Genomic DNA, 57,671 nt, shown 5'->3' on the forward strand with positions numbered 1-57,671 from the left:
CTGCCGGCCGCGTACCCTGCGGCGTTCCTCGGCGGACAGCGTGAGCAGGTCGCGGCCGTCGAAGAGGATCTCGCCGCCGGTGATCCTGGCCGGGGGCGTGTCGAGGATGCCCATGACGGCCTGGGCGGTGACGGACTTCCCGGAACCGGATTCACCGAGGACGGCGAGGGTCTCACCGGCGTCGACGGCGTAGTTGACTCCGTTGACGGCGTGGGCGATGCCGTCGCGGGTGTGGAACTGCACGTGGAGGTCTCTGACTTCGAGGAGCATTGCGGACGTCACCTCAGTTTGGGGTCGAGGGCGTCGCGGACGGCGTCGCCGAGCATGATGAACGCCAGCACCGTCACCGCCAGGGCGCCCGAGGGCCACAGCAGGGCGTGGGGGGCGTTGCGGATGTAGGGGGAGGCGGCGGAGATGTCGATGCCCCAGGAGACACTGGGGGGTTTGAGGCCGACGCCGAGGTAGGACAGGGTCGCCTCCAGGGCGATGTAGGTGCCCAGGGCGATGGTGGCCACCACGATCACCGGGGCGACGGCGTTGGGTGCGATGTGGCGCAGCAGGATGCGGGAGTCGGAGGCGCCCAGGGCGCGGGCGGCCTGGACGTAGTCGTTCTGCTTGGCGGTGATGACCGAGCCACGCGCGATGCGGGAGATCTGCGGCCAGCCGAGCAGCACCATGAACCCGATGACCGGCCAGACCGTATTGGAGGTCACGACGGAGAGGAGGACGAGTCCGCCCAGGACGACCGGGATGGCGAAGAAGATGTCCGTGATCCGGGACAGCACCGCGTCCCACAGGCCCCCGAAGTAGCCCGCCAGGGCGCCCAGCACCGACCCGAACACCGACACCCCGAGCGTGGCCAGCACCCCGACCGTCACCGACGTACGGGCCCCGTACACGGTGCGGGTGTAGACATCGCAGCCCTGACCGTCGTAACCGAAGGGATGCCCGGGAGCCGAACCGTCCTGCGCCTTGGCCAGGTCGCACGAGAGCGGGTTCCCGGAGGCGATCGCCGACGGCCAGACCGAGACGAACACCAGGAAGAGGATGACCAGCGCGGAGACGACGAAGACCGGGTTGCGACGCAGGTCCCGCCACGCGTCCGACCACAGGGAACGGGGTGCGCCGCCTCCGGGCCCTCCGACGGCCCTGTCCAGGCCGGCGGCCTCGTCGGCCGCGAGGTCCATCGAGCCGCCCATACCGGTTCCGGCAATCGCGCCCGTGGGCTCATGCGGCTGCTGCTCAGACATAGCGGATCCTCGGGTCGAGTACGGCGTACAGGAGGTCGACAAGGAGGTTGGCCAGGAGGAACACGAGGACCAGGACCGTCACGAAGCCGACGACCGTCTGGGTGTTCTGGCGCAGGATGCCCTGGTAGAGCTGGTAGCCCACGCCGTGGATGTTGAAGATCCGCTCGGTGACGATCGCCCCGCCCATCAGCGCCCCGATGTCCGTCCCGATGAACGTGACCACGGGGATGAGCGAGTTGCGCAGCAGATGCCGGACGATCACCCGGCGCCGGGGCAGGCCCTTGGCGATCGCCGTACGGACGTAGTCCGCGCGTCTGTTCTCCGCGATCGAGGTCCGCGTCAGCCGCGTGACATAGGCCAACGACACGGAGGCCAGGACCAGACCCGGCACGATCAGCTCACCGAAGGGCGCGGTCGGTGACACGGACGGCTCGATCCAGCCCCACTTCACCCCGAGGAGCAGTTGGAGCAGCAGGCCCGTGACGAACGTGGGAACCGAGATGACGACGAGCGTGACCAACAGGACGGCGGTGTCGACGGGCCGGCCGCGCCTGAGACCGGTCAGCACGCCCAGCGTGATGCCGATGACGATCTCGAACAGGATCGCCACGATCGTCAGCCGGATGGTGACGGGGAACGCCGTGCCCATCAGCTCGGTGACCTTCTGCCCGTTGAACGCCGTACCGAAGTCGCCGCTGAACAGGTGCCCCATGTAGGTGAGGTACTGCTGCCAGACCGGCTTGTCCAAGCCGAACTCCCGCTTCAGCTGCGCCGCCGTCGCCGGATCGCACGCCCGCTCCCCGCACAGACCCGCGACGGGATCACCCATCACGTTGACCATGAGGAAGATCAGCAGCGTCGACCCGACGAAGACCGGGACCATCTGGAGCAGCCGCCGGACGACATAGCGCCCCATGACGGCTCAGCCGACCTTGATCTCGTTGTAGACGGGCACGCTGAACGGGTTGAGCGCCACGTGCGACAGGCGGCTCGACCAGCCGGCGCTGCCGTTCTGGTACCACAGGGGTATCGCCGCCATGTTGTCCCGCACGACCCCCTCGGCCTGCTGGAACAGCTTCACGGCCTTGGCCTGGTCCGTCTCGGCGTTCGCCTCGTTCACGAGTTTGTCGAAGTCCTTGTCCGACCACTTGCCGTCGTTGGAGGAGGCGTTCGTGTAGTACAGCGGCTGCAGGAAGTCCTGGATGAGCGGATAGTCCATCTGCCAGCCTGCCCGGAACGGCCCGGTCATCTTGTGCTGCCCGATCTGGTTGCGGAAGTCCGCGAACGTACCCACCGGGTTGCCGACGCACGCCTTGTCGTTGCCGAGGACGTTGTTGATGGAGTTGCACACGGCGTCCACCCACTCCTTGTGCGAGCCCGTGTCCGCGTTGTACGTGATCTTCACCTGTCCGCCGGGGATCCCGCCGCCCTCCTTGATCAGCTTCTTCGCCTCGGCAGGGTGGTACTCGCAGGCAGCACCGCACAGCCCCGCCTTGTAGCCGCCGGAAGCACCGAGCACCGGGGAGGTCCAGTCGGTGGCCGGGGTGCGGGTGTTGTTGAAGATCGTCTCGGTGATCTGCTTGCGGTTGATCGCCATGGACAGGCCGGTGCGCACCTTCTCCGCGCCCGGCGTGTTCCACTTCTTGTCGTAGAAGGGAAAGGCCAGCGTCTGGATGATGCCCGCCGGGGTGTTCAGGTAACGGTCGTCCAGATCCTTCTTGACGTTCTTCAGCTGGGCGGCCGGCACGTCGTCCACCAGGTCCAGGTTGCCGGCCAGCAGGTCCGTGTAGGCGGTGTTGTTGTCCGTGTAGACCTTGAGATCCACACCGCCGTTCTGTGCCTTGTCCGGTCCGGGGTAGTCCTTCCACTTCCGCAGGCTCATCTGCGAGCCCTTCGAGTAGGACTGGATGGTGTACGGGCCGTTGCCGACCGGCTTCTGCAGCCAGGCCGCGTGGTCCGTGAAGAAGGCGCGCGGCAGCGGGGCGAAGGCCGCGTAGCCGAGCGTGTCCGGGAACCCGGAGAACTTCTGGCTCAGCTTGACCGTGAAGGTGTGGTCGTCCACCACCTTCAGCCCGGACAGCGTGTCGGCGGTCTGCCTGCCGCTGTCGGGGTGCACCTTGTCGTAGCCGTCGATGTAACCGAAGAAGTAGGCGTTCTTCTGGTTGTTCTTCAGGCTGGCGCCGTAGTTCCACGCGTCCACGAAGGAGCGGGCGGTGACCTTCTCGCCGTTGGAGAAGGTCCAGCCCGGCTTCACCTTGATGGTGAAGTTCCGCGCGTCATCGGTCTCGATCGACTGGGCGAGCCAGTTCTCCGCCCTGCCGGTCCTCGGGTCGTACCGCTTCAGGCCCCGGAAGATCATGTCGAGGACCTTGCCGCCCTGCACCTCGTTGGTGTTGGCCGGCTCCAGCGGGTTCTGCGGGTCGCCCCAGGAGGAACTCAGCACCGCGCCGCCGGTGCCGCCACCGCTGTCGCCTCCCCCGCCCCCCGAACACGCGCTGAGCGCGAGGGCCACGGTGGCCGCGCAGGCGGGCCAGATGGCGTAGGTGACTGCACGCATGAGATGCCTCCTTGAAGTGTGCTGCGCCGTAGCCGGGGGTACGGGCCTTCGAAAGGTAGACATCGAGACATCCGCGACACATCACATGTTTAGGTGAGAAAGACATAAGGACTCTGGCCTAACATCAGTCCGTGCGCCCTTGTGGGAAAGACGAGAAGCCCTTCGCTGCGCGCGTACGCGCGCGACTGGAAGCCGCCGCCGCGGGCGCTGCGCTACTGCTGGCCGGTGTCTACGGGGCGTTCGTGCGGACGGCCACCGGGCAGCGGTGGGAGAACGCGGTGCTGGCGGGGCGGCGCGAGGACGAGACCCTGGCCGCCGCCCGGGCGGCGAACGGCATGCTGGACCACATCACCCTGTCCTCGCTCGGCGCGGCGGTGGCGGCCCTCGCGCTGATCGGGCTGGTGCGGCGCCGCTTCGCCCTGACGGTGGTCGCCGTCGGCACCGTGGGCGTCTCCCTGTTGCTCGCGGAGGTGCTGAAGCGGTACGTGCTGCGCCGTCCGGATCTCGTGGACGCCCCGGAGCGGCTGCTGGGCAACAGCTTCCCGAGCGGGCACACCACCATCGCGATGAGCGTGCTGTTCGGGCTCACCCTGGTGGTTCCCTACCGGTTGCGGGGCGTCGCCGTGGGCGTCTGCGCGCTGTGGACGACCTTCGTCGGCGCCTATACGGTGGCGGCGGGCTGGCACCGGCCCAGTGACACCATCGGCGCCGACCTGCTCGTACTGACGGTCGCCTGCGCGCTCACCGGGCTGCTGGCGCGAAGCGGGCGGGTGCGCCCCGTCGCGGACCACGCTCGTCCGTTGCGCGCGCTGTTCCTGATCGCCCCGCTGTGCGGTGTGGCGCTGGCCGGGCTCGGCCTCGGGGCGCTGCTGCTGGTGGACTCGATGTTCCGGCTGCCGCCCGGGGACCCGGCGGTGCCGCGCCTGGCGTACGCGGGCGGCCACGTGCTGGCCGCGGGGGCCAGTGCGGCGGCCACCCTGGTACTGCTCGCCCTGTTGCACCGGGTCGATCTGGACCGGCCCCGGGGCCCGGGTGCCACATGAGCTCATGCCAACTGCTCATAAGCTGGGCTTATGAGGTCATACAGCGGGGCCTTCTGTCGCCGCCGGGCGGCCGGTGCGAAGGTGACCTCATGACGGCTTCATCGCAGTCGATCGCCGAGAACGTGACGCGCGGCCAGGACACCAGGCGGGAGGGCGCGGACGTCACGGCCCTGCCCGCCGCCGACATCATGGCGCCGCCCGCCGCACAGACCACCGCGCTGTCCGCCGCCGACGCCGCGGCGGACCGGCGGCGGCAGGCCGCACACCTGTTGCGCGACGGGGCCCAGGAACGGCTCGTGTCACTCCTGCTCGGTCTGCGGATGGCTCGCGAGCAGCTCGGCGAGGCTTCCGCGCCGGCCGCCGCCGGACTCCTCGACGACGCGATCAAGGATGCCGAGGCGGCCCTCGCACAGGTCCGGGAGGTGGCGGCGGGGTTGTGTCCGCAGGTGCTCCAACTGCGCGGACTGGGCCCGGCCGTCGCCGCGCTCGCGGCGGCAAGCCCGGTGCCCGTCACCGTCACCGTCCGCCCCGGCCGGACCGGCCGGCTGCCGCGCGCGGTGGAGACCCATGTGTACTTCCTGGTCGCGGAGGCGCTGGCCCACGCGGCGCAGGACTCCGGCGCGAGCCACGCCGAGGTGGAGCTGACGCGTATCGGCTCCGGCCTCGTGGTGCGCGTGGTCAGCGACGCGTGTCCGCCGCGCGGACCGCGTGCCGACAGCCGGGTGGCGGCGATGACGGAGTGCGTCACCCTGCTGGAAGGGACGCTGACGGTGACGTGTTCCTCGGCAGCGGGCACGACGGTCCGTGCTGTGCTGCCGGTGCCGACCGGAGCGGTGTGACCCGACGACGGTGCCTGGAGGTCACACCGAGAAGGGACCCTCGGAGGTCACGCCGCTCCGGAGACGCGGTAGCCCTCAGGCGGACGGGGCGATGACCGCGGCCGTGCCGTAGGCGCAGATCTCGGTGCCCGAGTCCTGGGCCGTCGTCACGTCGTACCGTACGGCGAGTACCGCGTTGGCGCCGCGGGCGCGGGCCGCCTCCACCAGGCGGTCCATGGCCTCGGTGCGGGCCTGCACCAGCGTCTTGGTCAGGCCTCGCAGTTCGCCGCCGATCACGGACTTCAGCCCCGCGCCGATCTGGGCGCCCAGGTGACGGGTGCGCACGGTCAGCCCGAACACCTCGCCGATCACCTGCTTCACGTCATGGCCCGGGACGTCGTTGGTCGTCACGACCAGAACGCCCGCATCCTGAGACGCCCCGCCGGTGTAGTCCTCTATGGACATGTATCTGCCTTCCAATGAAGAGTCATGTTTGCGCGGCCATGCCACGCCAACCGTGCGACACATTACAGGCGTTGGGAGTCAGTAATGACATCAGTTCAGTGTCCGTACAGGTCGGCCACCGCGCCTCTGTCCAACGCCCCCTTGGCGGTGTGCGGGAGGGACGGCGCGATGACCAGGCGCTCCGGGACCTCGTAGGGGGCGAGCTGGTCGCGGCAGTGGGCGAGGAGATCCCGCTCGGTGACGGTGCCGCCCCCGGCGAGCACGACCGCCGCGCCGACGCGCTGGCCGTACGTGGGGTCGGGAACGGCGAACACGGCGGCCTCGGTGACGCCGGGGGCGGCGGCGAGGATCTCCTCGACGTGTTCCGGGGAGATCTTCTCCCCGCCCCGGTTGATCAGGTTCTTGATCCGGCCGGTCAGGTACAGCCGGCCCGCGGTGTCCTGGAAGCCCAGGTCACCGGTGCGGAACCAGCCGTCGTGGAAGGCGGCTGCCGTCTCCGCGGGCTCGGCCAGGTAGCCCCGTGCGACCGCGGGGCCGTGCACCCAGACCTCTCCCTCGGTGCCCACCGCGCACGGCCGCCGGCCGGCGTCGAGGACGTGGATCTGCCCGGCGGTCGGCAGGCCCACGGAACCGGGTGCGCGGTCGCGGGGCACGCGGAGCGGTTCGCTCGCGGCCTGGTGGGTCGTCTCGGTCATGCCGTAGGCGGACAGAACCGGTGCGTCGAGAAGGCGTTCCAGGGCGTGTGCGGTGGCCGTGGGGAGCGGCGCGCTGCAACTGCGGGCGAACCGCAGGGGAAGGGCGAGGGGACCGGGGTACTCCTCGGGCGCGCGCCGGAGGAGGATCTGGTGGATGGTGGGCACGGCCGTGTACCAGGTGCCGGACACCGCGCGCATGTCGTCCCAGAAGGTGTGGGCGGTGAACCGGCCGCGTTCCGGCAGCAGCAGACAGCCGCCGGTGGCGAGCGTGGCCAGCAGTCCGGCGAGCAGCCCGTGTCCGTGGAAGAACGGCATCGCCGCCACCGTGGCGTCCCCGGGGGTGAGTTCGTAGGTCGTGGTGATGCCGTGCAGGGACGCGACCACGTTGGCGTGGGTCAGCGGGACGATCTTGGCCCGGCCCGTGGTACCGGCCGTGAACAGGGCGAGGGCGTCGTCGCCGGTGAGCCGGTCGGCGGCGCCGTGCGGGGTGCCGTCCGCAGGGGCACCGTCAGCCGGGGCCCCGTCCGTCACGGTCCCGGCGTGCAGTGCGATGCCGTACCGCCCGCCGCCGGGCCGGCGCACCGTCAGCGGCCAGTGCGGCGGCCCGCCGTCCTGCCGGGCGGGCGGGGCCACCGGTGGGCCGGTGAGCACCGCCTGGACCCCGAGGGCCGTGTAGCGGCGCCGCCGCTCCTGTTCCGGGAGGGCGGGGTCGACGGGGGCGAGGACCAGGCCGGCCCGGGCCGTCCCCAGCAGGGCGACGGCGAACTCCAGGTTGTCGGCGCTGACCAGGCCGACCGGCCGGTGCGGGCGCAGTCCCGCGTCCAGCAGGCGCTGGGCCAGTTCGTCGGCCAGGGTGGTGAGGGCCCGGTACGACACCGCCTCGCGGGCCTCGCCGACGACGAGCGCCGGGGCGTCCGGCCGGTCCCTGACCTGGGCGTCGATCACGTCGTGCAGGCCGGAGATCCCTGGCGGGCGGTAACCGCCGGCGGCGCCGTGGTGCGGGGTGATGGCTAGAGGCATGTCTCCCCCTCATCGTATGTCCGAAAAGAGTTGCTAGGCGACACTCACATAGAGTGCGCGCTTTCATGACTGATGTCAGCATGAGTGAGCCATGTGTTGAACACAAGGAAGCGGGACTGACATCATGAGTAGCGCAGAGTTGACCGATGGTGCGCACCTGGTGGTGGACGCGCTCAAACTCAACGGCGTCGACACCGTGTACGGCCTGGTCGGCATCCCCGTCACCGACCTGGCTCGGCTCGCCCAGGCGTCCGGCATCCGGTTCATCGGCTTCCGGCACGAGAGCAGCGCGGGCCGGGCGGCGGCAGCGGCGGGCTTCCTCACCGGCCGGCCCGGCGTGTCCCTGACGGTGTCCGCGCCCGGGTTCCTCAACGGGCTTGTGGCCCTGGCGGAGGCGACGACCAACTGCTTCCCGATGGTGCAGATCTCCGGCTCCAGCGAGCGGCACATCGTGGACCTCAAGCGGGGCGACTACGAGGAGCTGGACCAACTCGCCATCGCCAAGCCCCTGGTGAAGGCCGCCTACCGGGTGGACCGGGCCGAGGACATCGGCCGGGGCGTGGCGCGGGCGCTGCGTACGGCGGTGTCGGGCCGGCCGGGCGGGGTCTACCTCGACATCCCGGCCGCCGTTCTCGGCGAGACCCTGGACGCTGACCGGGGCGCGGCCTCGCTGTGGCGGCTGGTGGACCCGGCGCCCCGGCAACTGCCCGCTCCCGAGGCGGTGGACCGGGCGATCGAACTGCTCGCGGGCGCCGAGCGACCGCTGGTGGTCCTCGGCAAGGGTGCCGCCTACGCACGCGCGGACGAGGTGATCCGGGAGTTCGTCGACACGACCGGCCTGCCCTTCCTGCCGATGTCCATGGCCAAGGGGCTGATCCCGGACGACCATCCCCAGTCCGTGGCCGCTGCCCGCTCGCTGGCGCTGAAGCGGGCCGACGTGGTGCTGCTCGTCGGGGCGCGGCTGAACTGGCTGCTGGGCCACGGCGAGCCGCCGCAGTGGAACCCGGACGCGAAGTTCCTCCAGATCGACATCGAGCCCACCGAGCTGGACAGCAACCAGCCCATCGCCGCACCGCTGGTCGGGGACATCGGCTCGGTGGTCGGCGCGCTGGTGGAGCGGATCGAGCCGGGGCGGATCGCCGTACCGGCGGCCTGGCGGCAGGAACTCGCCGAGCGCACCCGGCAGAACGCGGCGAAGATGGCGGAACGGCTGGCCGCCGACCCGCACCCCATGCAGTTCTACGGCGCCCTGCGGGCGGTCCGGGACGTCCTGCGCGCCCACCCGCACGCCTACCTGGTCAACGAGGGCGCCAACGCGCTGGACTTCGCGCGCAACGTCATCGACATGCAGGTACCCCGGCACCGCCTGGACACCGGCACCTGGGGCGTGATGGGCGTCGGCATGGGGTACGCCATCGCCGCCGCGGTCGAGACGGGGCAGCCGGTCGTCGCGGTGGAGGGCGACAGTGCCTTCGGCTTCAGCGGCATGGAGCTGGAGACCATCTGCCGGTACGGCCTGCCGGTGGTCGTCGTGATCCTCAACAACGGCGGCGTCTACCGCGGCGACGGGGTCAACCCCGCGTCCGCCGACCCCTCCCCCACCACCCTCGCGCCCACGGCCCGGCACGACAAGCTCGTCGAGGCCTTCGGTGGGCGCGGTTACCACGTGGAGTCGCCCGTGGAGCTGGCCTCGGCGCTCACCGAGGCCCTGGCGTCCGGGCGGCCCGCGCTCATCGACTGCCTCATCGACCCCACCGCGGGCACGGAGAGCGGTCACCTCACGAACCTCAACCCCACCGTGGCGGTGCGGCCCTCCGGCCCCGACAGGTGAGGGCCTCCCGCCCTCGCACCCCCCACTCCTCCAGAAAGGGATGCACGACCATGTCACAGCTGCCCCTCACCGGCATCAAGGTGATCGACTTCACCGGCGTCCAGGCGGGCCCGGCCTGCACCCAGATGATGGCGTGGTTCGGCGCCGACGTGCTGAAGGTCGAGCGGATCAACGGCGGTGACGTCACCCGCCACCAACTGCGCGACATACCGGACGTCGACGCCCTGTACTTCACGATGCTGAACAGCAACAAGCGCTCCCTGGCGATCGACACCAAGACGCCCGAGGGCGAGGCGGTCATGGAGAAGCTGATCCGGGACGCCGACGTGCTGGTCGAGAACATGGCCCCGGGCGCACTGGACCGGATGGGCCTGAGCTGGGAGCACTGCCGGGAACTGAACCCGCGGCTGATCTTCGGCTCGGTCAAGGGGTTCAACGACGACTCGCCCTGGTCCGACCTGAAGGTGTACGAGAACGTCGCCCAGTGCGCGGGCGGCGCCGCCTCCACGACCGGTTTCTGGGACGGCCCGCCGACCGTCAGCGCCGCCGCGCTGGGCGACAGCAACAGCGGCATGCACCTGCTGATCGGCATCCTCACCGCGCTGCTGGACCGTGAACGCACCGGCCGGGGACAGCGCGTGGCGGTGTCCATGCAGGACGCGGTGCTCAACCTGTGCCGGGTCAAGCTGCGCGACCAGCAGCGGCTGGAGCGGGTGGGCTACCTGGAGGAGTACCCGCAGTACCCGAACGGGACGTTCACCGACGTCGTCCCGCGCGGCGGCAACGCCGGCGGCGGCGGCCAGCCCGGCTGGGTGCTCAAGTGCAAGGGCTGGGAGGAGGACCCCAACGCCTACATCTACTTCACCGTCCAGGAGCAGGACTGGGGGCCGACCTGCCAGGCGCTGGGCAAGCCGGAGTGGATCGACGACCCGGCGTACAGCACGGCGAAGGCCCGTCAGCCGCACATCTTCGACATCTTCACCGAGATCGAGCGGTGGCTCGCCGACAAGACGAAGTACGAGGCCGTGGACATCCTGCGCGAGTACGGCGTCCCGTGCGCGCCGGTGCTGAGCATGAAGGAGATCGCCTACGACCCCGCGCTGCGCAGCAGCGGCAGCGTGGTGGAGGTCGAGCACAAGGAGCGCGGCACGTACCTGACGGTCGGCAGCCCGATCAAGTTCACCGGGTTCACGCCGACCATCACCGGTTCTCCGCTGCTCGGCGAGCACACCGACGAGGTGCTGGCCTCGCTCGGGTACAGCGAGGAGGAGATCGCCGCGCTGCACGAGAAGAAGGTCGTCGTCTCTCACGACTGACCGGCCGGCATGCCACGGCGCTCCCGGGAGGATCCCGGGAGCGCCGTGGCGTCTCAGAGTGCCGTGCGTGTCACTTGGTGCCGTGCAGACCCTGGTAGAGGTAGCCGTTGGCCTGGGTGATCGCCGCCTTGGCGGCGTTGGTGTCAGCCAGTGCGTTGAGCATGAGGAAGTCGTGGATCATGCCCTGGTAGCGCACGGACGTCACATCGTTGCCCGCGGCCCGGAGCTTGTTGGCGTACGCCTCGCCCTCGTCGCGCAGCACGTCGGCCTGCTCGGTGATGACCAGCGTCTTCGGCAGCCCCTTGAGCTGGTTCAGACTGGCGCGCAGCGGGGAGGCGTAGACGCTCTTGCGGTCCTTGGCGTGGGGGGCGTAGGCGTCCCAGAACCACTCCATCCCCTTGCGGGTCAGCCAGTAGCCGTCGGCGAACTCGCGATAGCTGGGGGTGTTGAAGTTCGCGTCCGTCACCGGGTAGAAGAGCACCTGCTCCCGCAGGGCCGGTCCGCGCCGCTCCTTCGCCATGAGCGCCACGACGGTGGCCATGTTGCCCCCCACCGAGTCGCCGGCCACGGCGATGCGGGAGCTGTCGACGTCGATATCACGGCCGTGCTCGGCGACCCACTTGGTGGCGGCGTAGGCCTGCTCGATGGCGATGGGGAAGCGTGCCTCCGGCGACGGCGTGTAGTCCACGAAGATGACGGCCGCGTGCGCGCCGTTGGCGATCTGGCGGGTCAGCCGGTCATGGGTCTCCTCGTCTCCCAGCACCCAGCCGCCGCCGTGGAAGTACATGATGGCGGGCAGTTTGCCGGTGGCGCCCTTGGGCCGCACGATCCGCACTCTCACCTTGCCGGTCGGGCCGACGGGCAGGTCGCGGTGGGAGATGTCGGCCGGCAGCAGCCCCTTGGGGTCGGCCTGGAGCTCGTCGAGCGCCTTGCGGGCACCGGCGTAACCGAGCGTGTACACGGGCGGCTGCTTGGCCGCCTGGTCGGCGAAGACCTGGGCGTCGTGCTCCAGGACCACGTCGGTCGGCTTGCGGACGGTGCTGCTGACGCTCGCGCTGGCACCGGCGTTGGCCTCGAAGAGAAGGCCGAAGGCGAGCGGCAGGGCGGCGGCCACCGCGACGGTCCGGGCCAGACGGCTGCGTGCGGACATGAGAATGCGTCTCCTCTTGTGGGACGTCTTGTGGGACGAAGAAAGGGGGGCTTGCGGGATGTCACGGCGCGGGCGTCGAGCGCCGTCCCGTGACCGGACAAGTGTGCTGGCGCGAAACCGACGCTTACTGTCAGGCCACCCGGAGACCGTACGTGGCACCCGCCCCACAGCAGCCATAGGGGGAACCCCACTTGATGGACTCACTTGTCCCGCAAGGCCGTTGACGGTAATGCGCAAATCACTTGATCGAGTGATGTCATGAGGGTTCGGCGTTGTCAGCATGGTCGTCACATGACCGTCAACGCGCCGCATGTCCCGCGGCCCCAGGCAGAGGAGTGACCAGAGGAGATGACCAGGATGACCAGGCCGCACCGGGGCCGCCTCGGCTACGTCGCCGCCCTCGCCGTCGGTGCCTCGCTGTTCGCGGCGGCCTGTGCCGGTGCGGGGCAGGAACGTCAGAGCGCCGGGAGCGGCCCGGAGGGACGGCCGGCGGGCTCCGGCGTCCCGGCGGTCGGTCTCACCTCGCGGCAGGCGCGGCACGCGCTCCTCACGGAGGCGTACCTGGGGTCCCAGTGGACCGAGGTGAAGGACTCCGGCGACCGGCGTGAGGGCCTCCTGCGCGGCACGGTGAACGCTCAGGACTGGCTCACGCACAAGGAGGACGCCACCGTCTGCCGGCGGCTGCTGGACCGGCTGAGCGATGACCGGATCCTGGACGCCCCGCTCGCCGGTACCCAGGCCGTGGCCGTGTTCGACGCCGACGACGGCAACCGGATGCGCTACGAGGTGGGCACCTACCCCGCCGCCGAACTGCGGGCCGCGCGAGAGTGGTTCGGCGCCCTGCCGCAGAAGTGCGGTGTCTTCATCGCCACCCGGCCCGACGGCAGCACAGAGGACGTGCGGGTCACGTCCCTGCCGGTGCCGGAGGGCGACGGCACACGGCAGGCGCTGTCGGTCGTCGCGAAGGGAACGACGGAGGGGGTGCCGTTCACCATGTCGCTCGACGTGGCGCTCATGGCGTCCGGCGACAGCGCGGTCACCGTGGTCAACGGGGGCCTGGCCGACGCCTCCCACCTCACCACCAAGCTCGCCGTACGGCTCGGGGCGCCGCGGCTGACCACGGTGCTGGCCGGCGGCACTCCCCCGGCGCAGCCGACGGGACTGCTCGACTGACCCCCTGACGCGCGGGGGCCCGGGTGGACGGCCGTCCACCCGGGCCCCCGCGCGTCAGGCTCCGGTCTGGTCCGGATGTCAGACCTCGGTCGGGGCCGGTGACAGGGCCACCACGGCCTCGCTGGTGTATGCCAGGAAGGTCAGGGTCTCCTGGAAGTACAGCGTGACGCTGGCCGCGTCGTGCGACAGATAGCCGATCGACACGTCCTGCCCGAGCCGGAGTTCGAAGTCACCGCCGCGGGTGGAGAGCAGGAAGGCTCCGTCGATCGCGGGCGCCCAGACGATGTCGCCGTCGAGCAGCCGGGCGAGGTGCTTGATGACCGGGTAGCCGTGGTCGGAGGTCTCGCTGACGGCCGTGTACGCCTCGGCGCTCAGCGCCAGGGTGTAGGCGCCGTCCACGCCGGCCAGGCGCAGGGCCGTCACGGCCTGGCTGATGGCGTCCGGGTAGTCACGCACGTCGGCGGGGAGTGTCAGCGCCGGATTGGACGAGCTCGCCCGCAGCCCGGTGATCCCGGCGGCCGGGTAGCCCTCGAACACGGCCCGGTCCTCGGCGAACGCCAGCCGCCGGGCCGCGTCCTTGACCGGCTGCCAGTCGGCGTCCTTGGCGCCCCGGGCGACGTCGTCCACCTGTCGGCGGTCGACGGTGAACGGCACGCGCAGTTCGACCAGCGGCTGGAAGCGGCGGGTGTGCGCGACGACCCCGTCCGCGGGGGTGTCGACGGCGTCCAGATGACCGGTGCCCACGCCGGCGAGCGCGACGCCGCCCGGTTCGGGGACGTCGACGATACGGCGGGCCGCCACATGGCGCTTGAAGGTGCGCCGGGCCTCCTCTTCCAGATCGGCCCACGCGGCATCGGAGATGGGCGCGAGTTCACGGTGCAGGTTGTTCATCGGGAAAGGCTCCGCTTCATGCTGCCGATCCCGAGGGAGGACCCGGAGGATCGGACCTGGCTGTCGGTCGGTGTGACGTCGGCGACGGCCCCGGCGGCCGGCGGCTCGGGGAGGTCTTCGAGGAAGTCCGCGGTGGGCGTGAAGAACAGGGTGCCGGTGACGGCGGTGGAGAAGTCCAGGATGCGGTCGTGCGGCGCCGACTCCGTGCCCAGGAACATCCGCTCCAGCATCGTCTCCGTCACCTCGGGCGTGCGGGCGTAGCCGATGAAGTAGGTGCCGAACTCGCCCCGGCCCGCCGCGCCGAAGGGCATGTTGTCGCGCAGGATCTCGCGTTCGGTGCCGTCCGGGTCGACGACGGTGGTGAGGGCGACGTGCGAGTCGGCCGGTTTGACGTCGTCGGCGAGTTCCACGTCGGACAGCTTGCGCCGGCCGATCACGTGCTCCTGCGCCTCGACCGGCAGGGCCTCCCATGCCTCCAGGTCGTGCAGGTACTTCTGTACGACGACGTAGCTGCCGCCCGCGAACGACGGGTCCTCGTCGCCGACGAGGACGGCCGCGCGCGCCGCGGCACCCGTCGGGTTCTCCGTGCCGTCCACGAAGCCAAGCAGGTCGCGTTCGTCGAAGTACTTGAAGCCCTGCACCTCGTCCTGGACCGTGACCGCGCCGCGCAGCCGGCTCATGATCTCCGTGGCGAGCGCGAAGCACAGGTCGAGCCGCGCGGCCCGGATGTGGAAGAGCAGGTCGCCGGGGGTGGCCACGGCCCGGTGCACCGGCCCCCGCAGCTCCCGGAAGGGGTGCAGCCGGGCCGGGCGCGGGCCGGCGAACAGGCGGTCCCAGGCGTGCGAGCCGATACTGGTGACACAGCTGAGCCGGCCCTCGGGCTGGGCCCGGAAGCCCACGGCCCGCTCCAGGGAGCCGACATCGGACAGCAGGTCGCGGACCGTGGCCTCACCGCCGCTGTCGATGGTGACGACGAGGAAGATCGCCGCGCTGGTCAACGGGGACAGAACCATCTGGGGTACCGGTTCGGGAACGTCTTGGGCCATCAGTCATATCCCTTCCCAGCCAAGCCGGCGACAGACGAGTGCGTCGAGCAGCCTCACTCTAGATCGGACCCGCCGCCGTCGCGACAGATCCGACTGTCGAGGACATATACCTGTCCAGCTAGTGACATCACGTATTGTCGGGGATGACTCATCAAGTGTTCTCCTCTTGTAGGCTGGATCCAGCCGTCAGCTCACTCCGCGAAGGCAGTCATGCGTATCGGATTCGCACTCCCCCAGTTCCACCGTCAGGCGTTCGAGGTCGCTCGGGTCGCGGAGTTCGCGCGGGAGGTGGAACAGGCCGGCGCCGCCAGTCTCTGGGTCGGTGACCGCAATCTGGCCGCGGTGCAGCCCACCATCGGTTACGGCGGGCAGGGCACCACCATTCCACCGGAGCTGAACCCCGCCGCCGACCCCTTCGTGCTCCTCGGAGTGGCCGCCGCGGCGACCGAGCGGGTGCTCCTCGGTTCCCACGTCCTCATCGCGCCCCTGTATCCGCCGGTGCAGCTGGCCCGGGCGCTGACCACCATCGACCTGATCAGCGGCGGCCGGCTGCTGGCCGGCTTCGGCATCGGCTGGTCGCCGGAGGAGTACGAGGCCGCGGGCCGGGACTTCAGCCGGCGCGGGGCGCTGCTGGACGAACTGCTCGACGCGCTCCAGGCCATATGGACCGAGGATCCCGCACAGTACTCCGGGTCCCTTCTTTCTGTGCCACGGCACCACGCCCCGCTCAAGCCGGCCCGGCTGCCGCGCCCCCCGGTGTTCCTGGGTGCGCTCTCCGAGCGGGCGCTGCGCCGGGTGGCGCGGCGCGCGGACGGATGGCTGCCGCTGTGCGTGGTCCCGGACTACCTGGACATCGACGGCCTGGCCGCCCAGCGTGCGCTGCTCGACAAGTGGGCCCGTGACGCCGGGCGGGAACCGGGCGACATCGGCACCGTGCTGCGCGTCAACGTCTCCACGGGCACGGACGTGCGTACGGTGGCGGAGGCGATCCGTTCGGTGCACGACGCGACGGGCATCGACCACTTCATGGTGGACACGATGTACGAGGCGGACACGGTTGAGCAGTCCTCCTCGTACGCGCGTGAGCTGCTCGCGCTGCTGCCCCGTGTGTAAAAAGCACGCAATTTCCACACGGCGCGCACGACGAATTCCACTCGTTATTTCCTGTGCGCTTCATGCACGGAACAGGGATTTGCGCGGCCTGGGTATACGCGGCACGTACACCTACACCAGGTGGTGTGACGTTTATTGTGTCAACCCAGCAAGTAACCTTAGTCAAATGCAAAGCGTCAACCCGCTAGGTGAGTTCATACGAGCTCGCCGAGCTGCCACTTCTCCCAAGCAAGTGGGTCTGCCGGAGGAGGGTCCCCGCCGCACCACAGGGCTGCGGCGCCATGAGGTGGCCATGCTGGCCGGCGTGAGCGAGGGTTACTACGCGCGCCTGGAGCAGGGCAGGGAGAAACACCCTTCCGATCAGGTCCTCAACGCGCTGATCCGTGTGTTCGGGCTCGACGCGGAGGCGGCCGAGCACCTGCACAAACTGGCGCGGCAGGGGCTGCGCAAGCGCGGCGGTGCCTGTGCTCCGGCCGACGACCGCGCGGCGGTCCACCTGGTACGGCTGATCGACTCCTGGAGCACCCCGGCTGTGATCCTCGGACCGCGGTTCGACATCCTGGCCGCCAACGATGCGGCGAAGGCGCTGCTCTGTGTCATGGGCACGGAAACCAACCTGCTCCGGTTCGTCTTCCTGGACCCGGCGGCCCGGCGGTTCTACCGGGACTGGGACGAGATCGCCAGGACCTGTGTCGCGGGCCTGCGGGCGGTGGCCTCGCTGCACGCGGAGGACAGGGCCCTGCACGGGCTCGTCGGCCAACTGTCGACCCGCAGTGAGGAGTTCACCCGGCTGTGGGCCGAGTACGACGTCCGTGCCAAGACCCACCAGACCCAGCGTCTGCTGCACCCGAGAGCCGGTGAGCTGACGCTGACCTACCAGACGTTCACCGTCAACGGCTCCTCCGGTCACCAGCTCGGCACCTACCAGGCCGAACCGGGCTCCCCGAGCGAGGCCGCGCTGAGCCGGCTGATCCCCGCCACCGGTCACCCGGACCGGGTGGACGAGGGGGCCGGGGACCCGGCGGGTGAGGAAACCCCGCAGCCGGACGGCGGGCGGGGCGCCGCCGAGCGCTGAGTCACCACCCTGCGCTGCGCCCGCCTCACCGTCCCCGGGTCGGCCCGCGGCCGGACGCCCTGGCTCTGACTCGCCTCACCCGCTCGGCCCGGGTCCCGCCGCTCACGATGTCTCGTGCGAGGCCGGGTCCGCGACGTCGGCCCGTCCCATGACCCGGAACAGCAGGACCAGGGACGGCAGGATGAGGAGGCCCGCGGCACAGGCGACGCCGACGAGGACGGCGAGGGTGGCGTGCGGGGCCGCCGCGTCCTGGACCGGCAGGTGGGTGCCGAGGAGGTAGGGGTACTGGGAGACGCCCCAGCCGCTGACGATGAGGGCGACGGCCGCCGCCGCGGTCTCGCGCAGGCCGCGGGTCCGCTCGGCGCGCAGCAGGGCCAGGCCCAGCAGGCCGCAGAGAGCCGCGAGCAGGGCGAGCGGCAGCGCGCGGTGGCTGAGCTGGTGGAACAGCCGGGGGGCGTCCGCCCGCAGGACGAAGATCCCCGCGATGCTGACGGCACCGGTGACGGCACCGGCCGCGATGGCCCGGTCACGGAAGTACCGGAACAGGTGCGGGTCCCCGTGCCGTCTGGCGGCCACCGTCAGGTAGGTGGCCGCCAGGTAGGCGCAGGCCAGCACCGCGAGCACGCCGCCGAGGGCGCTGGTCGGGTTCAGCCAGCTCGTGACGGGGTCGCCGTCGCCCCGGGTGGGCACGCGCCCGGAGGCCAGGGCGCCCGCGACCGAGCCGAAGCAGTAGGGCGTCAGCACCGAGGACAGGGCGAAGGCGGCACCGTACACACGCTGTTCCGGAGTACGGATCGAGGCCTTGCGGAAGGCGAAGCCGGCGCCGCGCAGCACGATGCCGAGCGCGGCGATCCCCAGCGGGAGGTACAGGGTGGAGGTCATCGCGGCGAGCGCGGCCGGGAAGCCGCTCCACAGCATGACCAGGCAGTAGATCAGCCAGGTGTGGTTCGCCTCCCAGACGGGTGCGAGGGAGTCGTCGATCAGGTGGCGGGGTTCCCGGCCGCGCCCGGCCCCGCCCGCGACCAGGTCCCAGAACCCCGCACCGAAGTCGGCGCCGCCCAGGACGCAGTAGGCGATCACCCCGATGAAGAGGAACACCGCGACCAGGTCCGCCATGTCAGGACGCCTTTCCCGTGGTGGTCCCGGCGGGGTGCTCGGGGCCGTAGGGCACGGACACGGCCTCGTCGCCCTGCTGCCGCCAGCGCCGGGTCATGGAGCGCAGCACCCACAGGGCGGCGGCCCCTACGGCCAGGTAGATCAGGAGGACGGCACCGAAGAAGGGCCACAGGTCGCCCCGGGTCGCCACCGCGTCCCGGGTCAGCAGGTGGCCGACGACGATCCAGGGCTGGCGGCCGACCTCGGTGACCACCCAGCCGCTCTCCAGGCAGAGGATCGCCACGATCCCGCACAGGGAAGCCGCCCGCAGGAACCAGCGGTTGGTCGCGAGCGTGTTCCGGCGGCGCCACCACAGCCAGGCGAACCAGAGGGCGACGGCGAGCATGAGGAAGGACGTGCCGACCATGATGTCGAACGCCCAGTGGACGATGTTCGCCTGCGCGTCGGTCGGCCGGACGTCGGCCGGGACGGCCTCCAGTCCCTTGATGGTGGTCGAGGGCTTGAAGCCGGCCAGCAGGGAGGCCATGTCGGGGATCTTGATGCCGTAGCGCACCTTGCCGTCGATCAGGACACCGCCCAGGGTCTCGGGGACGTGGGAGCCGGTGTCGGGAAGCAGTTCGATGGCCGCGAACTTCGCCGGTTCGTCGTCGAAGACCTGCCGGGCGATGGTGTCGCCGACGATGATTTGCACCGGCAGCGCGCAGGCCGCGACGACGAACCCGGTGAGGAAGCCGACCCGGTGGTAGCGGTCGCGCCGGCCACGCAGCATGCCGACCGCGTAGACGCCGCCCACGACGAAGCCGGCGACGATGTACGCCGCGATCAGCATGTGCCAGAACTCCAGCCAGAAGGCGTCGTTGAAGAACACCTCGACGGGCCGGACGGCGACCACCTTGCCGTGCTCGACGGTGATGCCGCCGGGCTGGTTCATCCAGGCGTTGGCGGCGACGACCGAGGCGGTCCCGCCGACGCCGGCCAGCGAGACGGGCACCCCGCACCAGAAGTGCGCCCAGGACGGCATCCGGTCCCAGCCGTAGATGTAGAGCGCCACGAAGATCGCTTCGAGGAAGAAGAACAGACCCTCGATGGCGAAGGGGAAGCCGAAGGCGGAGCCGTAGTCGCCCATCAGCCGGGGCCACAGGATGCCCAGTTCGAAGGAGAGGACGGTCCCGGTGATGGCGCCGACCGCGAACAGCACGGCGGCCACCTTCGACCAGCGGCGGGCGAGCAGCAGCGCCTCGGCGTCACCCTTGCGCAGCCCTCGCCAGTGCGCGATCAGCATGAGGGTGGTCAGGGCGACGCCGAACGGCACGAGGATGATGTGGAACCCGAGGGTGAAGGCCATCTGCTCCCGGGCGGGGAGCAGTTGCGCGGGCTCCGCGGCGGCGGCCAGGGCGGGCAGGTGGGTGAACGCGCCGGCTGTCGTCATGACCGGTCAGTCCTCCGCGCTGGGCGCGACCCGCACCTTGATGTTCTTCATCAGGGGCTGATTGCTCTGCTTGCTGTAGTCGCTCGCCGCGACCAGGACGTTCATCTCCGGCATGTACCCGGCGGCGCAGCCCCTGGGCATGCTGTACTCGATCGCCGTGTACCGCTTGAGGTGCCGCGTACTGCCGTCCCGGGCGGTGGCGGTGATGTCGACGAGGCTGTCGGGCCTGATGCCGCGGGCGCGCATGTCGTCGCCGTTCATGAGGATGAGGGTGCGCAGGTTGCTGATGCCTCGGTAGCGGTCGTTGTCGGAGTAGATCGTGGTGTTCCACTGGTCGTGGCTGCGCATGGTCTGGAGGATGAGCACGTCGTCCCGCGGCGGGGCTTCGGGCAGCGGCGCGGCGGAGAACTCGGCGCGGCCGGACGGGGTGAGGAAGACCAGTTCCCGGGCGGGCTGTTTGATGCGGAAGCCGAGCGGGAGCCGCACCCTGCGGTTGAAGTCCTCGAAGCCGTCCAGGACCTTCGCCATGGTGTCGCGGATGCGGTCGTAGTCCTCGACGTACGACTCCCAGGGCGTGCTGCTCTCCGGCAGGGTGGCGCGCGCCATGCCGGCGATGATGGCCGGCTCGGACAGCAGGTGCGGGGAGGCGGGCTTCTTCATGCCCACCGACAGGTGCACCATGCTCATCGAGTCCTCCACGGAGACGGACTGCAGACCCCGCCGCTGGTGGTCCTTCTCGGTGCGGCCGAGGCAGGGCAGGATGAGCGCCTTCCTGCCGTGCACCAGGTGGCTGCGGTTGAGCTTGGTGCTGACGTGCACGGTCAGTTCGCAGTTCCGCAGGCCCTGGGAGGTGTACGCGGTGTCCGGCGCGGCGAGCACGAAGTTGCCGCCCATGCCGACGAAGACCTTCACCCGGCCCTGGTTCATGGCCTCGATGGTGTCGACCGTGTCCATGCCGTGCTCGCGCGGCGGCTCGATGTCGCACACGTCGGCGAGCCGGTCCAGGAACTCGGGGCGGGGCCGGTGGTCGATGCCGCAGGTGCGGTTGCCCTGGACGTTGCTGTGCCCGCGCACCGGCGAGGGGCCGGCGCCCTCCCGGCCGAGGTTGCCGCGCAGCAGCAGGACGTTGACGATCTCGCGGACGGTGTCGACGCCGTGCTCGTGCTGGGTGAGGCCGAGGCACCAGCTGATCAGGGTGCGGTCGGAGCGGGAGTAGATCTCGGCGGCCTTGAGGATGTCGGCCCGGGTGAGACCGGACTGCTCCTCCAGTTCCTCCCAGGAGGTGGCCTCGCACAGCTCCCGGTAGGCCTCGAAACCGTGGGTGTGGCGCTCGATGAACTCCTTGTCGAGCGCCTTGGGGTCGGTCCGGCTCTCCTCCAGGACCGCCTTGGCGATGCCCCGCAGCAGGGCCATGTCGCCGCCCGCGCGGACCTGGAGGTTGAGGGTGCTGGTGCGGGTGGCCTTGAACAGGGCCATGTCCGTGAACTCGTGCGGCACGATCGTGCTGGTCGCCGCCGCCTCGACCAGCGGGTTCACATGGACGATCTGGGCGCCCCGGCGGTAGGCCTCGGCGAGCGCGGTGAGCATGCGGGGGGCGTTGGAGGCCGCGTTGACGCCCATGACGAACAGGGCGTCGGCGGTCTCCCAGTCCTTGAGGTCGGCGGTTCCCTTACCGGTGCCGAGGGCCGCGGTCAGGGCCCGGCCGGAGGCCTCGTGGCACATGTTGGAGCAGTCGGGCAGGTTGTTGGTGCCGAACTCGCGGGCCATGAGCTGGTAGAGGAAGGTCGCCTCGTTGCTCAGCCGGCCCGAGGTGTAGAAGGCGGCCTCGTCGGCGCTGTCCAGGGCGCGCAGTTCACGGCCGACGAGGGCGAAGGCGTCCTGCCAGGTGATCGGGACGTACCGGTCGCTCGCCGCGTCGTAGACGAGGGGCTCGGTCAGCCGGCCCTGGTCCTCCAGCGCGAAGTCGGACCACTCGGACAGCTCGGAGACGGTGTGCCGGGCGAAGAAGTCGGCGCCGACCCGCTTGGACGTCATCTCCCAGGTGACGTGCTTGATGCCGTTCTCGCAGATGTCGAGCTTGAGGCCCTTGGTGTCGTCGGGCCAGGCGCAGCCCGGGCAGTCGAAGCCGCCGTTCTCGTGGTTCATCTTGAGGATGGCCCGCGGCCCGTCGAACAGCGCCCGTTCCTTGATCAGCACCCGGCTCACGCTCTTGGCGGCGCCCCAGCCGGCCGCCGGGTGGTGGTAGGAGCGGTGGGACGGCCGCTTGTCGCTGGCCGGTCCGTCGCCGCCGGTGGCCGAGCGGCCGACCGCGCCGTCCTGCGGTTTCGGCGTCGGGTCAACATCGGATGCGGTCATGTCGTGCGCTCTCTTCGTCGAATCGGGCCGTGCGTCGGGGGGTCGGAGGCGGGGCGGGGCTCGGGGGGTTCAGAGCCGCAGCGGGACGGCGGCCGGGCGGGCCGGCGCGCGCAGCCAGGTCGCCGCCAGCGCCGCGGTGACGAGCAGGGCCGGCACGAACGGGGCTCCCGGGCTCAGCCAGCGGTAGACGGCGCCGTCGACGGCCGCCCCGGCGATCAGTGAGGCCACGATGGCGACGCTGCGGGTCTGGAGGCGTCCCCGGGTGGCGAACGCCGTGACGGTCGAGGTGAGCAGGCCCGTCAGATAGGCGGTGGTGATCTCGCTGCCGGCGGTGACCCGGACGGTGCCGTTCTGGCAGCCCATCGCGACGGCCGTGAGGAACAGCAGCAGGGCGCGGGCCGCGCCGTGCGGTGCCGTGTGCCAGCCCAGCCAGCCGCAGACCACCAGCCACAGCAGCAGGGCCTCCAGGAGCAGGCCGCCCCGGATGCCCGCGCCGCGGAGCCGGCCCCGGCCGGCCGCCACCAGGCCGCCTGCCGCCGCCCCGACGACATAGCCGAGCAGGGCTATGGCGACGAGGCGGGCGGCGACCAGGTGGGCGTTGCCCAGGTGCAGGCCGAGGAGCGCGGAGTTCGCCGTGACGACGCTGGTGAAGACGCCGCCGAGGGCGAGGAACCCGAAGGCGTTCGCCGCTCCGGCCGCGAGGGTGAGCAGGTGCCGGGTGGCTCCGCTCCTCCCGGGCCACGGGAACCGGTCGGGGCTGGGTGTGGTCACTTGGCGAGGAACTCCAGCAGGGCGGCGTTGACTTCCTCCGGGTGGGTCCAGGCGATGTTGTGCGGGCCGCCCTCGACCGTGACGAACGTCAGGTCCTTGATCAGCCCGGGCAGCCGCGCGGCGGTGTTCTCGTACGGCAGGATCCGGTCCGCGTCGCCGTGCACCAGCAGCGTCGGCACGTCGATCTTCGGCAGGTCGTCACGGAAGTCCGTCAGCCAGGTGTCGACGCACGCGTGAGCCGCCCAGGCCGACGCCGACACCGCGACGTTGAAGCTGTTCTGCCACGCCTGGTCGCTGATCCGCGTCCCGGCGTACATGTCGACGTTGTAGAAGTTGTCGAGGAAGTCCTTGAAGTAGGCGGGCCGGTCCTTCAGCACCGCCGCCTTGATCCCCTCGAACACCGACGCGTCCACGCCCTCGGGATTGTCGTCGGTCTTCAGCAGGAACGGCGGGATCGCGCCCAGAAGCGCCGCCTTCGCCACCCGCTCCGAGCCGTAACGGCCCAGGTACCGGGTGACCTCACCCGTGCCCATCGAGAACCCGACGAGGATGACGTCCCGCAGGTCCAGGTGCTCCAGCAGCACCTTCAGGTCCGCCGCGAACGTGTCGTAGTCGTAGCCCACCGTCGGCTGGCTGGACCGGCCGAACCCCCGCCGGTCGTACGTGATCACGCGGTACCCGGCCTCCAGCAGCACCCGCTCCTGCTTCTCCCACGAGTGCCCGTTGAGGGGGTATCCGTGGATCAGCACCACCGGGCGGCCGCTGCCGTGATCCTCGTAATACAGCTCGATCGACTCGGAGTTCTCCCGGCCCACCGTCACGAATCCCATGGCACATACCTTTCGTCGGCTTTTTGCTGCTGTTGAGCCTTCCAGCGGTCCGGCCGCCTCGCATCACATGAACGTGCGAGCCTCGGGACGCGGACGGCGGCTTCAGCCTTCCTGGACGCACTCCTTGAGGAACGCGTCGATGTCGATCTCTTCCTGTCCCCGGGGAACGAGCCGTTCCGTGGCCCGCAGGAAGTCGCGCACCGGCGCCCGGCGCACTTCGATGAGCGCGGCCCCGGACGGCGGCCTCAGGATGATGCGCGTGTTCTTCCCGGCCGGACCACCCTCCGGCGCGATGTGTATGTCGCCCGCTCCCACGGGGAAGTACAGGCCGTCGGCGAGCAGGTCACGGGCGAAGATCCAGGTCACCTGGCGCTGGTGCGGGAGGCAGAAGGAGACGCGTACCGCGCACGGGTCGGCCCGGTCGTAGTCGAAGCGCGCCCGGACCGCGATCCGGAGGGTGCCGGCGGGGGCGAGCCACACCCATACGTCATGGCGTACCGTCTCGGAGGGGCCGGCGACGGGGCTCCGGTCGGCCGAACGTGCCGCGTGCTCACGATGCTGGTCCATGGTCTGCTCCGTTCGCTGTGCTGACGACCACGGGACCAGCCTGTCGCCCGGTACCTGCGTGAGGCATCCGTCATTTGACGTCATGGTGAGAAATGCCTGCCCCGGGCGATTCGCGCACGACGCATACCGGGTTTCTCCCGGAGAGCTGGTACCGAAGGGGCGGGCACGGCGGGAAGCCGGCTCAGTAACCGGTGTGCGACTGGACCGGGATGACGGCACACACGGTGGTGCCCTCCCCGGACGCGTGCCGCACGCTGAGGGACCCGTCCAGTACGGCCACCCGGTCGGCCATGGCCGCCAGGGGCGCCGAGTCGAGCCCCTCGCCGGGCGCGGCGCCGTCGTCCGCCACCGTGACCACCAGGTCCAGGTCGAGCTCCGCCACCACCTGGACCCTGCGGGCGCCGGCGCCGTGCACCGCCCTGCCGAGTGCCTCCCTGACCAGGAAGTACGTGTGCATCTCCACCGCGTGCGGCAGCCGTTCCCGCAGGTTCCCCGAGACTCCGACGGGTACGGGCCACTGCCCCGCCAGCACGGTGAGCGCGGCCGGCAGCCCGCGGAGCCTGAGGACGCCCGGATACAGCTCGGCCGTGACGTCCCTGACCTGGCTCAGTGCCCGCTCGGCGTCCTGGATGGCGCCGTCGAGCAGCTCGGCCGCCGAAGACGGAACGCGCTCGCCGTCCAGGTGCTCCCTGGCCAGGTTCAGACCCAGCAGCGCCGAGGCCAGACGTTCCTGGGCGCCGTGCTGGAGTGAACGGGCGACACGGCGGTGCCGGTCGGCGTCGAGCCGCGCGACGAGTGTCCGCGGTGGTCCCTCCTCCTTGGGCTCCCGCCTGTCGGCGGGTGTGCCGGTCCCCGTGCGGAAGACGTACACGGTGGTCGGGCCGCCCGGCCGGGTCAAGGGGATGAGTGACCACTCGACCGGGAGGAGTGAACCGTCCGCGTGGGTGAGCGTGCCGCGGTGGGAGGGGGTCGGCTCGGGAACGGCGCGGCCGCGCGACCGCCCGTGAGCGTGCTCGGCCGGTCTGCCGTCGGTGCCCAGCAGGTCGGAGGGACGCTCGTAGCCCATGAACTCGGCAGCCGGTGGATTGGCGTAGGTCACCCGGTGATCGGTGTCCACCGCCCAGGCCGGCTGCTGAATGACGTCAAGGATGCTTCCCAGATCATCGGCGACTGACGTCATGTCGCTGCCCCTTCCCATAGGGATTCGAGAACGTGCCTCGATCACGGCGCCGACGGATCAGGCCCTGCCCACGTTCGCGGTCCGCCATCCGTCCCCGCTGTCGGTCACGCCCGCCGCCCGGCTGATTCGTCTCGCGCCCGGCTTCTTCGCCGCTGATGACAAGACTGTCGCAACCGGCGGGGCCACACGGCATCCGTCATTTGACGTCAGAAGGGAGTCGACCTGGTCAGGGCATGTTTTTTCGGTCCCCTCCGGGGCGCCTGGAAGGCTCGACGCCCCGAAGACAAAAGGGTGTATACGGCATATATCGCCCCGCTCAGCGGGACAGGGCGTCACGCAGCGCCGCCCTGGACGTGATGCCGAGCTTGGGGAAGATGCGGTACAGATGGGAACCGACGGTGCGCGGTGAGAGCAACAGCCGCTCGCCGATCTGCTTGTTGGTCAGGCCCTCCGCCGCCAGCAGGGCGATCTCCGTCTCCTGCGCGGTCAGCCCGGCCGCCGCGGCGGCCGGGACGGCGGGGTTCGGCTGTGCCTGGCCGGCGGCCCGCAGTTCGGTGACGGTCCGTGCGGTCCAGGGGGCCGCCCCCAGCCCCTCGAAGATCTCCAGGGCCGCGTTCAGGTGCAGACGTGCCTCGATGGGCGCCCGGGCCCGCCGCAGGCGTTCGCCGTACAGCAGACGCACGCGCGCGTAGTCGAACGGCCAGTCCCGGGCGCCGGGGCCGCCGATGGCCTCCTCGAACAACCCCGGTGCCTCGGCGTCGGACGCCACGAGGGCGCGGGCCGCCAGCGTGAGCATGCCCAGGCGAGGCGAGACGTCCCAGAGGGCGGCCTCGCACATGGCACGTACGTGGGCCTCGGCCTGCTCGCGCCGGTTGGTGCGCAGGGCGGCCTCCACCAGGTCCAGTGCGACCCACAGGGCGTGCGGGGTGTACGGGGCCAGTGTGCCGGCCGGACTGAGGTCGCAGGCGTGGTGGAACGCGGCCTCGAAGTCCCCGCGGCCGATCGCGCCCAGGGTTCTGGCGTGGTGGGCGAAGCGGGCCGCGCCGTAGGCCCGGCGCTGCGTGGTCACTCGGGTCAGTTCGTCGGCCCACTGGTGCATCACGGTGTCCTCGCCACGGACCGCGGCGAGCAGTGCCTCGTGGAAGAGGAAGTAGTAGCTGATGAAGTCGTAGCCGTGCGTCTTGGCCAGGGCGAGACCCTCGTCGGCGAGTCGCTGGCCCTCCTCCCAGCGGCCGGTGGCGAAGTCGTCGAGGCACAGATGCATCAGGCAGGCCAGGCTGGAGCGCACGGTGCCGCCGGCCCGGCCGCTCATGATCAGCCGCCAGGCGCCGGCCCGGCAGCCGCCCAGCAGGTCCATGTAGACGGCGGAGGTGTTGACCCGCACCAGGCTCGCGGGGTCGGTCTCGGTGCTCTGGCGGTCGATGAGCGCGGCCAGCCGCCGCCGGGTTCCAGCCGTGGCGCGGGCCGTGTCCGGGAACGCCTTGCTCATCAGCAGGATGATCTCCGGTGGTTCCGGGACCAGCCGGTCGATCGCGTCGAAGAGCGGTGCCCAGAACTCCTCGCGGCCGGCCCACCAGCAGATGAGCAGGAGGGTGTACAGGGCGTCGGTCAGGTCGGTGTTGGCGGCGTCGTATCCGTGGTCGCCGTTCTCGATGGCGGAGACGACCAGGCGGTGCGCGGTGTCCACGATGCCGTCCCCGTTGACCAGGATGAAGGCGGCGGCCGCGGCGGCGTGCAAGGAGCCGCCGAGGCTGGGGTCGAAGGAACGGGCCTGGTCGAGCAGGCGCGAGGCGGTGCCCAGCTCGCCGGTGACGTCGGCACCGAGGTAGGCGGCCTCGGCGAGGCGCCGGCCGCGGTCGGCGGCCCGCGGACTGAGGTGAGCGGCGCGGGTGAGGGAGGCGATCGCCCCGCCGGCGTCCCCACGGTGCAGTTTGCGGCGGGCCGCTTCCTCCAGGAGGGCCGCGACCGCCTCGTCGGGCTCCACGGCCGACTCGGCCAGGTGCCACGCGCGGCGCTCGGTGTCACGCGTGAAGAAGTCGGCGAGCCTGCGGTGCACCCGTCGCCGCTCCACGTTCGTCGAGGACTCGACCACCGCGGAGCGCACCAGCGGGTGCCGGAACACGACGCGGCCCGCCGCCTCGTCGATCTCGATCAGCTTCGCGGTCTCCGCCGGGACGAGCGCGGTGGTCCCGCCGTCCGCGGTCGCCGTGCGCCGCAGCAGCCCCAGGTCCCCGCTGCCCTCCAGCGCCGCCAGCAGCAGGGCGTCCCGGGTGGGCTCCGGCAGCTGCTTGATGCGCGAGGCGAACAGGGCCTCGATGGCCTCCGTGAGCGGCAGCACCTCGGGAAGGGCTTCGCGGGCCGACAACTGGGTCGGGTCCAGCGCCTCGGCGAGTTCCAGCAGCGCGAGCGGGTTGCCCCGGGCCTCGGTGAGGATCCGTCGCCGCACTCGCAGGGCCATCTCGGGGAAGGCGGTGCGCAGCAGCTCGTCGGCGGCCCCGTCGTCGACGGGTTCCACGTGCAGGGCGGGCAGGCCGCCGGCGTCGAAGTAGCTGTCCTCGCCGGTGCGGGAGGCGGTGAGCAGTCCGATCCGGCTGCCCGAGAGGTGGTGCGCGAGGTGTTCGAGGACGATGGTGGTCGGCCGGTCGATCCAGGGCAGGTCGTCGACGACGAGCAGCAGTGGCCGCTGCTCGGCCTCGTGCCGTAGCACGTCCAGACAGGCCGTGGCGATCACCGTGCGGTCCGGCACCCGGCCCGACAGCAGGCCCAGCGCCACCATGAGGGCGTTGCGCTCCTCCTCCCCGAGGTGGGCGAAGCCCGCGGCGAGGGGCAGCAGGAGCTGGTTGAGCACGGCGTAGCTGACGTCGGCTTCGAACTGCACGCCCGTGGCGCGGATGACCCGGGTGCCTGCGGCCTGCGCGCCGGCCACCACCGCGTCCAGCAGGACGCTCTTGCCGACGCCCGCTTCCCCGCTCAGCAGCAGGACGGCGCCCTCGCGACCGGCACGGGCGGAGAAGGCTTCGAGCGCTCGCAGCTCCGCGTCACGGCCGAAGAGCCGGGCAGTCGGCGCTTCCTGATCCGTCATGTAGTACCTCTGGTAGCAGCAGGCAGTACATGCCTGATCCACAGTTAGTTGACTATGTTCGCCAGGCCAGAGGTTATGTCTTAGGTGATGTTAAGTCCAGTTAACGTCAGTTACTTACTCACTTTCGTGGACTTGACTGGTCACGCAAAAGGGCGAGGGGGCCGACCCGTGGGTCGGCCCCCTCGCCCTTTGGTGCGCCAGGTCACGCGCCGGCCGGGTGCACGGTCAGCAGGTCGGCCAGGTCGATGCGGGTGAGGAACTCCCGGCGGATCCGGTCGGCGACCTGCGAGACCTCCTCGGAGCCGTCGTTCGCCGGGTCGATGTGGACCCGGTAGGGGCGCTCGCCCTCGGGCAGGGCCACGATGCGGGCGATCTCGTCGGAGACCAGCGACGCCTCGGCACCCTCGGGGGCGAGCGCCGCGAGCTTCTGGGAGACCTGCTGGAGCAGGCCCGGGTACTTGGTCTCGTACTCCGCCTCGACGGCACCGTCGGCCGGGTGGCCGGAGTGGGCGAAGTGGTTGGTGCCGCTTGTGAAGGAGCCGGGCACCACGATCGAGGTCTCGACGCCCCAGCGGGCCAGCTCGCCGGCGTAGCTGACCGCGAGGGAGTCCATCGCGGCCTTCGCGGCGAAGTAGGGGGCGAGGTAGGGCGGGGTGCCGCCCTTGACGCTGGAGCTGGAGACCCAGACGACCAGACCCCGGCCGGCCTTGCGCAGGTGGGGCAGCACGGCACGGTTGACCCGCTGCGTGGACAGCACGTTGATGTCGTAGAGCTGCGCGAACTGCTCCGGCGTGAAGGCCTCGGCGGGGCCGGTGACCATGTGGCCGGCGTTGTGGATCAGGACGTCGATACGGCCGTGCTCCTCCATCACCTGCTTGACCGCCGAGTCGACCGAGTCGTCCGAGTTGACGTCCAGTTCGATGGAGCGCAGGTCGACACCGTGCTCCTTGGCGTAGTCGGCGGCGGCCTGCACCTGCGGCGCGTTGCGGCCGGCGGTCTCGCGCATACCGGCGTAGACGGTGTTGCCCGCGTCGGCGAGGGCGCGGGCCGTGAGCGCGCCGAAGCCGCTGGAGGCACCGGTGATGACGACGATGTTGCTCATGGGAATCTCCTTGACCGCGAAAGCGGGTCGGTGGCTGAGGGGAGTGAGGGTGGGACGAGCGTGAGGTGCGGGGCCGGTCGGCGAGCTCGCCCGACGCCGTCCGGCGGGCGCGGCCGCCGGTCGCGTCGGTCGGCGGGAGCGCAGTCGGTCAGATGATGCCGCCGTTGGCGTAGATGGTCTGGCCGTTGATCCAGCGCGCCGGGCCGGCCAGGAAGACGATGGCCTCGGCGATGTCGTCGGGGGTGCCGAGCCGCTCCAGAGGGGCCGCCTTGGCGAGATTGTCGAGCGCCGCCTGGTCCTTGCCCTCCAGGAACAGCGGAGTGGCGGTGGGGCCCGGGGAGACCGCGTTGACGGTGATGTCCTTGCCGCGCATCTCACGGGCGAGCACCAGGGTCATCGCCTCGACCGCGCCCTTGCTCGCGGCATAGGCGCCGTAGGTGGGGAACTGAAGCCGGGTGAGGGACGAGGAGACGTTGATCAGGGCACCGCCCGCGCGCAGCCGGCGGGCCGCCTGCTGGGAGACGACGAAGGTCCCGCGGATGTTGGTGCGGTGCATGCGGTCCAGGTCGTCCAGGTTGAGCGTGGCGATGGGCGACAGCAGCATGATGCCGGCCGTGTTGACGACTACGTCGAGGCCGCCGAACTCCGCCTCGGTGGCGTCGAAGGCCGCGGCCATGGCCTCCTCGTCGGCGACGTCGCCGCTGACGGCGATGGCCTTGCCGCCCTGGGCCTTGATGGCCGCCACCGCCTCGTCCGCCTTGGCCTTGTTGCCCACGTAGTGGACGGCGACGGCGTAGCCGTCCTGGGCGAGGCGGTTGGTCACGGCCAGGCCGATGCCGCCGGTGCCGCCGGTGACCAGCGCGACGCGGGTGTTGGTGTCCGTCATGATGACCAGTCCTTCGAGTGATGTGACAGTGCCCGGCACGTGGGAGTCGCGCACACCGTCATCGTCGTTGACGTTTTGACGTGATCGACGATAACACGATCTGAGATCATCGACAACACATTCTTGTGAGCATCGATGACAACGCCGAGCGGATGGGATGGGATAGGAGGCGATCCGGATCGAACCGGAGCCCCTCTGGAACACCGACAAGTCTTCCGTCGGCGCTTTCGGGCCACCATCGGGCAGGCCGGGCAACGTGAATATGGCTCACCCGTGCCCCGCCGTGGGGTTGGCCCGACAGCCGCACGCCGGAAGCGGCGGGGCCTCAACACACCTCGTAGCGCGTGACTCTCAGAGAATCACAGGGAGTTGCCACTGTCGCGCGATGCGGACCGCGGGCGGTGGGGTTCCGGCCCCGCGCCGGTGCGCTCCGCGTCGGCCGACTCCCGGAGACGCAGCAGCGCCCGCTCACTCGGCGAGCCCGGTTCGGCCTGATAGATGAACAGGTGCTGCCCGGAGGCGCCGTCGACGTCGAAGATCTGGTAGTTCAGCGTGAGATCACCGACGAGCGGGTGGCACAGGCGCTTGACGTCGCTCGCCTTGTCCCGCACGTCGAAACGGCTCCACAGCCGGCGGAACTCCGCGTCCGTGGACAACTCCTCCACCAGCTCGGCCAGGCGGGGGCGGGCCGCCGGGGGACCCGCCGTGGCCCGCAGCCAGGCGACGCCGGCCTCGGCGATCAGCCGCCAGTCCCGGTAGAAGACGCGCGCGGCGGCCTGGTCGAGGAAGGTGAACCGCACGAGGTTGCCGTAGGGAAGGACCGGCGCGTACAGGGCACGCCCCAGGGCGTTGCCGGCCAGGACGTCGAGGCAGGACCCGAGGACCAGGGCGGGGGTGGCGTCCCACGCGTCGATCAGGCGCCTGACGTGCGTTGCGACCTCGGCGTCCGGTGGCGTCGGCCGGTCCTGGTCCCGTACCAGACCGCGCATGTACCGGGCGGCGTCGGGGTTCAGCCGGAGAGCGCGGGCGAGGGCCTGGAGCACCTGGTCGGAGGGGTACTTCTCCCGGTCCTGTTCCAGGCGGGCGTAGTAACCCTCGCTGAGGCCGGCGAGCCGGGCGACCTCTTCCTGCTTGAGGCCGGGAGTACGGCGTGGGGCGTCATCCGGCAGCCCCGCCTCCCGCGGGGAGACTGCTGCTCTGCGAGCGCGCAGGAAGCGGCCGAGCTGGTTGACGCTGTCCATGCGCACCAGGCTACTCGGACGGCCCGTGACCCGTCGGGAGGAGCGCACGCCGACGCCGCCACCGCGACATCGCAACCGCGCCGTCTCACTCCTCGGGCAATCGGTTGCCCAACGGCCCGGCCATGGCCACCGTAGAAACACATCAAACCGGATATACCGGGCCACGGGAAGAGCGCCACACCACCGGACGACCAGCCGAGGAGGTCATCCGACATGACACGCGAGCAGTCCTTCGCCTTCGACGCGGAGGGCAGATCGGTCCGGCCGGGAAGCAGTGGACGGCCAGACGGACTCGGGCAGGAGCCCGCCCACCTCTTTCTCGTCGAACTGCTCGACCGGGCGGGCTGCGACGCGTCCGCCGTACTGCAACTCGACGTGTGGCGCGACACGTTGCACACCAACGTCGCCGTCGCGGGAACCGCACCGACCGCCGCGCTCGCGCGCGTCCAGGCCGCGTACACCCGCTCGGCCTTCGAGCACGCCGCGGCCGGGATGGAGCTGTACGACGCGGAGTTGAGGGTGCTGCGCAGCAACGCGGCGGCCCTGCGCATCCGTGGGCGCACCGCCGCCCAGGTGCTCCAGCGCGACGCGGCCGACCTGGACGGCAGCCTGCCGACGAGCCGTCTGCTGCGCGAGGTCGTCCAGGGACCGGACCCGGTGGCCGAACGCTTCGTCAGCGTGCCGAGCAAGGGCGCCGGGCACCGGGTCTACCGGGTCACCGCCATGTGCCTACGGGACGGCGGCACGGTCGTCGGGGCCGCCACGTTCATCCACGACGTGACCGGCGAGGCCCGCTCGCGTGCCGCGGAACGACTGCTGTCGGCGGCCCACCGCCGGATCGGGACGACGCTCAGCGCGGCCCGCACCAGCCAGGAGCTGGCCTCCACCCTCACCCGCGACTTCGCCGACGCCGTCTCCGTCGACCTGGTCGACGGCGTGCTGCACGGGGCGGAGCCGCCCTGCGCCCCGCTGGATGCGTCGGCCCCCCTGCGCCGTACGGCCTTCGAGGCCCCCGGCGGCCTGGAAGGCGTGTACGCCGTGGGCGAGCCCAGCCACTTCTTCTTCCCCACCCCCTACACCCAGGTGCTCGGCGACCTGACCCCCCGGCTGGTCGATCCCTCCGGAGCGCTCGCCGACTGGCTCATGTACGACGCCGCCCGCGCGGGAGCGCTGCGCGCCGCCCGCGTCCACTCCATGATCGTGGCCCCGCTGGTGCACCAGGACCGCGTGCTGGGCCTGGCCTGCTTCTACCGCGGCCCACGGCACCCCGTCCCCTTCGACGCGCAGGACCTAGCGCTGGTCGAGCAGGTCACGGCGAAGGCGTCGGCGCACATCGAGAACGCGCGCAGATTCATGCGCGAGCACACGACGGCGGTGACCCTGCAACGGCGGCTCCTGCCACGGTCCCTGCCGGAGGTGACGGCGATGACCACGGCACACTTCTGGCTGCCGGAGCCCCGGCGGACCTCGTGGTTCGACGTCCTGCCGTTGTCCAGCGCCCGCGTCGCCCTGGTCATCGGGGAGGTGCCGGAACAGGGGCTGGACGCCTCGGTGGACATGGGCCTGCTGCGGACGGCGGTGACCACGCTCGCGGGCCTGGAACTGCCGCCGGAGGAGATTCTCGCCCACCTGGACGACGTCGTCCCGCGCCTGGGCCTCGCGGACGCGGCCGGCATCCCCCCGGACGCCCGCACCGCTGACGAGCGGCCCCGGTGCCAGTACTGCGTCTACGACCCTGTCACCGGCGACCTCGCCGTGGCCTCCGCGGGCTGGCCCCACCCGCTGGTGACCGCGCCCGACGGCACGGTGCGCGAGCTGCCCGTGCCCCGGGGCCCGGCGCTGGGCAGCGGGGTGGGTTACGAGGCCGTCCGGACCCGGCTCGCCCCGGGCAGCGTGCTGACCCTCTACTCGGCCTCGCTGCTGCGGGAGCCGCCCTGCGACGCACCCGCCGTGCGGCTCCGGCAGGCGGTGGCCGCCGCGCCGGGCGACGCACAGGGCACCTGCGACACCGTCGTGTACCGGATGATGGGCGGACCGCGCGAGCGGGGCGCGGCGGTGCTCACCGCGGCGGCGCACCGGCTCGCCGAGGACTGCGTCGCCACCTGGACGGGGGCGGCGGACCCAGCGGAGGTGGCCGCCTGCCGGCGGTGGGTCCGTGAGCGGCTGGCCGGATGGCGGCTGGCCGATCAGGTATTCGCGACCGAGACCATCGTGAGCGAACTCGTCACCAATGTGCTCCGGCACGCCTCCGGGGAGCCGCGCGTACGGCTGATCAGGGACGGCGGCCTCACCGTGGAGGTGTCCGACCACTCCACGACGGCGCCGCACCTCCGGCACGCCCGGGCCCAGGACGAGAACGGCCGGGGCCTGCTGATCGCCGCCGCACTGGCCCGGCGCTGGGGCACCCGGTACTCGGGCGACGGCAAGACCATCTGGGTGGAGCAGGACATGACTGCCACCGATGTCATATGACTGCCATGCCTCACATCATCGGAGCCCTCAGCACACCATGGACCCACTTCATGAGCCACGGTCTAGGATGCCACCATGAGTGAACCACTGCGAGCGGTACTCGGAGAAGACCAGGCGATCGTCCGCGAGGGTATCGCGACCATCCTGCGCAGCGCCGGCATCACCGTGGTCGCCGCGGTGGACAACGCGGTGGACCTCGTCCGCGTCACCAAGGAGCAGCGGCCCGACGTCGTGATCACCGACATCCAGATGCCGCCCAACCTGAACGCCGACGGTCTGCAGGCTGCGCAGGAGATCCGGGCCGCGCAGCCGGAGACCGCCGTCATCGTGCTCTCCCAGTTCCTCGACGCCTCCTACGCCCTGGACCTGGTCGGCGACGATCCGAGCGGCGTGGGCTACCTCCTCAAGGAGAAGGTCGCCAGCCCGCAGATCCTCACCGATGCCGTGGAGCGGGTGGTCGCCGGCGGGTCCGCTCTGGACCCCGATGTCATATCCACCCTTGTCGGACGCAAACGCAAGCAGGATCCGCTGGCGGCGCTGACGCCGAAGGAGAAGGAGGTCCTGGCCCTGATGGCCGAGGGTCACTCCAATTCCGGCATCGCCCGCAAGCTCGTGGTCACGGTGCCGGCGGTGGAGCGCCATGTGACGGGCATCTTCATGAAGCTCGGCCTCAGCCAGGCCGGTTCGGACCAGCACCGCCGGGTGCTGGCCGTACTGCGGTACCTCAAGCAGTAAGGGGAACCGGGCTCAGGCGGTCGCGCCGAAGATCCCCTTAAGATCTGCGTCGAACAGCCGGTCCTTCGCGATGAAGGACTCGATCCCCGCCTGTCGCAGTTCGTCCGCGGACCAGAACGACTGCTCAGTGGAGGTCAGCACGATCCGCGGCGGCTGATCCACCGCGCGCAGCATACGGGCGACGGCCACCCCGTCGTGATCCGGCAGGTGCAGATCCAGGAGGAGACCATCGGGCCGGTGTTCACGTACCGCCGCCAGGGCCGAAGCACCATCCTCCGACTCGGCGACGACGTGCATACCGCGCGCCGTCAGCAGCGTCTTCGCGATGCGACGGAACCCAGGGTCGTCGTCGACGACCACGATGTTGACGGACATGCTTATCAGGATGCCCGGGATCGCGACGGACAGACCATAGGGGCAGCCCCACGATTTGCTGCTCATTCCGGTACGGGAATCTCCGCGCGCACAGAGGTGCCCCGGCCCGGCGGCGAGTCGATGACGAGAACGCCGTCGAAGGTGTCGACTCGGTCCCCGAGGCCGGTCAGACCGCTGCTGACGGCGTGCCGCGGGACCCCGCCGACACCGTCGTCGACCACTTCGATGCGCAGCACGTCCTTCAGTTCGATGGATATGCGGATGTGTGTCGCCTCCGCGTGTTTCACGGCATTGGTCAGGGCCTCGGCGATGACGAAGTACGCGTTCGACTCGACCTCGGCGGGCAAGCGCCGCGGGTACTCCCCCTCCACGGTGGTCGGCACAGCGCAGCGCTCGGCCAGTGACTCGACGGCCGCCATCAGGCCCTTGGCCTGGAGCACCGAGGGGTAGACGCCGTAGGCCAGCTCGCGCAACTCGTCGATCGCGGTCTGCGCGTCGACGATGGCCTGGTCGAGGAGGCCGACGGCCGCGGTGGCGGAGTCCGGCACCAGATCACGGGTGAGGCGCAGCCCGATCAGCAGGCTGACCAGCCGTTGCTGCGCGCCGTCGTGCAGGTCGCGGGCCGTCTGGCGGCGTACCGCCTCGATGCTCTGCATGATCCGCCGCTGTGCGGCACGTGCCTCGTCCGCCCGGATGCGGGCCGCGTCCCGCTCCCGGCGGGCGCGCTCCAGTTCACGGTTCTCGGTGGCGTCGAAGAAGGAGTAGACCACCCCGCGCCCGTCCGGCAGATCGATGGGCGCGGCCCACCAGGAGGCTGGGAAGAAGGAACCGTCCCGCCGCTTGAACCACTCGTCGTTGCCGTGCGCCGGCATCCCCGTGGTCGCCGGCCGGAGCATCTGGCACTGGGAGGCGGGGAAGGGAGTGCCGTCCGGACGGTAAGGATGCAGGGTCTCGTGGCTGGACCGGCCCACCAACTCGTCGGCATCGTCGTAGCCGAGCGCGGCCACACCGGCCGGGTTGGTGTAGACGATGTTCCCCCGGTGGTCCACGACCCAGACGACCTGCGAAACGCTGTCCAGGATGGCGGGCAGGACCATGCGGATCGATTGCACTGTGGAGCTCCTCTTGCTCGACCGCCGCGGAAGACATGAACACGCACAGCGATGACCGGTACGACACTCGGCCGTGTCATCCTGTGCCCGGCCGGCATCGGCTTCTCTGCGGCCCGGCCGCTCAGGGCAGGATGGCGTCGACATAGCCGCCGTCGACGCGCAGCGCCCCGCCCGTGGTCGCGGACGCCTGCTCGCTGCTGAGGTAGACGACCATGTGGGCGATCTCCTCGGGCTCGATCAGCCGTTGCAGCAGGGACTGCGGCCGGTACTCGCGCATGAACACGCGCTGGGCCTCCTCCCAGGGCAGGGAACGGTCGACCAGTTCGTACACGAAGTCCTCCACTCCCCCGGTGTGCGTGGGACCGGCGATCACGGAGTTCACCGTGACGCCCGTCCCGGCCGCCTTCTTGGCGAAGCCGCGGCCCACCGCGAGCAGGGAGGTCTTGGTCATGCCGTAGTGGATCATCTCCGCCGGGATGACGACCGCCGAATCACTGGCGATGTACTGGATGCGGCCCCAGCCGCGCTCGGTCATCCCGGGCAGGTACATGCGGGTCAGCCGCACCGCTGCCAGCACGTTGACCTCGAAGTAGCGCAGCCACTCCGAGTCGTCGATCTCCAGTGGGTCCGCGGATCCGAAGATGCCCAGGTTGTTCACCAGGACGTCGACGTCCGGCAGGACCTCGGCCAGCCGCTGCGCGCCGTCCGCCGTGCTCACGTCGGCGACCGCCGGCACCAGGTCCGCCTCCGGCACCTGTTCGCCCAGACGGGCCAGGGCTGCCCGCACCCGTGCCCCGTCGCGACCGTTGACGGCCACCCGTGCCCCCGCGCGCGCCAGCTCGCGCGCGATGGCGGCGCCGATGCCCTGCGTGGAACCGGTGACCAAAGCGGTACGTCCGGTCAGATCGATCTGCATGCCTTGCGTCCTCCACCCGCTCGTGCCCGTGCCCTCGGGCCACTTGTTCCCGCGGGAGTGCCTTGCCCTGCCTGCGTTACGGCGAACGGGTTGACGGACATGACGAGCCGGCGGACGACACGAGGGTGCGCACCACACGACATGCCGTCCGCCGACCCGCCGTTCGCCGAGGTGCGGGCAACCCCCATGTGGCACCGCAGCAACTCAGCGAACGGCGGAACGGCCCAGACGGGGGGACCGGGTCGTTCCGCCGTCGTCAGAAGCATACGGGCGCTAGTCACTCAGTGAGTGTACGTGACGGGTACACCCACGGCCCCGAATAGTTAAGTCATGTGTTTTCAAAATGCTGGATCATGTGTGCTGAGTGGCCGCCTCCAGGGAGGCTATGGGGATCTCCCCAGGCACAACGGCTGACGCCCATGGGGTCTGCTCCATCGCGGCAGCGGGGGCCAGGAGGGAATCTGGAGTCCGTCGCGTCAGCCGCGCGAAGGCGTCCGGCCACCGGAGCGTTCCCAGGCCCGGCGGCCGGACGTCACCAGAGCACTGCAAGGGATCGAAGGTGGTTGGAACCATGGCGACTGAGCGCGCGCTCCTGGCGGGCGGATGCTTCTGGGGCGCCCAGCAACTGCTGCGGGACCTTCCCGGCGTCCTCAGCACCCGGGTCGGATACACCGGTGGCGACACCCCGCACGCGACCTACCGCGACCACGGTGACCACGCGGAGGCGGTGGAGATCGTTTTCGATCCGCAGCGCCTGCCCTACCGTGAGCTTCTGGAATTCTTCTTCCAGTTCCACGACCCGACCACGCGGAACCGGCAGGGCAACGACATCGGGCGCAGTTACCGCTCGGCGATCTTCTACACGAGCGACGAGCAGCGGCGGACCGCGCTGCGGACCATCGCCGACATCGACGCCTCCGGACGCTGGCCGGGCAAGGTGGTGACCGAGGTGGAGCCGGCGGGCCCCTTCTGGTCCGCCGAGGAGGAGCACCAGGACTACCTGCGCAAGCATCCCGGCGGCTACACCTGCCACTGGGTGCGCCCGGAATGGCGGCTTCCCGCTGCGCAGCCGCACGAACAGCGGCCAGGAGCGGCCTGACCCCCCTGTCGGCCGCGGCCCCCGGTATCACGTGGGTGGGGCTTCGCGGCTGGTCACCGGGCACTCGTGAGGGATGGGAAGAGTGCCCGGTGACACCCCCTCGCATTCCTCGCGTCTTCCCGTCCCCTCGAAGGAGAGATCAGACATGACGGAGTCGCGCCCCCCGCTCCCGCCGTTCGACCGGGAAAGCGCCTGGGCCAAGGTGCGGGCCGCCGAGGACGCGTGGAACACCCGGGATCCGCACAGGGTCGCTCTCGCCTACACGCCGGACTCGGTCTGGCGCAACCGTGACGAGTTCATCCGGGGCCGGACGGCGATCATCGAGTTCCTCACCGCCAAGTGGGAGCGGGAACTCGACTACGTGCTGCGCAAGAGCCTGTGGGCGTACGACAGCCATCGCATCGCCGTCCGCTTCCAGTACGAGTGGCACGACCGAGAAGGCCAGTGGTTCCGCAGCTACGGCAACGAGTTGTGGGAGTTCGACGGCCAAGGACTGATGAGCAGGCGCGAGGCCAGCATCAACGACGTCGGGATCACCGAGTCCGGTCGGCGCTTCTTCGGTCCCAGGTCGGCCTCGGAGCGCGGACCCGAGCACGACTTCCCCCTTCGCTAGAGGTTCGGACAGGGCCAAGCGTCCGCCCCTCACCCCTCATGCCTCGCCCCCCACTGGAGAAGACCCCATGTCCAGCCGCACACCGACGATTCCGTGGACCTGGGTGGTGCTCGGCGTCTTCGCCGCATGGCTCGCGGTGGTCTGCTACTTCATCGAGCGGCAGACCACGCACACACCGCAACAGCGCGGGGCCGTGACCTCGGCCCGGCTGCTGACCGAGGCGACGGACGCCGTCCGGGCACACGACCCGGCCGAGTTCGAGCGGTTGTTCGGCAGTGGCACCGTGGGTCCCGACTACGCACGCCGGTACTTCGACGAGTTGTTCGCGTATCCGCTCAGCGGGCTGAACCTCACCACCCTGGACAGGCAGGACACGCGTTTCCTCGTGTTACGGGCGGTGTCGTCGTACCGCTCCGTGTGTTCCGCCTGGGTGGTCCAGCAGGACGGCGGCCGGAGCGTCCTGACCGCCGTACCGTCGCTGGCCGACCCGTGTGAGCTGCCCGCGCAGCCCTCACAGCTGAATCCGCCCTTCGCCACTGTAAATGTTCATGGAGTCACCGCGCAGGAAGCCGACGAGCGTCATACCGCTCTCGTCGGCGAGGTCGCACGCCAGTGACGACGGGGCGGAGACCGCCGCGAGAACCGGAACACCGGCCATGACGGCCTTCTGCACCAGTTCGAACGAGGCCCGCCCGGACACCATCAGCACGGCACGGGACAGCGGCAACAGGCCCTTCTGGAAGGCCCGTCCGACCAGTTTGTCGACCGCGTTGTGACGGCCGACGTCCTCCTGGAGATCCAGCAGGGTGCCGTGTTCGTCGAAGAGCCCGGCCGCGTGCAGTCCGCCGGTCCGGGAGAACACCTTCTGCCCTTCCCGCAAGCTCTCCGGCAGGGAGGCCAGCAGTTGGGGGGTCAGGGTGAGGGAGGGGGCATCGGCCAACGGCCAGCGGGCTGTGGTCCGTACGGCGTCGAGGCTCGCCTTGCCGCACAGACCGCACGAAGAGGTGGTGTAGAAGTTGCGTTGCAAGGTGAACCGGTCCGGCGCGACGCCCTCCGCCGTCCGCACGTCGACCACGTTGTACGTGTTGCGTCCGTCCTCGGTCGCACCGGCACAGTAGGCAATGGTCCGAAGGTCCTCGACCGAGCCGAGCACACCCTCACTGACGAGGAACCCGGCCGCCAGCGCGAAGTCGTCCCCGGGTGTGCGCATCGTGATGGCCAGTGCCTCTCCGTTCAGCCGGATCTCCAGAGGCTCTTCGGCGGCCACCGTGTCCGCCCGCGCCGAAACGCTCCCCTGGCGAACCCTGACGACCCTGCGATTGACCGCTGCTCTTCCCATCGATGACGTCCTCACCATGTCCTGGATCGTTTCTCGCACGCACTGGGCCGTGCCCCTGTGAGGTCCGCGCGGAGTGAGACAGCCGGCGTCCGGCGCTCACGCGCGTACCTGCCGGACTGGTTACCGCCGGTCTTTTCGGCCGGAGAGGTCGTGGCGTGAGAAGCCTGCCGCACGGCCGCCTGCCTCACCCCGAGCGGGGCCCCCTCTCCCCGGCCTCCCCCACGGAGCACGGCGAACACGGCGTCGTACCCCTTCAACGTAGACAGGTCCCGCCGCCGGAGCATCCGTCATTTGACGGCGTGCGCGGCCCTGCCGGGCGCCGGGGCCGCGCACGCCGAAGCACATGTTCGTGCGATGCCCCACGGCGCGGGGCCGGGGCACACTGCGGGACCATGGTGAAAGGAGTCGCCGTGAGTCCCCTGTCCCACACCAGTGCCCAGCCGGACGCCCGGCAGGCCCCCGGACCGGACCCCAACCGGTGGCACGCCCTCTGGGTCACCCTGGTCGCTGGTTTCATGATCCTTCTGGACGTGACGATCGTGTCCGTGGCCCTGCCGTCCATGCAGCGGGACCTGAGCGCGAAGCCGTCGTCGGTGCAGTGGGTGGTGTCGGGCTACGCGCTCACCTTCGCGCTCGCCCTGGTGGTGGCGGGGCGGCTGGGCGACGCTGTCGGCCGCCGGCGGATCTTCCTTGTCGCGCTGTCCGCCTTCGTCGTGTGCAGCGCCGCAGTCGGCGCGGCCCCCACCATCGGCCTGGTCGTCGTCGCACGCCTCGCCCAGGGCGTGTCGGCCGGCTTCCTGGCACCGCAGAACTCCGCGCTGATCCAGCAGCTCTTCACGGGCTCCGAACGCGCCCGTGCCTTCGGCCTGTTCAGCGCCACGGTGGGCATCTCCAGCGCGGTGGGCCCCATCACCGGCGGACTCATCCTCGCCCTGGCCACGGGGACGGACGGCTGGCGGTGGATCTTCTACGTCAACGTCCCCATCGGTGCGGCCGCGCTCCTCCTCGGCCGCCGCCTGCTGCCGAAGTCCGCCCCCGGCGAACGCGGGCACCTCGACCTGGTCGGGGTGGGCCTGCTGGGGGCCGGGGTCCTGGCGCTGATGCTGCCGCTCGTCGAGGCCGACTCCGGCGGGTTGCTCCGCATGTGGTGGCTGTTCCCCGTCGGCGCGCTGCTCCTGTACGGCTTCGCCCGCTGGGAGCGCCGGGTCTCCGCCCGCGGCCTGGAGCCCCTGCTGGAACCGCAGTTGGTGCGCGGGGTCCGCGGGTACGCGGCGGGGGCCGCGCTCGCCACCGTCTACTTCGTCGGTTTCAGCGGCATCTGGCTGGTGTTCGCCCTCTACTTCCAGGACGCGCTGGGGTATTCACCGCTGGAGTCCGGACTGGCCGTGACGCCCTTCGCGTTCGGTTCCGCTGCGGCCGCCGTGGTGGCCAGCCGGCTCGTGGAGCGCCTGGGGCGGCTGCTGACGGTCCTGGGCCTCGTCGCGGTGGCGGCGGGCCTGACGGCCACCGCGCTGCTGCTGTGGCTGGTCCCGGCGGGCACCGCGATCTGGGCGGTCGTACCGGCGCTGCTGGTGAGCGGGATCGGCAGTGGCTTCGTCATCTCCCCGAACGTGACGATGACCCTGCGGGAGGTCCCCGTGCGCATGGCGGGGGTTGCGGGCGGCGCGCTCCAGACGGGCCAGCGGCTGGGCGGCGCCATCGGTACGGCCGTCCTGCCGGGGCTGTACTACCTGGCGAAGGGCGAGCACGACGGTCCGTCCGCCGCGGTCGCCCTGTCCGTGGGCGCGGGCATCCTCGCGGTGCTGGTGGCGTTGGTGCTCGCGGTCACGGACTGGCATGCCGACCGGCGGGACGGCCCGCGGGGGACGCCACAGTCGTCCTCCGGTGAAGCTCCCTCGGACGGCTGAGCGAAGGCGGCCACGACGCGGACCCTAGCGGTCGGCCTTGGCCGCCTCGTACTGGTCGACGACGTCCTGCCGGACCAGCCCCCGGGTGTTGACCTCGATGCCCTGGCTCCTGGCCCACTCCCTGATCCGGGCAGCCTTCGACGCGTCACGCCGCACCGGCATCCGGCTGCCTCTGGGGGCACGGCCACCGGTACGACGGGCCACCTCGACGAAAGGGGCGAGCGCGTCCAGCAGCTTCTGATGGCCCTCGGGAGCCAGGTCTATCTCGTAACTGACACCGTCGATGCTGAACGAATGCGCCGAGATATCGTCGCCTGTCGCACCTGTCAGATCATCCGTGTAAATGGTGATGGTTGCTCGCGCCATTGAGCATCTCCTCCGGAGGACCGCGGATTCGGCTGCAAGAACCTCGGTTACTCGGTTCTCCCGAGTATGTTAAGCCCCGTACACCGATATTACTCCCGACAAACGGGACGCGGTACGTACACCCTGGATACGGGCTGCCCTATTCACATATACGATGAATCGCTCTCAGAGCGGGAGAGTTATCCCGAGTTCCTGCATGGCGCTGGACGGCGGGCCGCCCTCGGAACGCTCCGTCTTGTAGCCCTTGACCCGAGCCGACAGAGTGCGTGGATCGACGGCCTCGGCGGGGGCCCCCTTGGCGTACAGCCCCTCCGGCTCGCTGTCACGGTCGTGCGGAAGCAACCAGAACACCCGGCGCCTGAACGTCCCCGAGGAGCGTGACGGTTTCGCCTCGGTACCGAGGCAGGCGTACCCCACCATGCGCCCGTCACGGTGATACGCCGGCTTTCCCCTGCGGGTCGGCAGTCGGTCGAGACTCTGCCGGACGTAGTCCAGCTGCCCGATGTCTTCCAGCCAGACGAGGTCCGTCTCGTGGCTGATCTCGTCTTCGGTGATCAAGGAGCTCATGCGACGGCTTCCCTCTCCTCGCCGGTGAGCAGACCGATACCCGGGTAGTACTTCCGCTGGTTGGACAGGATCATCTCCTTCGGCGACGCCAATCCGACGAGTTCTCGGGCCCGTGCGGCGAAGGCACGAGAAGACATGGGTGGCACTCCCTCATTGTGGCACCAGTCCTTGTACGCCTTGTAGAGGCCCGTCTGCTCGGTCCGGAGATCGGCGGACAGGACACAGCACTCCTCGAAGAACCGGCCCGTGTGATCCTCCGTCTCGGCGTAGGCGTTCGTGGCGATCCTGACCCGCTCCGGGCCCGTGAGGTCCCGGGAGCCCGCCAGATAACGGCGTGCCCCGTCGATGAGCCAGCCTAGGATGCCGGGTCCCTCCTCCGTGACGAGGATGTCGGCCAGGTTGTCGATCTTCCGGTCGTCGGAGACCACGCGCTCGAACGGGATGAGCCGCATACGGCGCCAGAAGGCGAAGCCGCCCGTCCCGACCTCGGGACGGTGGTTGCCGAGCAGCCAGAGCTTGTGCGTGGGCTGGAAACTGAAGAAGTCCTGCCGCATACGCCGCGCCTTGATGCGGTCACCACCGGTCAGCAGCTTGACCCGGGCCTCATCGAACTTGTCCCCGGGTTTCACCTCGGAACAGACAATGACACGACGGCCGTGGAGTTCCGCCAGATCCGTGGGATGCCCTTCGTAGGGGCGGGCCATCAGGAAACCGGGCGGAGCGGCGTCGGCGTAATCCCCGAGCAGGCGCATCAAAACGTCGAGGAGAACCGACTTGCCGTTCTTTCCGGAGCCGAAGAGAAATGGAAGCACTTGGCCGCCGACATCACCGGTGACGGAATAACCGAGCAACAGCTGGAGAAAATCGATCATCTCGGTTCCCTCGGCGTCGTCGCCGAAGGTGTCGGTCAGGAAGCGGTTCCACCGGGGCGTGGCCACGTGCTGGGGGCCCACCGTGGTCGAACGGGAGTGGAAGTCCTTGTTCGGATCAGGGGCCTTGATCAGCCCGGTCTTGAGATCGACGATCCCGTCGGGCGTGCACAGGGCGTACGGATCGGCGTCGAGCCGTGCCGCGTTGAGGACCATGCCGGGGGCCGACTTGGCCTGGGCCAGCATGGCGTTGATGCCCGCAGTGGACAGCGCGCGCTTGCGGTGCTGCTGGAGGGACGCCGAGCTGAACACACCCCGCGGATCCTGCAACGCGATGTTCTCCGCCAGGTCGCCTGCGGCCCACAGGACCGTGTCGTCCTCGTCGATCTGCCACCGGGTGGTGTCCCAGCGGTACCAGCCGATGCCGGGGACGTGCCGGTAGTCGTTGGCGTACAGCTTCACGAACAGCTTGGCGTTGCCCCTGTCCGACAGGGTGTCAGGAAGCAACCCTGCCGCGGTGACCCGTGGATCGCTGACCCGGCCGGAGTCGTTCTGCGCCGGAAGCGGCACGGCCACCTGGCTCCGGATCTGCGCCGCCACCGCGGCGGGATCGAAGTCGAAGAGTTTCGGATTGCTCGGCGATGTCACAGGTGTCCCCCGCCGTGGTACAGGGGTCGTTTGGAGCCAGCCGTCAGACCGCTGCTGATGATCTGTTCGGCCCGACGGCGTTGTCCAGGCCTGACCGCCTCGGCGGCCTCGGTGAGGATGTGTTCGGCCTCCGCCTTCGTCACGCGCCCGGCTGCGACCAGGCCTCCCAGAGTGTATGCGGCGCGGTTGAGGGCCTCCGAGAAGCCGGCACCCTCCGCCAGCCTCCCGCACGCCCACACAGGCGCCAGAATGGCTTTCAGCAGCCGTTCGGCACCGGTGGCTCCCCCACCTGCCGCACGAACCGCCTGCTGCGCCCTGGGAGGCACCGGACGCGGTGCCGGGATGTTGGGTGCGGGCAGGTGCCCGGTCCGCTCCAGTTCCTGCTCCAGCCACTTCGGCAGCTCCGCCGGTTCCCGGACACTTCCGACGGGAGTGTACGTGCCCGCGGCGGTCACCGTGCCCGGGGCAACGATGTAGCCACCATGCGCACGCACATCGACCTGCCAGGCGAGGGCACGTCCCTTGCTGGACCCTGACGAGCACTGCCAGCGACGGTAGTCCCCGGCCCGGTACCAGACGTGCATCCCGCCCGACGGGGTGCGCACCCGCAGTGTCGTCTCGTCGTCGGCGGGGCTCGCCTGGTCGCGGAGCGCCGCGAGTACGGCGAGGGTGTGGAAGCCGTTGGACAGGCCCCCGAGATCCACCTGCTCGCCGATGGCGATGCCCGGCAGGATGCGGTTCCTGTCCGGCGGCTGAACGGTGTGCGCGTCGATGTCGATGACCACCAGGTTGGCCGGCCCGCAGGCGACCCCCACCCCGAAGTCGGGGCGGGCTCCCCACCACTGGCCGATCCGGTGCTGGTCCAGCGTCGCCGCGTGGAAGCCGTGGCACCAGCGACCGAGCGGGAGGCAGGCACACTCGGCTGCGGAGTGCGGAGTAGCCCGGCAGGCAGCGCAGTTGGCTGCGGGGGTCTTGCGCCCAGGAGCCAGCGGATGCACGGGCCAGCCTCGGCGGGCACACCAGCGGGCTGTCGCCAGGGCGGGGGGAGCGACTGAAGGCTCCCGGTAGGCCTGGTTTGAGTCGCTGGTGGAAAAGCCCAGTTCAGCGGACATACACACCCCCTACCAGCGACCGAAGCTACCCAGTGACGCACACAGACTAGCGAACGTGAGCGCGGGGAGCATGGAATGCCCACCTGGGAAGACGCGGGCAAGTCGGACCGCGCGGGTCTGATGCGGTGCGGAGCGACTGAGACTGAAGGGCGAGCGACTGAGCAACTTCAGTCGCTGTCGTTGAGTCGCTCAGAAAAGGCCAGGTCAGAGAGGGTGAACCCGGTGGATTAGCGACTGTAGCGACTGAAGGTTTCTATCTATGACGCGCACACGCACACGCATAATCCCCTCATATATGGAACCCTTGGGTCGCTTCAGTCGCTGAGTCCCCCACTGCACCTCTCTGACCTGCGCTTTTGTAGTGCTTCGGGTCAGCTACCGAAGCGTCCCAGGGTCGCTGAGTTTCAGTCGCTGGGGGTGCAGAGCCGCCTGGCGGGCCGTTCTTGGGACAGCGACTGAAGACTCGGAGAGGCCGGGACAGCGACTGAAGCCCAGCCGCCGCCTGCCCGCCCCGCAGGCTGTGCTCCCCCGGTATCCCGGACACGTTGGGTAGATGCAGAAGTTCAGTCGCTTCAGTCGCTGTCCCGGTTCCGGCGTCCGGTCTGAGTGGAACCACTACCGCCGCCGGCAGGCTCGGGTTGGATTTTCCTGTACAATACCGTGCCCAGCGCGGCCTATGCCAGCGATCGCGACTGAAGTGACGTTTCAGCTTGTTCGGTGTGTTGCTGGCTCAAACTGCTTTGCAGACCCTGTTGCGGGAGGACCAGCAGCTCTTGTCCGCCCCGTCTACTTCCCCGCGGACACCGGGACGAGTTCCGAGGCTGCTCCTGGAAGCCCTGACAGAGGTGTTGGGCGTGGCGGTGTGTGGCCGACGCCGGGCACCTTTGTCGAGCAGGCGTAGAGACTGGTGACGCCCCAAAGCGCCGCTCCGGCTGCGACTGACGTGTTCCCCAGATCGGACCAGCGACCGCTCAAGCCGGTGGTCACCCGATCAGCGACTCCCGGCAGGACCTCTTGGTGGGCATCTGATCAATGAGCCGCCGCCAGGTGCGTGAGCAGGATCTTGCCGCCGGTGGTGTCGTGGTGAACGCGGCGGTGATGAGGACGGTGTCGATGCGGTGCGGTTGACATAGAGGATCGCGTTGACGATCCCCCGCAGGTCGTGCACACGGGCCGCCGTGCCGGGGCCGGTTCGTTCCGCCCTCCAGGCGATGAAGACCGGCTCGAATCAGAACCTAGCGGGCATCAGGCACAGACACCTCCCAAAACACCAACTATGTAGATCAGACAGATGCCCTCATGGTGTGCGTTTGGTTCGCTTGTTGGATAGTTCACGGTGATTTTCGGCGGCCAGACAGCTACCGGTTCACACGGAATTGAGAACGCTCGCCCCGGTGCACCGACTCGCCCGCGCCCGCCCTGGTGCGGCGGCCGCCCCCCTTCAGGCAATATACGGCCCCTCACGGCCTTGCCCCCGCGACCTGTCCGACTCCGGTTGGGAGCTCGTCCGCCCTACCCTCGAAGCCTGTTGCCAGGCCCGCAACGGCATTCACAAGCCCACTCGCGACCTGCGCGTCGTGATGGACGCAATCCCTATCGTCGATCGCACCGGCATCCCCTGGCGTTGACTGCCCGACGGCTTCCCACCCCACCGGACCGTCTACCGCTACTACGCGGCACAGTCCGCCGGGCCGAAGGTCGTCCCGAACGAGTTCAGCGCTTGCCTGATCGACAGCCGGAGCCTCACATCATTGGCCGTAAGCGGTACATCGTCACTGACACACTCGGCTTCCTGCTGGCGGTGGCAGTCACCGCCGCCAGTGTTCACGACTGCGCCGCCGGCACCGAACTTCTCCATGGCCAAAACCTTGGATCGAGCCGCCCACCTCAGCAGCGAACGCCCCCTGGCTGCCTCATGGACCGCCGCCGCCTGACCCGCGGCTACGAAACCCACCCCCACCGATCAACCGGCGTGACCCAACTGGCCACCATCAACCTCAGGAGTCGGGCCAGAGGCTGGGGCCCACGTTCATGTTTCGGAGTTGGTGAGAGCAGCAGGTTCTCGGCTGGAGCCACTTTTAGGTGCCGTGGTCGAAGGCCAGTGTTCTGCGGGCTGGCTGCGGCAACGTGAACCGGTCCGGCGGCAATGGCTCGGTGGGTGCCCCACCATGCCGCTACTCCCCCGCTGCGGTGGTCGCGGTTATTACGCCGTAATAGCCGGCCCCTGAGAAGAAGCCGCGTTGTCACCGAAGCGGCAATGCCGCACCGGGAGGCCAGACACACCGGGCCAGACGCAGCCTCCCGGTGGGGGTCAGCGGGGCATTACGGTGGGACACGACGGCTTCCTGGCGGTCGGCGGTAGATGTCGTAATCCACACCGAACCCAGATCCGTGGGACACGTCTGCCTTGTCACCCCGACGATTCCGGCCCGGCGAACGAATCCACGTCGACGTCAAGAACTCGGCCGCATCCCCGACGGCGGGGGGCATCGCCCCCAGGGCCGTGCCGAAGGACGCCGCAACCGCACCGGCACCGGTTACGCCTACCTGCACACCGCCCTGGACGACCCCACACGCCTCGCCTCCACCGAGGACCTGCCCGCCGAGACCGCCCCGACCTGCGCCGGCTTCCTGCGACGAGCAATTGTCTGGTTCGCCGCCCAGGGCATCACCGTCGCACAGGCCCTGACCGGCAATGCCCGGGCCTACGGCAAGAACACCTGGCGCGTCACCTGCCAAGAGCTGGCCATCAGCCCGCTGGATCAGGCCCAGGCGGCCCCAGACCAACTGCGAGGATCTGGAGGCGTTCTTCTGACCGGTCCGACCCACAGACCAACCAGCCGTTCGTGCTGTGTTGTCAATGTGTCGACCGGCCGGGAGAGCGCGTGCGGCGGCACCGGCGGATCGGCCGGATGTGACCTGATAGGAGCCTGGCTCACGCGCCTCATCGCAGTTGTGTCCCCGGTGCTCCGTCGGGGCGGCTCCAACCCCACGGACCCCAAGGGCACGGGTGCCCAGGAGTTCCAGAACGAGCGTGACCCTCGGAGTCGACACCCAGGCAGACGTCCATGTCGCTGCCGCTCTCGATCAGCTCGGGCATCGCCTGGGCGCGCTCGTCGTCCCCTCGACGGCAGACGGTTATCGTTGAAGTCAACCGTCCCGACCGTCAGACACGGCGCCGTCGTGGCAAATCCGATGCCGTTGATGCCAAAGCCGCCGCTCGGGCAGTGCAGGCGGGGACCGCCACAGCGATACCCAAGAGCGGTGACGGTGCCATCGAGATGATCCGTGCCCTGCGGGTCGCATCACCGCACCTGACGAGCTCCGGGTTGACATTCGTCGGCTACATCGAGCGGAACTCATCCGCACTGTCACACGCCGGCACCCGGGAGCCGAGCCGGACACCTTGATGACGGTCACCAAACTGGCGATGAGGTCCATCGCCCACCGTTACCAACAGCTCGACGACGAAATCGCGGAGAATCGCCTTCGCGCACCTCTGCGGGTCGCCCCGATCCCCGCCTCCTCCGGCAAGACCAGCCGCCATCGCCTCAACCGCGGTGGCGACCGCCAGGCCAACCATGCCTCTACATGATCGCGGTCAGCCGCATGGCCTGGCGGAGATCATCCGCTCCTTGAAAGGACACATCGTCCGTTCCGGCCCTACGCCTCAGACGCCGAACGACAGGCAGCGTTCCCCGACTGGCCGGACTGGTACGACTACCACCGACCCCACACCGGCAACGGCGGCCAACCACCAGCCAGCCGCGTCACCAACCTCCCCGGAGGCACACCTCGTGCGGGATCAACTTGGAAGCCACGGGCCTGATCGCTCCTTCGGGGGAATGGCCCCCCAGGGTCACCCCTGGATTATGAGATCGGGTGCCCGTCGGGTCGGGCAGCGCGGATCGACTTCAGTGCGGCCAGGATGTTCGCGGGGCCTTCGTTGCGGCGATTGATGCTCCGCAGGATGTCGTCTATCTCGAAGCGGTGTCCTCGTCGGCCTGCACCAACTTCGCGATCGCGGGGGTTCCCGCTTCTGCCCCTCCTGGTCAGTCAACCTGGGAGCATCGGCGGCCGGGCTATTACGCCGTAATAGCCCGGCCGCCAAGGCTATGACGGTGAGGGTGACGCCAGGCGCCGTCACCCTCCTTGACGTGCCTGCTGCGTGAGCCAACCTCTTCTTCTGCGGCCCGCATGCGAAGGCACGGTTTCTTGCCTTCACTGTTGCCGGGAGTGCCTTGGGCCCATGTGGTTTCCTCGCACTTTTGATGTCGCCCGGCAGGGCTACGCCAGCCTGCACGGGTACATCGGTGCGCGCACTGAACGAGCCGCCGCGGTGGTTCGGGACGTCTTCCGTCCGCCGAGCTACGCAGGCGAATATCTGCGATGGTCACGGTCGACCCGGCAAGGAGCAGCGCCTGCGCCGAGCGCTGGATCCCTTCTTCGAGGCCGCGGCTATTACGGCGTAATAGCTTGGGGTGCCGTGTGGTCGCATCACTCGGAACCGACGCGGCCGCGTCACCCGGAGTCGACGGCGGTGGTCCGGACCTCTGGTCCGGACACTGGCTATTACGCCGTAATAAGGGGCGGGTCCGGGCCGTTTCAAGTGGGGAACCCGCGATGTCCGGCGTCGGGCAGTCTCTGGCTTGTGCGTCCCGTTACAGTAGACGTGGATAAACGAGAAGAGACGAGGGGCACCGTGGAGATCATCCTGACGATCAGGGAGCCCAGCGACGAGTTTCAGAGGGATCTGTTGGCTCTGCTGGACAAGCACGCCGACCGGGTGCGGATGGACACCGACTGGAACGTCGAGCGTGCGGCGCGGTTCTGTGAAGAGCTGCCCACACGGGCTCGGCGGATCATCAAGGGTGTTGTGGCAGGGCAAGGGTTCGTGTCCGCCGAAGAGTTGAGGGCTACGCCTGGGGGGAGTCTGCGCGGGCATGCCGGAGCGATGAAGCAGACCCTGGAGCGGGGTGCTCGTTTGGGCTGGTGGCCTGATGGGCTGCGTGCCCCTGTTGTTCCGGTGGGGCCGGGCTTCGGGAAGGTGCAGGGCTATCGCATGCCGCCCGAGCTGCTGAAGGTGTTCGCGACGGCATTGTCCGTCGAGGGCCAGGCGCCCGGACCGGGGGACCGATCCGCTTCAGTGGACTAGACAGATGGCGGTGTACTGCCGCTTGTCATCCCGTTCGTCCAGCGTTCCTCCACCCCGGCGAACTTCCAGACGAGCAGGGCGACGGCCCAAGTGGCGAAGAAGAGTCCGGCGATGACGAAGCCGATCGCGTTGAGGTCCACGCCGGCGATCCAGTTCCAGAAGCCTCCGTGCAGGGAGAGTCTGTCTGCGAGCAGGCCCAGGAGTTCCACCGTGCCGATGAGGAGCGCGACGCCGACGGACAGGCCGGTGATGGTGAGGTTGTAGTACACCTTGCGGACCGGCCTGGAGAACGCCCAGCCGTAGGCGAAGTTCATGAACGTGCCGTCGATGGTGTCCAGCAGGGACATGCCTGCCGCGAAGAGGACGGGCAGGCAGAGGATGGCGTACCAGGGGAGGCCGGAGGCGGCGCTGGAACCGGCGAGTACCAGCAGGGCGATCTCCGTCGCGGTGTCGAAGCCGAGCCCGAAGAGCAGGCCCAGCGGGTACATCTGCCAGGGCCGGGTGATCGACTTCATCAAGGTGCCGAGGAGGCGGTTGAGGAAGCCCCGCTTGTTCAGCTGCTCCTCCAGTTCCGTCTCGTCGTAGCGCCCGGAGCGCATCCCCCGGAAGACCTTCCAGATGCCCACCAAGGCGAGGAGGTTGATGACGGCGATGACGTACAGGAAGACCCCGGAGACCAGAGTGCCGATCCAGCTCGTCAGCGTGTGCAGGGTGGAGTTGTCGTCTCGCAGCGGACCGGCGAGACCTTTGATCCCGAACGCCAGGAGGAGGGAGAGGACGAACACAACGCTGGAGTGGCCAAGGGAGAACCAGAAGCCGACCGACAGGGGCCGCTTCTCGGAGTTCATCAGTTTCCGGGTCGTGTTGTCGATGGCCGCGATGTGGTCGGCGTCGAAGGCATGCCGCATCCCGAGGACGTAGGCGGTGACACCTATGCCCACACCGAAGCTCTTCTGGCCCACGGTGAAGTGGTGGGGCGCCACGACCGTGACGAGGATGCCCCAGCCGATGACGTGCAGCGCGGTGATGACAGAGAAGACAGCTCCCAGGCGCGACCACTCGGCCTTCGTCAAGGAGCCACGGACTGTGGACAACCGGGTGGGGGAGGGGAGTGGCCTCAGAGTGGGAGCGGACATGGTGGTTCCTCTTCCGTGGGTAGGGACGGCCGGCGCCAGGGTGCGCTCATGAGAAGAGCCGTGCGGACCTGCGCCAGGTCCGCACGGCTCCGTGCGTCAGTCCGGTCAGGCCGCCGACGGCACGTACGGGAAGGTCTGCGACGGCTTCGCGGTGATCGACTCCTTGCCGATGCCCAGGGTCACCGGGGTGTTGGCAGCGAAGGAGAACATCACGTCCGGCGCGTTGTCCGTGAGGGTACGGCCGTTCCACTGGGCGAACCCGTACGACGCCGGGGTGCCGACCACGTACGGCAGGACGTTGGGGAGGATCCGGTCCACGACCGTCTTGGCGTAGGCATCGGGGTCCTCGGCCGTGCCGTAGGCGCGGACCACGCCGGCGACCGATTCGGTGAGGGCCTTGCCGTACAGCGCGACGTCCTCGCTCGGCACGTTCTCGTTGAGCTGGTCGCCGAGGGTCTCGTTGTACTGGGTGAACAGCGGGTGGATCATCGGCAGGCCGGCCCGGTTGATCGGACGCCAGCCGCCGGCGTCCGTGGCCAGGAAGGCGACGGCCCACACATCGATCTTGCGGTCCTCACCGGCGATGGGCAGCAGCTCCTCGTCGGCGACCTCCAGGACGATCGAGTACACCGTGTGTCCGGCGAACAGGTTGGCCGCGCGCTCCGGGTCCCAGGAGGACAGATCGACCTTGGTCCCGTCCTGGAAGGCGTGGCCGACGGCGTGCAGTACGTCCGGCTCGATCCAGAAGGGGTCGCCCGCCTTGCCGACCCAGGCGCGGCTGCCGCCGGGCAGCTCCAGCGGCTCGCCGGTGCGGCCCCGGCCGATGACCGTGCCCTCGGCGAAGTCGTCCCGCGCGTCGGGCCCGGCCAGCCGGCGCACCTCGTAGGTCTGGACGCCGTTCGTGTCGGCCTCGGCGAACGTGAAGCGATAGGTGACGTCCTCGACGGCGTCACCATTGGAGTCGATCTTGAACTCGTACTTGCCCTCGGGGTGCAGGCCACGGGGGATGTCCTCGCCGGCCAGCGAGTGGCTGTGGTCCGTGACGAACACGGTGCCGCGTTCCCCTCGGAACACATACAGGTCCGTGATGTCCAGGCGCGGGTCCTGGCGGGCGATGGGGGAGTCGAGGTGGTGGGACATGGTGCTCTCGCTTTCGTGTAGAAGCCGTGCTCCACAGTCTGCTGAGGTGACGGACCGCAATCTGTCGAGGCGGCTCCAAAGTCCATTGAGCGCTACCCACACGACGGGTGTGGGGTTTACCCGACGTGCCATCCGCCGATGGTTCCGTGCAGGTCAGGAGGGCACTTCCGCCGCCTGGTCGACTTCCCGCAGATAGAGGCGGGCCAGCTGGACCCGGGACCGGACACCCAGCTTTTCGAAGGCGTGACGTACGTGGGTGTTCACCGTGTGTGGCGACAGGAACAGGCGTTCCGCCGCCTGCCGGTTGGTCGCCCCGTGGGCGATCAACCGCACGACGCCCAGTTCCGAGGGAGTCAGTCCGCGCCACCCGGCGTCCGGTGCGCCGCCGGCCGCGGTGGGCTTGACGCCGAGCTTGCGCAACCGGCTGCGCAAGCGGCGGCTGTCCCGCTCGGCGCCGCATGCCTCGTATCCCTCCAGTGCCCGCTCGAAGCAGGCCCGCGCTTCGGAGGGATCAGCCGATGTCACCAGGGCGCCGGCGTCCTCCCACGCCTGTGACCTGAGCAGTGGTCGCGCGTCGCCGTAGCGCTCGGCCGCCTCCATGAGCCTGCTCCGGTCGCCGTCGAGCAGTCCGCGCGCATGCCTGGCCGTCACCTCGAAGAGCGGGAAGCGCGCGTTGCGTTGGGCCCGGTGCTCGGCGAACTCGACCACGGACGCGGCGACTTCACGCAGCCCGGAAGTCAGCGCGACACGGACGAGCAAGACCGCGTCCCCGGGGTCGATACCGGTCGCGTGGACGTATCCGCGCGTCAAGTGCGCTTTGGCGGCCAGTATCTGACGATCAGTCAGACATGCGTGCCGATACGCCGCGATGATCACGGTGATCCACGCCCCGATCCGACGTTGCTGCGGCTCGGCGCTGGACAGGAATTCCTCGGCTCGTGCCGCGCAGGCTTCGACCCCCGCGTCATCACCGAGGTGGAATGCCACCCGTGCCCTGGAGCACAACGCCGCCGGTTCCCCGGTGAAGGGAAGTCCGGTGGCCATAACGGCGTCCTCGGCAGCCGCCAGTTCCCGTGCCGCGGCCGCCAACTGTCCAGTGTCCAGCAGAAGTCGGGCCCGAGTGGTCCGCCACAGGGGTGTGAATGCCCGTCGGCCGCGCTGTTCGGCCTCGTCGGCCGCCGCCTCCACCAGGTTCAGGGCGCCCCGGTCATCTCCGGTCACGCTCAGCAGGGAGGCGCGCCAGCTGGTGGCGAGGGCCACCTCGGGAAGGGGCGCAGCGCGGCCGGGATCGAGTTGCGCGAGGCTTGCCGCGGCCGCGTCGCTGTACTTGATCGCGTCCGCCCAGTGGTGCCGGTGAACGGCACTGATCGACTGCATGGTCCGGTGCGTCAGTTCACTGACGGGGTGCACTCCACGCGTCCGCATGAGGGCCTCGGCCACGGCGCCGCCGGCCTCCTCGGCATCGCCGGTGAGCAGACGGTTCAGCAAGGTCATCGACAGCAACTGGTCCTTGAGGGGGATCGGGACGTCACGCCGTCGATGGACGTGACGGACGTGGACCTCCGGCTGCTGGACGTGGAACTGGCTGCCCATACGGGCCAGTTCCAGGCAGGCTCGTGCATGGGCCAAGGCATCCGGCGGCGCCTGGACGACGTCGCGGGCCAGGTCACGAGCCTCGGTGATCTCGCCCGCCTGCCACACCAAGGGAATGAGCTCCACCGACAGGCGCAGACGCTCCGGGCACAGGGTCGTGGTGATCTCCATGGCACGCTGGAGATACCGGGCCGCGGTGCCCGGCGCGACGAACGCCAGGTCCTGCGCGGCCTGTCGCAGGATACGTCCAGCCCAGGCGTCCCCCGGCTCGGCGATGTCGATCAGCTCGGCGGCCAGCGACACGACGGGCACGCCCGCCCCCGCCCGGACCTCGACCGAGCGCCTGCGGACCGAGAGGCGCACGGGCCGGGGCAGCGTGGCCGCGACCGCCTCGCGCAGCGGTGCGTGCGGGAAGAACAGGTGGTCGTCGCCGGCCCGCAACAGCTGTGCGGCCAGCACCTCGCGCAACGGCGCGAGCAGTGCCGGTTCGGATCGGTCGAGCAGCCGGGACAGGTGCTGGACGGTGAACGTGTCACCCAGCGCCGAGGCGATCAGCACCAGTTCCCGCGCGTCTTCGGAGAGCCGGTCGAGACGACGGGTGACCAGCCAGGTGACCACTTCCTGTATCTCCCCCGTGTCCGCTGGTGGGCACTGTGCGGTGGGGAAGACCTCCTGGAGGTGTGTGCACAACTGACGTACCGTTCCCGGGAGTCCGTCGAGGTAGCACAGGAACGGCGCGGCGAGGGCCGCCTGCGGGCCCAGAAGGTCCTGTGCCATCTCCCGGACCGCGTCCGGAGCCAGCGGGAAGAGTTCGAGTTGGGTCGCCTGCCTGGTGAACAGGTCCCGGCGCAGCGTTCGCACGGGCGGGGCGTCCGGGGTCCGGGCGGCGAGTACCCACAGCAGCGGGAGGTCTGCCAGTTGCACGGTGAGGCTGCGTACGGCCAGCAGGGTCAGGTCGTCGCAGTCGTGGACGTCGTCGACGAGCAGGACGACCGGCCGCTCGCGGGTGAGTTCACGCAGACGGCCGGCGACCTTCCGGAGCAGCCAGTAGGAGATGTCCTCCTGGTCCGCGCCGGCGCTCGGCCCGTGGGCGATGTCGTCGGGCTCGATGGTGAGGGCGTCCAGCAGCGGCGCCAGGGGAGTCGTCCTCCCGCCTGCCATCCCGGAGATCGTGAGCACGCGCGCTCCGGCCAGAGCCGCTTCGTTCCCGGCACAGGCCAGGATGCGGGACTTGCCCGCTCCGGCCGGTCCCTCGATCCACAGCACTCCGCCGCCGTTGCGGTGCACGTGCCGGCGTACCCACTGAGTGAGTCGCTCCTGCTCCGCCCTGCGCCCGCGCACGGGGGACGAGGCCGCCTCGAAGACGGCGCCGGACATGGTCCGCAGGGTGTCAATCGCCTGGCTCAAGGCATCCTCCAGGGGTCCGTGTTCACTGCGACCGACGGGGGCGCGAAACCGTGAGGCGTCAGTGCCGGGGGAGCCGGCAACCGATGGCAGGACGGGTGCACGACACCCTGAAGTCAACCGATCGGTCACAAGGCCGCCGCCCCCGTACCGGAAGCGGCGGCCTTCCCCGCGTCATCAGACATAGTGGGCGGTCCCGCACCCCCCTGGCTGTCGAGAGCGCCTGAGAAGCGGTCCGGGCACTCCCCAGGGCAGATGTCGGGACAACCCCACACGACGGCCCGGCACCAGGCTTGTCGTCCCCCGCTCCGTGTGCGGCGGGCCGTGTGCGCGGTGGGCGTTTCCGCAGGTCCTCCCATCCGACTGTGGGGTCCGCCCCAGGCCGGGCGCCGGGATGTCCCGTGGGCGGTGTCGAGGTCGCACTACAGCTGAGACGACGGGCCGGTCGCGACACTGAGAACCCGTCACGCCGGTCTCGGCCGGGAACGTGACGGCTGACAACGGATGGTCGCCGGCGGAACCGGTGACACGATGAGGACCCTGCCGGACGCGCTGATCGCGGACGGCCTGGAGAAACGGGAAGTGAACAGATGGCACAGCTGCAGACCGCGCGGTTCGGGGATCAGTCTGTTCCCCACCGGGCGATGGTGAGCGCGGTCCGCGGGTTCCGGGTACGCCGCCGCGCCGCCAGGCTGGCCGGAGCCCTGATCTCCGTGAGCATCGGTACCACCCTGATGGTGACCCCCGGGCTGACCCGGAGCACCATGGGAATCGTCTTCGGGGTGCAGTTCGCCGCGCAGGGCGTGCTCCAGCTGTTCGCCGCACAGGAGGCCAGGGTGCCGCGCCCCGTGCGCTGGCTGCTGAGCGCCGGCGGGTTGCTCGTCCTGTTCCTGGCGATCTCCTTCTTCCATGGCTACGCCGACTCTGTGTTCCTGCTGGGCCTGTGGACGGGCTTCGGGCTGCTGCTTCGCGGATTCACCATGGCGGTGTCGATGATGCCGTCCTCCGTCAGTCACGTGGTCGCCTACGACGACCTGCTGAACGCGCTGATCGTCTCGGTCGGCCTGTTCATGACCGCTTTCCCCTTCTCATCCCTCGGTCAACTGGCCGA

General features: G+C 69.9%; 47 protein-coding genes and 5 pseudogenes (1 of these 52 running past the window's edge). 19 read left to right on the top strand and 33 right to left on the bottom strand.

Translation table 11 applies throughout. The features are described 5' to 3' along the window. The 4 genes from C3492_RS04610 to C3492_RS04625 all read right to left on the bottom strand — a co-directional run. Positions 1–270 (bottom strand): ATP-binding cassette domain-containing protein (locus C3492_RS04610; RefSeq protein WP_146075643.1); only part of this gene is annotated, 270 nt, incomplete at its 3' end. 8 nt (positions 271–278) lie between these two features. Beyond that, positions 279–1,250, bottom strand: coding sequence for an ABC transporter permease (locus C3492_RS04615; RefSeq protein WP_103810438.1), 972 nt, complete (start codon positions 1,248–1,250; stop codon positions 279–281). Then, positions 1,243–2,166, bottom strand: coding sequence for an ABC transporter permease (locus C3492_RS04620; protein WP_103810439.1), 924 nt, complete (start codon positions 2,164–2,166; stop codon positions 1,243–1,245). Before C3492_RS04620 ends, C3492_RS04615 begins: the two co-directional genes overlap by 8 nt. A gap of 6 nt (positions 2,167–2,172) precedes the next feature. Then, the gene (locus C3492_RS04625) at positions 2,173–3,807 is read right to left on the bottom strand and encodes an ABC transporter substrate-binding protein (RefSeq protein WP_103810440.1); all 1,635 of its coding nucleotides are present in this window, start codon (positions 3,805–3,807) and stop codon (positions 2,173–2,175) included. Between the two features lie 131 nt (positions 3,808–3,938). On the opposite strand from C3492_RS04625, the gene C3492_RS04630 reads away from it, so the two are divergent. Further along, on the top strand, positions 3,939–4,850 hold the full coding sequence (locus C3492_RS04630) for a phosphatase PAP2 family protein (protein WP_103810441.1): 912 nt from the start codon (positions 3,939–3,941) through the stop codon (positions 4,848–4,850). 89 nt (positions 4,851–4,939) lie between these two features. Continuing rightward, entirely contained in the window at positions 4,940–5,689 is a 750-nt protein-coding gene (locus C3492_RS04635) for a sensor histidine kinase (protein ID WP_103810442.1), read from the top strand. Positions 5,690–5,764: 75 nt separating this feature from the next. Here C3492_RS04635 and C3492_RS04640 read toward each other — a convergent pair whose 3' ends face one another. Beyond that, on the bottom strand, positions 5,765–6,133 hold the full coding sequence (locus C3492_RS04640) for a YbjQ family protein (protein ID WP_103810443.1): 369 nt from the start codon (positions 6,131–6,133) through the stop codon (positions 5,765–5,767). 95 nt (positions 6,134–6,228) lie between these two features. Continuing rightward, positions 6,229–7,848 carry a FadD7 family fatty acid--CoA ligase gene (locus C3492_RS04645; protein WP_103810444.1) on the bottom strand — a complete coding sequence of 540 codons (1,620 nt, stop codon included), beginning with the start codon at positions 7,846–7,848 and terminating at the stop codon, positions 6,229–6,231. Between the two features lie 124 nt (positions 7,849–7,972). Here C3492_RS04645 and oxc point away from each other — a divergent pair, with 124 nt between their 5' ends. Both oxc and frc read left to right on the top strand, forming a co-directional pair. After that, positions 7,973–9,679, top strand: coding sequence for an oxalyl-CoA decarboxylase (oxc, locus tag C3492_RS04650; protein ID WP_103810445.1), 1,707 nt, complete (start codon positions 7,973–7,975; stop codon positions 9,677–9,679). Between the two features lie 50 nt (positions 9,680–9,729). Then, complete coding sequence (frc, locus tag C3492_RS04655; RefSeq protein ID WP_103810446.1) at positions 9,730–10,995, top strand: formyl-CoA transferase; 1,266 nt, start codon at positions 9,730–9,732, stop codon at positions 10,993–10,995. A gap of 70 nt (positions 10,996–11,065) precedes the next feature. Here frc and C3492_RS04660 read toward each other — a convergent pair whose 3' ends face one another. Continuing rightward, the gene (locus C3492_RS04660; RefSeq protein ID WP_103810447.1) at positions 11,066–12,145 is read right to left on the bottom strand and encodes an alpha/beta hydrolase; all 1,080 of its coding nucleotides are present in this window, start codon (positions 12,143–12,145) and stop codon (positions 11,066–11,068) included. A gap of 357 nt (positions 12,146–12,502) precedes the next feature. Here C3492_RS04660 and C3492_RS04665 point away from each other — a divergent pair, with 357 nt between their 5' ends. After that, positions 12,503–13,318, top strand: a complete 816-nt coding sequence (locus C3492_RS04665; protein WP_103810718.1) for a hypothetical protein — start codon at positions 12,503–12,505, stop codon at positions 13,316–13,318. A 78-nt stretch (positions 13,319–13,396) separates the two neighbouring features. Here the strand turns inward: C3492_RS04665 and C3492_RS04670 are convergent, their stop codons facing one another. Together C3492_RS04670 and C3492_RS04675 are read right to left on the bottom strand one after the other, a co-directional pair. Continuing rightward, a complete protein-coding gene (locus C3492_RS04670; RefSeq protein ID WP_103810448.1) occupies positions 13,397–14,209 on the bottom strand; it encodes a family 1 encapsulin nanocompartment shell protein in 813 nt (270 codons plus the stop codon). Further along, positions 14,206–15,255 carry a Dyp-type peroxidase gene (locus C3492_RS04675; RefSeq protein ID WP_103810449.1) on the bottom strand — a complete coding sequence of 350 codons (1,050 nt, stop codon included), beginning with the start codon at positions 15,253–15,255 and terminating at the stop codon, positions 14,206–14,208. The genes C3492_RS04670 and C3492_RS04675 overlap by 4 nt, the downstream gene beginning before the upstream one ends. A gap of 210 nt (positions 15,256–15,465) precedes the next feature. Here C3492_RS04675 and C3492_RS04680 point away from each other — a divergent pair, with 210 nt between their 5' ends. After that, entirely contained in the window at positions 15,466–16,368 is a 903-nt protein-coding gene (locus tag C3492_RS04680) for a TIGR03619 family F420-dependent LLM class oxidoreductase (protein ID WP_103810450.1), read from the top strand. Positions 16,369–16,534: 166 nt separating this feature from the next. Then, positions 16,535–17,443 (top strand): helix-turn-helix transcriptional regulator, encoded by a 909-nt coding sequence (locus C3492_RS04685; protein WP_103810451.1) that lies wholly within the window; start codon positions 16,535–16,537, stop codon positions 17,441–17,443. Positions 17,444–17,545: 102 nt separating this feature from the next. Here the strand turns inward: C3492_RS04685 and C3492_RS04690 are convergent, their stop codons facing one another. The 11 genes from C3492_RS04690 to C3492_RS04740 all read right to left on the bottom strand — a co-directional run bounded on the left by C3492_RS04690 (position 17,546) and on the right by C3492_RS04740 (position 32,002). Beyond that, entirely contained in the window at positions 17,546–18,559 is a 1,014-nt protein-coding gene (locus C3492_RS04690) for a cytochrome d ubiquinol oxidase subunit II (protein ID WP_103810452.1), read from the bottom strand. A gap of 1 nt (position 18,560) precedes the next feature. Continuing rightward, positions 18,561–19,988 carry a cytochrome ubiquinol oxidase subunit I gene (locus tag C3492_RS04695; RefSeq protein WP_103810453.1) on the bottom strand — a complete coding sequence of 476 codons (1,428 nt, stop codon included), beginning with the start codon at positions 19,986–19,988 and terminating at the stop codon, positions 18,561–18,563. Between the two features lie 6 nt (positions 19,989–19,994). Further along, positions 19,995–22,343 (bottom strand): FdhF/YdeP family oxidoreductase, encoded by a 2,349-nt coding sequence (locus tag C3492_RS04700; protein WP_103810454.1) that lies wholly within the window; start codon positions 22,341–22,343, stop codon positions 19,995–19,997. 69 nt (positions 22,344–22,412) lie between these two features. After that, entirely contained in the window at positions 22,413–23,114 is a 702-nt protein-coding gene (locus tag C3492_RS04705; RefSeq protein ID WP_103810455.1) for a YoaK family protein, read from the bottom strand. Beyond that, positions 23,111–23,944, bottom strand: coding sequence for an alpha/beta fold hydrolase (locus C3492_RS04710; RefSeq protein ID WP_103810456.1), 834 nt, complete (start codon positions 23,942–23,944; stop codon positions 23,111–23,113). Before C3492_RS04710 ends, C3492_RS04705 begins: the two co-directional genes overlap by 4 nt. A gap of 102 nt (positions 23,945–24,046) precedes the next feature. Further along, a complete protein-coding gene (locus C3492_RS04715) occupies positions 24,047–24,511 on the bottom strand; it encodes an SsgA family sporulation/cell division regulator (protein ID WP_181140198.1) in 465 nt (154 codons plus the stop codon). 181 nt (positions 24,512–24,692) lie between these two features. Next, positions 24,693–25,691: a PAS domain-containing protein gene (locus C3492_RS04720; RefSeq protein ID WP_103810458.1), complete on the bottom strand. Its 999-nt coding sequence runs from the start codon at positions 25,689–25,691 to the stop codon at positions 24,693–24,695. Between the two features lie 316 nt (positions 25,692–26,007). Next, complete coding sequence (locus C3492_RS04725; RefSeq protein WP_103810459.1) at positions 26,008–28,773, bottom strand: LuxR family transcriptional regulator; 2,766 nt, start codon at positions 28,771–28,773, stop codon at positions 26,008–26,010. A 202-nt stretch (positions 28,774–28,975) separates the two neighbouring features. Beyond that, positions 28,976–29,875 carry an SDR family oxidoreductase gene (locus tag C3492_RS04730; RefSeq protein ID WP_103810460.1) on the bottom strand — a complete coding sequence of 300 codons (900 nt, stop codon included), beginning with the start codon at positions 29,873–29,875 and terminating at the stop codon, positions 28,976–28,978. Positions 29,876–30,023: 148 nt separating this feature from the next. Further along, entirely contained in the window at positions 30,024–30,761 is a 738-nt protein-coding gene (locus C3492_RS04735; RefSeq protein ID WP_103810461.1) for an SDR family oxidoreductase, read from the bottom strand. A 359-nt stretch (positions 30,762–31,120) separates the two neighbouring features. Then, positions 31,121–32,002: a helix-turn-helix domain-containing protein gene (locus C3492_RS04740; protein ID WP_103810462.1), complete on the bottom strand. Its 882-nt coding sequence runs from the start codon at positions 32,000–32,002 to the stop codon at positions 31,121–31,123. A 213-nt stretch (positions 32,003–32,215) separates the two neighbouring features. Between C3492_RS04740 and C3492_RS04745 the strand changes: the two genes are divergently transcribed. Both C3492_RS04745 and C3492_RS04750 read left to right on the top strand, forming a co-directional pair. Beyond that, positions 32,216–34,474, top strand: coding sequence for a SpoIIE family protein phosphatase (locus C3492_RS04745; RefSeq protein ID WP_103810463.1), 2,259 nt, complete (start codon positions 32,216–32,218; stop codon positions 34,472–34,474). Positions 34,475–34,549: 75 nt separating this feature from the next. Further along, a complete protein-coding gene (locus C3492_RS04750; RefSeq protein ID WP_103810464.1) occupies positions 34,550–35,209 on the top strand; it encodes a response regulator transcription factor in 660 nt (219 codons plus the stop codon). A 12-nt stretch (positions 35,210–35,221) separates the two neighbouring features. On the opposite strand, the gene C3492_RS04755 is transcribed toward C3492_RS04750, so the two are convergent. The 3 genes from C3492_RS04755 to C3492_RS04765 form a co-directional block, all read right to left on the bottom strand. After that, complete coding sequence (locus C3492_RS04755; protein WP_103810719.1) at positions 35,222–35,584, bottom strand: response regulator; 363 nt, start codon at positions 35,582–35,584, stop codon at positions 35,222–35,224. 62 nt (positions 35,585–35,646) lie between these two features. After that, a complete protein-coding gene (locus C3492_RS04760; RefSeq protein WP_219822052.1) occupies positions 35,647–36,696 on the bottom strand; it encodes a PAS domain S-box protein in 1,050 nt (349 codons plus the stop codon). Between the two features lie 121 nt (positions 36,697–36,817). Further along, a complete protein-coding gene (locus C3492_RS04765) occupies positions 36,818–37,612 on the bottom strand; it encodes an SDR family NAD(P)-dependent oxidoreductase (RefSeq protein ID WP_103810466.1) in 795 nt (264 codons plus the stop codon). 571 nt (positions 37,613–38,183) lie between these two features. Here C3492_RS04765 and msrA point away from each other — a divergent pair. The 3 genes from msrA to C3492_RS04780 all read left to right on the top strand — a co-directional run bounded on the left by msrA (position 38,184) and on the right by C3492_RS04780 (position 39,940). Further along, positions 38,184–38,711: a peptide-methionine (S)-S-oxide reductase MsrA gene (gene msrA / locus C3492_RS04770; RefSeq protein ID WP_103810467.1), complete on the top strand. Its 528-nt coding sequence runs from the start codon at positions 38,184–38,186 to the stop codon at positions 38,709–38,711. Positions 38,712–38,856: 145 nt separating this feature from the next. Beyond that, a complete protein-coding gene (locus C3492_RS04775) occupies positions 38,857–39,324 on the top strand; it encodes a nuclear transport factor 2 family protein (RefSeq protein ID WP_103810468.1) in 468 nt (155 codons plus the stop codon). A 67-nt stretch (positions 39,325–39,391) separates the two neighbouring features. Beyond that, positions 39,392–39,940: a hypothetical protein gene (locus C3492_RS04780; protein ID WP_181140199.1), complete on the top strand. Its 549-nt coding sequence runs from the start codon at positions 39,392–39,394 to the stop codon at positions 39,938–39,940. On the opposite strand, the gene fdhD is transcribed toward C3492_RS04780, so the two are convergent. Then, on the bottom strand, positions 39,836–40,663 hold the full coding sequence (gene fdhD, locus C3492_RS04785) for a formate dehydrogenase accessory sulfurtransferase FdhD (protein ID WP_103810469.1): 828 nt from the start codon (positions 40,661–40,663) through the stop codon (positions 39,836–39,838). The genes C3492_RS04780 and fdhD overlap by 105 nt on opposite strands. Positions 40,664–41,073: 410 nt before the next feature. Here fdhD and C3492_RS04790 point away from each other — a divergent pair, with 410 nt between their 5' ends. Continuing rightward, positions 41,074–42,570, top strand: coding sequence for an MFS transporter (locus tag C3492_RS04790; protein WP_103810470.1), 1,497 nt, complete (start codon positions 41,074–41,076; stop codon positions 42,568–42,570). A gap of 24 nt (positions 42,571–42,594) precedes the next feature. Here the strand turns inward: C3492_RS04790 and C3492_RS04795 are convergent, their stop codons facing one another. From C3492_RS04795 to C3492_RS46800, 5 genes and pseudogenes are all read right to left on the bottom strand, one after another. After that, positions 42,595–42,936, bottom strand: a complete 342-nt coding sequence (locus C3492_RS04795; protein WP_103810471.1) for an Lsr2 family protein — start codon at positions 42,934–42,936, stop codon at positions 42,595–42,597. A gap of 165 nt (positions 42,937–43,101) precedes the next feature. After that, positions 43,102–43,503: a DUF6009 family protein gene (locus C3492_RS04800; protein WP_103810472.1), complete on the bottom strand. Its 402-nt coding sequence runs from the start codon at positions 43,501–43,503 to the stop codon at positions 43,102–43,104. Continuing rightward, the gene (locus tag C3492_RS04805) at positions 43,500–45,020 is read right to left on the bottom strand and encodes a phage/plasmid primase, P4 family (protein WP_103810473.1); all 1,521 of its coding nucleotides are present in this window, start codon (positions 45,018–45,020) and stop codon (positions 43,500–43,502) included. Before C3492_RS04805 ends, C3492_RS04800 begins: the two co-directional genes overlap by 4 nt. Beyond that, positions 45,017–46,018: a bifunctional DNA primase/polymerase gene (locus C3492_RS04810; RefSeq protein WP_374938324.1), complete on the bottom strand. Its 1,002-nt coding sequence runs from the start codon at positions 46,016–46,018 to the stop codon at positions 45,017–45,019. The genes C3492_RS04805 and C3492_RS04810 overlap by 4 nt, the downstream gene beginning before the upstream one ends. A gap of 1,231 nt (positions 46,019–47,249) precedes the next feature. Next, positions 47,250–47,357, bottom strand: a pseudogene (locus C3492_RS46800) (IS5/IS1182 family transposase); the annotation flags it as partial. A 223-nt stretch (positions 47,358–47,580) separates the two neighbouring features. Between C3492_RS46800 and C3492_RS46615 the strand changes: the two are divergent. From C3492_RS46615 to C3492_RS46805, 4 genes and pseudogenes are all read left to right on the top strand, one after another. Further along, positions 47,581–48,140, top strand: a pseudogene (locus C3492_RS46615) (transposase); the annotation flags it as partial. A 411-nt stretch (positions 48,141–48,551) separates the two neighbouring features. Further along, positions 48,552–48,920, top strand: a pseudogene (locus C3492_RS45400) (DDE-type integrase/transposase/recombinase); the annotation flags it as partial. A 280-nt stretch (positions 48,921–49,200) separates the two neighbouring features. Further along, positions 49,201–49,542, top strand: coding sequence for a hypothetical protein (locus C3492_RS45405; RefSeq protein ID WP_146075644.1), 342 nt, complete (start codon positions 49,201–49,203; stop codon positions 49,540–49,542). A 224-nt stretch (positions 49,543–49,766) separates the two neighbouring features. Further along, positions 49,767–49,961 (top strand): annotated as a pseudogene (locus tag C3492_RS46805) (hypothetical protein); the annotation flags it as partial. Between the two features lie 47 nt (positions 49,962–50,008). Here the strand turns inward: C3492_RS46805 and C3492_RS45410 are convergent. Continuing rightward, positions 50,009–50,110: pseudogene (locus tag C3492_RS45410) on the bottom strand (IS630 family transposase); the annotation flags it as partial. 724 nt (positions 50,111–50,834) lie between these two features. Between C3492_RS45410 and C3492_RS04845 the strand changes: the two are divergent. Further along, a complete protein-coding gene (locus C3492_RS04845; protein ID WP_181140202.1) occupies positions 50,835–51,287 on the top strand; it encodes a hypothetical protein in 453 nt (150 codons plus the stop codon). On the opposite strand, the gene C3492_RS04850 is transcribed toward C3492_RS04845, so the two are convergent. The 3 genes from C3492_RS04850 to C3492_RS04860 all read right to left on the bottom strand — a co-directional run bounded on the left by C3492_RS04850 (position 51,284) and on the right by C3492_RS04860 (position 56,563). Beyond that, positions 51,284–52,360: a HoxN/HupN/NixA family nickel/cobalt transporter gene (locus C3492_RS04850; RefSeq protein ID WP_103810476.1), complete on the bottom strand. Its 1,077-nt coding sequence runs from the start codon at positions 52,358–52,360 to the stop codon at positions 51,284–51,286. The two genes, C3492_RS04845 and C3492_RS04850, sit on opposite strands and share 4 nt — an antisense overlap. Positions 52,361–52,528: 168 nt before the next feature. After that, a complete protein-coding gene (locus tag C3492_RS04855) occupies positions 52,529–53,563 on the bottom strand; it encodes a DUF4331 family protein (RefSeq protein WP_103810477.1) in 1,035 nt (344 codons plus the stop codon). Between the two features lie 153 nt (positions 53,564–53,716). Further along, positions 53,717–56,563 carry a LuxR family transcriptional regulator gene (locus C3492_RS04860; protein WP_146075645.1) on the bottom strand — a complete coding sequence of 949 codons (2,847 nt, stop codon included), beginning with the start codon at positions 56,561–56,563 and terminating at the stop codon, positions 53,717–53,719. Between the two features lie 587 nt (positions 56,564–57,150). Between C3492_RS04860 and C3492_RS04865 the strand changes: the two genes are divergently transcribed. After that, positions 57,151–57,671 carry the 5' portion of a DUF308 domain-containing protein gene (locus C3492_RS04865; RefSeq protein WP_103810479.1) on the top strand. 91 nt of this gene lie beyond the right edge of the window, so the window shows 521 of its 612 coding nt (coding positions 1–521); it begins with the start codon at positions 57,151–57,153; its stop codon lies off the right edge, out of view.

The organism is Streptomyces sp. Ru62 (assembly GCF_002920615.1).
Classification (GTDB): Bacteria; Actinomycetota; Actinomycetes; order Streptomycetales; family Streptomycetaceae; genus Streptomyces.

Coding starts and splice junctions, on each gene's coding strand:
- C3492_RS04615 (WP_103810438.1), bottom strand. CDS start 1,250: ATGTCTGAGCAGCAGCCGCATGAGCCCACGGGCGCGATTGCCGGAACC.
- C3492_RS04620 (WP_103810439.1), bottom strand. CDS start 2,166: ATGGGGCGCTATGTCGTCCGGCGGCTGCTCCAGATGGTCCCGGTCTTC.
- C3492_RS04625 (WP_103810440.1), bottom strand. CDS start 3,807: ATGCGTGCAGTCACCTACGCCATCTGGCCCGCCTGCGCGGCCACCGTG.
- C3492_RS04635 (WP_103810442.1), top strand. CDS start 4,940: ATGACGGCTTCATCGCAGTCGATCGCCGAGAACGTGACGCGCGGCCAG.
- C3492_RS04640 (WP_103810443.1), bottom strand. CDS start 6,133: ATGTCCATAGAGGACTACACCGGCGGGGCGTCTCAGGATGCGGGCGTT.
- C3492_RS04645 (WP_103810444.1), bottom strand. CDS start 7,848: ATGCCTCTAGCCATCACCCCGCACCACGGCGCCGCCGGCGGTTACCGC.
- oxc (WP_103810445.1), top strand. CDS start 7,973: ATGAGTAGCGCAGAGTTGACCGATGGTGCGCACCTGGTGGTGGACGCG.
- frc (WP_103810446.1), top strand. CDS start 9,730: ATGTCACAGCTGCCCCTCACCGGCATCAAGGTGATCGACTTCACCGGC.
- C3492_RS04660 (WP_103810447.1), bottom strand. CDS start 12,145: ATGTCCGCACGCAGCCGTCTGGCCCGGACCGTCGCGGTGGCCGCCGCC.
- C3492_RS04665 (WP_103810718.1), top strand. CDS start 12,503: ATGACCAGGCCGCACCGGGGCCGCCTCGGCTACGTCGCCGCCCTCGCC.
- C3492_RS04670 (WP_103810448.1), bottom strand. CDS start 14,209: ATGAACAACCTGCACCGTGAACTCGCGCCCATCTCCGATGCCGCGTGG.
- C3492_RS04675 (WP_103810449.1), bottom strand. CDS start 15,255: ATGGCCCAAGACGTTCCCGAACCGGTACCCCAGATGGTTCTGTCCCCG.
- C3492_RS04680 (WP_103810450.1), top strand. CDS start 15,466: ATGCGTATCGGATTCGCACTCCCCCAGTTCCACCGTCAGGCGTTCGAG.
- C3492_RS04685 (WP_103810451.1), top strand. CDS start 16,535: ATGCAAAGCGTCAACCCGCTAGGTGAGTTCATACGAGCTCGCCGAGCT.
- C3492_RS04690 (WP_103810452.1), bottom strand. CDS start 18,559: ATGGCGGACCTGGTCGCGGTGTTCCTCTTCATCGGGGTGATCGCCTAC.
- C3492_RS04695 (WP_103810453.1), bottom strand. CDS start 19,988: ATGACGACAGCCGGCGCGTTCACCCACCTGCCCGCCCTGGCCGCCGCC.
- C3492_RS04700 (WP_103810454.1), bottom strand. CDS start 22,343: ATGACCGCATCCGATGTTGACCCGACGCCGAAACCGCAGGACGGCGCG.
- C3492_RS04710 (WP_103810456.1), bottom strand. CDS start 23,944: ATGGGATTCGTGACGGTGGGCCGGGAGAACTCCGAGTCGATCGAGCTG.
- C3492_RS04715 (WP_181140198.1), bottom strand. CDS start 24,511: ATGGACCAGCATCGTGAGCACGCGGCACGTTCGGCCGACCGGAGCCCC.
- C3492_RS04720 (WP_103810458.1), bottom strand. CDS start 25,691: ATGACGTCAGTCGCCGATGATCTGGGAAGCATCCTTGACGTCATTCAG.
- C3492_RS04725 (WP_103810459.1), bottom strand. CDS start 28,773: ATGACGGATCAGGAAGCGCCGACTGCCCGGCTCTTCGGCCGTGACGCG.
- C3492_RS04730 (WP_103810460.1), bottom strand. CDS start 29,875: ATGAGCAACATCGTCGTCATCACCGGTGCCTCCAGCGGCTTCGGCGCG.
- C3492_RS04735 (WP_103810461.1), bottom strand. CDS start 30,761: ATGACGGACACCAACACCCGCGTCGCGCTGGTCACCGGCGGCACCGGC.
- C3492_RS04740 (WP_103810462.1), bottom strand. CDS start 32,002: ATGGACAGCGTCAACCAGCTCGGCCGCTTCCTGCGCGCTCGCAGAGCA.
- C3492_RS04745 (WP_103810463.1), top strand. CDS start 32,216: ATGACACGCGAGCAGTCCTTCGCCTTCGACGCGGAGGGCAGATCGGTC.
- C3492_RS04750 (WP_103810464.1), top strand. CDS start 34,550: ATGAGTGAACCACTGCGAGCGGTACTCGGAGAAGACCAGGCGATCGTC.
- C3492_RS04755 (WP_103810719.1), bottom strand. CDS start 35,584: ATGTCCGTCAACATCGTGGTCGTCGACGACGACCCTGGGTTCCGTCGC.
- C3492_RS04765 (WP_103810466.1), bottom strand. CDS start 37,612: ATGCAGATCGATCTGACCGGACGTACCGCTTTGGTCACCGGTTCCACG.
- msrA (WP_103810467.1), top strand. CDS start 38,184: ATGGCGACTGAGCGCGCGCTCCTGGCGGGCGGATGCTTCTGGGGCGCC.
- C3492_RS04775 (WP_103810468.1), top strand. CDS start 38,857: ATGACGGAGTCGCGCCCCCCGCTCCCGCCGTTCGACCGGGAAAGCGCC.
- C3492_RS04780 (WP_181140199.1), top strand. CDS start 39,392: ATGTCCAGCCGCACACCGACGATTCCGTGGACCTGGGTGGTGCTCGGC.
- fdhD (WP_103810469.1), bottom strand. CDS start 40,663: ATGGGAAGAGCAGCGGTCAATCGCAGGGTCGTCAGGGTTCGCCAGGGG.
- C3492_RS04795 (WP_103810471.1), bottom strand. CDS start 42,936: ATGGCGCGAGCAACCATCACCATTTACACGGATGATCTGACAGGTGCG.
- C3492_RS04800 (WP_103810472.1), bottom strand. CDS start 43,503: ATGAGCTCCTTGATCACCGAAGACGAGATCAGCCACGAGACGGACCTC.
- C3492_RS45405 (WP_146075644.1), top strand. CDS start 49,201: ATGTCGCTGCCGCTCTCGATCAGCTCGGGCATCGCCTGGGCGCGCTCG.
- C3492_RS04855 (WP_103810477.1), bottom strand. CDS start 53,563: ATGTCCCACCACCTCGACTCCCCCATCGCCCGCCAGGACCCGCGCCTG.